Raw genomic sequence first — 56,722 nt, forward strand, 5'->3', positions numbered from 1 at the left:
GCGGCGACCTCGCGCAGGAGCGCCGCGCAGTGCGGGTCCTCGCCCGGTGCCGGAGCCGGTCTCTCGAACGTGCGCGCCAACTGGTCCAGTACCCGCCGTGTGGCGGACCCGGCGTGGGCCAGCCCTCGGGCGGTCCGGCCCGCCCCGGTCGGCCGGGCGGCCGGGGGCAACTGGGAGAAGCGCAGGGCGCGTCCCGCGTCGCTCAGCAGCCGCGCCCGCGCGGGATCGTGACCGTGTCCCCGCGCCGCGGCGAGCGCCGACGTGGCCGCCAGATCGAGGGCGGCGGCGATCCGGTCACGGTAGGGCGGCGCGGACGAGGCGGGCAGGAGCAGCAGTTCGCACACGACCAGGAGCGCACCCCCGGCGAGCAGCCCGCAGAGCCGTTGCGGCAGCGTCTGCGGATCGTAGGGCGGGAAGCAGGCGAGCACGTAGAAGAGCAGCAGTCCCGGTACGACACCGGCGGGCGCGGGGCCGTAGGCCGCCGCGAAGGAGACCGTGAAGCCGATCACCAGCATGCCCGCCACGGCGGAGGCGGTGGTCACGGCGAGGGTGGTGCCGAGGGCGGTCAGTGCCGCGGCGAGCGGCAGAACGGACACAATCGTGCGGGCGCGCCGCCGGCCGCCGCCGGGGTTGGGGGAGAGGACGCCGAGCGCGATGGGGGTGAAGAGGGCGTAGACCGCGACAACCGGCCGGTCCAGCGCGTACAGGGCGGTGTAGAACCCGGCGAGGGCGGCGACCGTGACCCGCGCGGCCTGCCGTGCGGCCCGTACGCGAGCGGGGGAGAGGGGCCGCTGCATCGACGCTCCTAACCCGGCGCCTCCCCCGGGGCCTTCCCCGCCGTAGGCCCATTGTCGGCCGGGACGCGGGCGGCGGCAGCGCGGCGCGGTGGTCCGGCCGGTCGCCCGAACCGGCCGGCCGCCCGAACCGGCCGGGACGCCGCGTCGAGCGGCCGGTCCCGGACATCCTCGCGCAACCCTTGGGTTGCGCCTGCCGTCCGTGTCGTGCAACTCTGGAGCTGCACCTGAAGTGGCGGCAACGGCGATGAAGGAGCCCCGCATGAGTGAGGACCGGATCGAACGCGAGACGCTGATCGAGGCACCCCTGGAGCGGGTCTGGTCGCTGGTGGCCCAGCCCGGCTTCTGGGTGGCCGACAAGGCGAGCCTGCCGGGCACCGTGGCCAGGGAGGGGGACTCGCTGGTACTGAAGAACTCCGAGCACGGCGACTTCCCCGTACGGGTGGAGAAGGTCGAACCGCCGACCTATCTGGCCTACCGCTGGACCAGCGCGTTCCCCGGGGAGGAACTGCGCGACGACAACAGCACGCTCGTCGAGTTCACCCTCACCCAGGAGGGTGAGCGGACCCGGCTGCGCGTGGTCGAGAGCGGCTTCGCGGCGCTGGCCGGCTCCCCGGAGCTGCGCGGCCAGAACCGGAACGACCACTCCCAGGGCTGGCCCGTCGAGCTGGACGCGCTCAAGCAGCGTGCCGAACAGCCCTCCGCGTGAGCGCGGGACGCCCCGACGGCGGCGCCGGCGGTGTGGACAGCGTTCTCGCCGCCCTGGCCGACCCGACGCGACGTCAACTCCTCCACCTGCTCGCCGAGATGGGCACGGCCACCGCGACGACCCTCGCCGGCAGGCTCCCCGTCTCCCGGCAGGCGGTCGTCAAACACCTCGTCGTGCTCGACGCCGCCGGACTGGTGTCCGGTGGCCGCGTGGGGCGCGAGGTGCGGTACGCGCTGCGGCCCGCGGCACTGGACGCGACGGCCCGGTGGATGGCCGCCCTCGCCGCCGACTGGGACCGCAGGCTGGCCCACATCAAGCGGGTCGCGGAGACACCGGACCAGGCCGAGCCGCCCGCCGGGGCGGACTGACCGAGCCTGCCGGGCCATCGCCGCCCCGTGTGGCGGCGCCGGCCGACTGGGCTACGGGGAAGCCCGCCGCGCTGGTGCCGTGAGGGTCCGTTCCCCGTCTGGTGTCGGCTGGGTCACGATGACCGGAAGCGACGTGGCCGACCGTGACGTGCCTCGTTGGACCCGGCATGACGATGTGGCACCAGGACAGACCCCTCACGGTCTCGGCCCGGCCCGCGGGCACGTACTGGCTGGACGGCGCGGAGAGCGACTGCCGGTGGTGCTGTGAGCTGGGCGCGCTGTTCCCCGCCGACGCGCACACCCCGGCCGCGACACCTCGGACCGAGCCCGTGACCGAGCCCGTGACCGTGTCGTCCGTCCCGCTGGCGACCGGCGCCCGGGCCGAACCCACGACAGCCGGCGGGACGCGTGTGGCGCCGCCCGCGCTGGCGCGGGTGTACGGCTGGATCGACCGCACGCGGGTCGTCATAGTGCCCGTGGCCGTGGCCACCGTCCTGGCCGCTCTGATCCTGGTGGCCGCGGGCTGAGCGTGCTCCGGGCGGGGCGGGGCATCCTTGTTGCCCGGTTGCCCGGTTGCCCGGTTGCCCGGTTGGGCGGTTGGGCGGAGGCGGGGAGGGGTGCGACGGACCCCTCCCCGCCGCGCCTGCCGCCGCCCCCGGAACCGGGTGGCGCTTGCCTCCGGCACTGGTACGAGCACGGCTGAGCGCCTGTCATTCGCCCCCCGGCACCAGTGAACGCATGCCCCCCGGGCCCCCGTACCCGCGCTAGCGTCGCGCCCGTACCAGCAGGTACAGGAAGTACGGCGTCCCGATGACCGCCGTCACCACGCCCGCTCCCAGTTGGGCCGGAGCGATCAGGGTGCGGCCCAGGAGGTCGGCCGTGCAGACCAGGATCGCGCCCAGGAGGACGGCGACCGGGACCACGCGCGCGTGGCGGCGGCCGACCAGGGCGCGGGCCGCGTGCGGGGCGACCAGGCCGACGAAGCCGATCGTTCCGGCCGCGGCGACGGCGGTCGCGCTCAGCAGCACGCTCACGACCAGCAGCCCGAGCCGGGCGGACGCGGGGCGCAGACCGAGCAGCTTCGGCGTGTCGTCGTCGAGGGAGACCAGGTCGAGTTCCGTGCGCCGTACGACGGCGACCCCGATGCCCACCGCGAGCGCGGCGGCCACCGGCAGTGAGTCGGGCAGGGTGCGCCCGTACGTCGAACCGGACAGCCAGGTCAGCGCCTTGGTGGCGTTGAACGGGTCGGTCAGGACGATGAACAGGCTGATGAGCGCGGTGGTCGCGGCGGACACGCCGACGCCCACCAGGACCAGCCTGTTCTGCCCGAAACCGTCGCTGGACGCGAGACCGAACACGACGACCGCGGTGACCGCAGCCCCCGCGAAGGCCGCGCCCGCGATGCCCCACGAGCCCGCCGAGGGCACGCTCGTCACGAGCAGGACCGCGCCCAGGGCCCCGCCGCCCGAGACACCGAGCACGCCCGGCTCCGCGAGCGGGTTGCGGGTGACGGCCTGGACGAGGGTGCCGGACAGGGCCAGCGCGGCACCCGCGAGCAGGGCCGCCAGCACGCGCGGCATCCGGGTGTCGAGGACGAACGACACGGACTGACCGGCCCGGCCCTGCGCCCAGTTGACCACGTCGCCCATCAGCAGCTTGGTGTCGCCGAGGAGCACCGCGCCGACGACGGTGCCGGCCAGCACGACGGTGAGCACGGCCGCCGTCGTCAGGAACATGGCCCTGCTCGGGATGCGCAGTCTCTCCGGGCTGGTCGCGGTCGTGGTGTCCCGTACCCGCAGGGCCATGCCGACGAGGAACACCGCGCCGAGGATGCTGGTGACGACACCGGTGGGGACGGCGACCGCGGCCTCGGGGGACACGGTCGCGCGGAGCAGGACGTCCGCGCCGAGCACGAGGGCCGCGCCGGCCAGCCCGGCGACCGGCAGGCCCGCGCGGACGCGGACCAGCGGCCGGATACGCCGGGTCAGGGGACGTACGAGCGCGGGGGCGCAGAGCCCGACGAAGCCGATCGGCCCGGCGAGGGTGACGGCCGCGGCGGCGAGCAGCGAGGCGCACACCACCACGGTGACCCGGGTGGCGCGCACCGGCACGCCGAGACCGTGGGCCGCCTCGTCGCCGAGCGCCAGCGCGTCCACCCTGCGGGCGACCAGCAGGAGTCCGGCGAGTCCGAGGACCGCGACGGGCGCCATCTGTACGACACCGTCGAAGCCGTTCTGGCTGATGCTGCCCTGGCTCCACTGGTAGAGGCCGTTCGTCCGCTCCGGATACAGCAGGAGCAGCGCCTCGGTGACGGAGGACAGGCCGAGCGACAGGGCGCTGCCGGCCAGGACCAGCCGTACGGTGCCGGCGCCCGGTCCGGTCAGCGACAGTACGACGGCCGCCGCCGCGAGCGCGCCGGCGAACGCCACGCCCGAGGAGGCGACGAGCGGCAGGCTCGCGCCGGTGACGGTGAGCACGCCGAGCGCCAGATACGAACCCGCGTTCACGGCAAGGGTGTCGGGCGCGGCGAGCACGTTGCGGCTGACGGCCTGGAGCGCGGCGCCGGCCACGCCGAGGGCCGCGCCGACGAGAAGTCCGGCGGCGGCCCGGGGCAGCCGGGAGGCGACGACCACCGAGGCGTCGCCGGGGTCGGCGCCGCCGGTGAGGGCCTTCCAGACCTCGGCCGCGCCGACGGCCGAGGTGCCCTGGGTGATGTCGACGACCGCGAGGGCGGCGACCAGGAACGCGAGCACGGCCGTCACCGCGACCGCGCCCGTCCTGGAGGTGATGGCCCGTGAGCCGGCGGCGGGGACTGTTGCGGTGACGGCCATGACGCTACTTCGTCAGGGCGTCGACCAGCGCGTCGACGTAGGCCTGCATGGACTTGGGGCCGCCGAACATCCAGATGCCGTCGGGCAGCCGGTGCACGTTGCCCTTCTTCACGAAGGGGAGCGAGGTCCAGGCGGCGTTCTTGGCGAGGTCCTTCGCGAACGGGTCGGAGGGCTCGCTCGCGTTGCCGATGTAGGCGAAGTCCAGGTCGCCGAGGCCGGACAGGCCCTCGACGTCGGTGCTGCCGAGGCCGTAGCTCTTGTCGCCCTTGACCTTCCAGGCGTTCTTCAGGCCGATCGCCTCGTTCACGGCGCCGATCAGCGAACCGCTGGTGTACGGGCGGATGGAGACCTGGTTGGAGGCGACCCAGCCGTCGGCGAAGGCGACGGAGCGTCCGCCGAGCCCGGCGTCGGCGAGCTTCTTCTTGCCCGCGGCGACCGTCGCGTCGAACGCCTTGTTCGCCTCGGTGGCCTTGGCGGTGGTGCCGGTGGCTCGGGCGATGAGGTCGAGGTTCCCCTTCATCCGCCCGATCTGGTCGGCGGAGTCGGCGGGGCTGAGTTCCAGGACGGGGGCTATCTTGCGGAGTTGCTTGACGGCGGCGGCCGGGAGGTCGCTGGTGGCGACGATCAGGTCGGGGGAGAGCGAGGCCACGGTGTCCATGCTGGGCTCGCCGCGCGTGCCGATGTCCTTGGGCGCGTTCTTGAGCGGGGCGGAGGTGTCCCAGTCTTTGTAGCCCTTGACGTCGGCGACGCCCACGGGGTCGACGCCGAGGGTCACCAGGCTCTCGACCACGTTCCATTCGGTCGCGACGACCTTCTTGGCGGGCCCGTCCAGCTTGATCTTGGCGCCCGTCGCGTCGGTCAGGGTGATGTGCCGGGTGCCCTTCGCGGCGGCGTTCGTGGCGGCGGGCTCGGTCGTACCGCAGCCGGCCAGGGCGAGCGCGGCGGCGGTCGCGGCCGTGAGGGCGAGGAGGTGGCGTCTCATGAGGTGGTGCTGAGCCTTCCGGTTCGTGCGTGGTGGCGGCCGATGGCGCGGGTGCGCAGCCGGCCGGTCAGTGGGTCGGTGTCGACATCGATGCGGATGCCGTAGGTGTCGGTGAGGCGGTCGGCCGTCAGGACGTCCTCCGGCCGGCCGTCGGCGATGATCCGCCCGGCCCGCAGCAGGGCGATCCGGTCGGCCACGGCGGCCGCCTGGTCCAGGTCGTGCAGGACGACGCCGACGGCGATGCCGTGCTCGTCCGCCAAGTCCCGGATCAGGTCGAGGAGTTCGACCTGATAGCGAAGGTCGAGGTAGGTGGTGGGCTCGTCCAGCAGGAGCACACCGGTCTCCTGGGCGAGGCAGCCGGCCAGCCAGACCCGCTGGAGCTGGCCGCCCGAGAGGTGTTCGGCACCCCGGTCGGCGAGGCCGGCGAGGTCGGTCATGGCGAGCGCGCGCCGGATGGCGTCCGGGCCCCCGGGGTCCACCCGCGACCAGCGGGCCCGGTGCGGATAGCGCCCGAACTCCACGATGTCCCGCACGGTCAGGCCGCTCGGCGTCGGCCGCCCCTGGGTCAGGAGCGCGACCCGGCGGGAGAACTCACGGGCGGTCAGGGCGAGCCCGTCGGCCGGTTCGCTCCCGTCGTGGAGCGTCAGGGTCGCGGTGCGCGGGCGCTGGAGGCGCGCCAGGGTGCGCAGCAGCGTCGACTTGCCGCTGCCGTTGGGGCCCACCAGCGCGGTGACGTCGCCGGGCCGGAGCGTGATCGCCGCTTGGTGGACCACGTCCGTCCCGTCGTACGCCACGGTCACGTCCTGAGCGGACAGCTCATGACCGCGGGCACGGGGGGTCTCGATTGCTTCATCACCGGAACTCACGGCGGTAAGGGTAGCCTACCCTCAGTTCGATCAATCGTTCCGGTTTCAACCTGGATTCGACCCGTATCCAACGCATTCGTTCTGGTTTCAACTCAGATGAGGAGCCCTTCGCGCCATGGCGAAGATCCACCGGCTCACGCCGCAGCAGCCCAGGATGTTCCGCGCCCACGTCCTGCGCACCGAGCGAGTCTCCCCGTCCCTGCACCGCGTGACGGCCACCGGACCGGACCTCGCGGACTTCCCCTGGCGGGGCTACGACCACTGGTTCCGCCTCTTCCTCCAGCTTCCCCGCCAACACCGGCTCCGGCTCCCGGAGTTCACCGGCACGCGCTGGTACCAGCCGTACCTGGCCATCCCCGAGGACGAGCGGCCGCACTGCGCCAACTACACGGTGGCCGACCACCGTCCCGACGTCGCGGAGATGGACATCGACTTCGTCGTGCACCGCGGACTCGACGGTGAGATCGAGGGGGGCGCGGCCATCTGGGCCTGCGGGGCCCGGCCCGGCGACGCGCTCGCCGTCCTCGACCAAGGCGTCCTCTTCGACTGCCCGCCGGACGCGTCCGAGATCGTCATCGCCGCCGACGAGACCGGCCTGCCCGCCACCACCAACATCCTGCGCTCGCTGCCCCGCAACACCGTCGGCCACGTCATCCAGGAAGTGCCCACCGCCGCCGACCGCCGCCGCCTGGACGGGCCGCCCGGCGTGCGCGTCACCTGGGTGGTGCGGGACGGCGACGGATCGGTGGCCGGCACCGGAGCGCTGCGCGAACTGCGCCGGCTCACCTCCGTCGACACCGCCGGATACGCCTTCGTCGTCGGCGAGTCGACCCTCGCGCAGGAAGGACGCAGACACCTCAACCGCCTGGGCCTGCCCAAGGACCGCATCACCTTCTCGGGCTTCTGGCGCCACGCGACATCGGCGGCGGCCTGACACCGGCGACCGGGCCGAGCCGCCAACCGGGGCGGCGGGGAAGGGAGTTGGGGAGAAGGGCGGGGAGGTCTCGTCTTCTACGGGTCCGGTGTCCGGGCGGGCGGTTCTACGGGTCCGGTGTCCGGGTAGGGGGCTGGTCTGCCCTGCGAGCGCGGCCCCGCCGGCCGGGCCCGCCCCTACGAGCTAGCCCCCGCCCGCCCGGGCCCCCGCCCCCTCGCCCAGCGTCTGTTGTGCGATCGTCACGAAGTCGCGGACGTGTCGTTCGCGCCGGTCCTTGACGACGGCGATGCACACGTCGACGGGTTCGGCGTCCTTCACCGGGATGTGTACGAGGTCGGGCCGCGAGTAGGAGCACGCGACGCTGTGGGGGACCAGCGCGATGCCGTGCCCCGCGGCGACCAGTTCGAACTTCTCCTCCACCGATGACGTACGGCGCTCCCTGGCGTCGAGGATCGACTCGCCCTCCAGGTCCGCCAGGACCAGCGCCGGACGGCCGGCCAGCGGGTGGGTCGCCGGCAGACACGCGTCCTTCCGCTCGGTGCCGACGGCCACGGTGTGCAGCCCCGAGTCGTCGAAGGGGCGGCGCAGATACCCGACGTCCGCGCGCCCGTCGCGCAGCGGCGCGGTCTGCTCCCACCACTTCACCTGGAGCAGCTCGATCTCGACGTCCGGATGCGCGGCCGAGAACACCCGCACGGCCTCGGACACGTGCAGTCCGGGGGTGAAGGCGACGACCAGCCGCTCGACCCCGCGGCCGACCTCGTGGACGCGCCGGACCGCCGAGTCCACGCTCGCCAGCAGCCCCGGCGCCTCCTGGCGCAACTGCTCGCCGGCCGGCGTGAGCTGCACGCTGCGGGTGGTCCGCACGAACAGGGCGCAGCCCAGTTCCTGTTCCAGCGCGCGGATCTGCCGGCTCAGGACGGGCTGCGCGATGTACAGCTCCTCGGCGGCCCGGCCGAAGTGCCGGTGCTCGGCGACCGCGGCGAAGTAGCGGAGTTTGCGCAGATCCAGATCCATACCTCAACGGTATCAATGTCTCCCGAGAGGTATTGGACGCCCGTCCGTCCCGCGCGCAGGCTGGAGACATGATCGTCATCACAACGCCCACGGGCGACATCGGCAGCCGGCTCCTCGACATCCTCCTGCGGGACGCGGACGGGGAGGACCTGCGAGTTATCGTGCGCGACCCCGCCAAGCTCCCCGCCGCCGTCCGCGAGCGGGTCGACGTCGTCGCCGGCTCGCACGGCGACCCCGAGGTGGTGGACCGGGCCTTCACCGGAGCGGACGCCGTCTTCTGGGTCGTCCCGCCGGACCCGGGGGCCACGGACCTCGAAGCCGCGTTCTCCGGATTCACCCGCCCCGCCGCACAGGCGTTCACCGACCGCGGGGTCGGACACGTCGTCGGTGTCTCGGCACTCGGCCGCGGCACCCCGGTCGCGGAACGGGCCGGTCTCGTCACCGCCTCGCTGGCCATGGACGACCTCATCGCGGACACCGGTGTGGCCTACCGGGCGCTCGCGAACCCGTCGTTCATGGACAACCTGCTGCGCCAGGTCGACGCCATCCGGGAGAAGGGCGTGTTCACCGACACCGTGGCGCCCGACCGGAAGGCGCCCTCCGCCGCCACCCGCGACATCGCCGCCGTCGCCGCGAGACTGCTGCTCGACCGTTCCTGGACAGGGGCCGGCGAGGTGCCCGTCCTCGGCCCCGAGGACCTGTCGGCGACCGACATGGCCCGGATCATGTCCGAGGTGCTCGGCCGGCCGGTGCGCTACGAGCGGCAAGGGCTCGACGAACTCGGCGGCACCCTCTCCGGCTACGGCCTCGGCGCCGGGTTCGTCCAGGGCATGGTGGACATGATGCGCGCCAAGGACGAGGGCCTCGACGCCGGTGTCCGCCGCACCCCGGAGACCGCGACGCCGACGACCTTCGCCCAGTGGTGCGAGGAGGTCCTCAAGCCGGCCGTCCTCGCCTGACCCCGCCCTCGCTTGGCCCCGCCCACGCCTGCCCCCATTCTCGCCTGACCCCGCCCGCGCTTGACCCCGTCCGTGCCTGACCCCGCCCACGCCCGATCCTGACCGCTTGCCCGCGCGAACACCGGCGACAGGCGCCCCCGGGCCACGCTCATCTCACCCCCGTATCTCACCCCCCGTATCTCGCCCCCGTACCGCTTCCTCGCGGTGCGGGGGCGTCGTCGTGGCCCCGAAGAACACCAGAACTGGAATTCCCCCTTTGCCATGCCGGAATGCCGGGCCTACCGTGGGGGCATGCGTGGAGTGCCCGAGTCACACACCGGCTGGACCTTCCTCACCAATCACGCGCGCGTGCTGGCGGCGATCGCCGAGGACCGCACCACGCGCATCCGTGACATCGCGGCGCGCTGCCGGCTCACCGAGCGGGCGGTGGGGAAGATCATCGCGGATCTGGAACAGGAGGGTTATCTGACACACACCCGGCACGGACGCTCGAACGAGTACCGGATCGAGGAGGGCACGGCCCTGCGCCATCCCGCGGACTCCGGGCCGACGGTCGCCGATCTCCTCGCCCTGCTGGCCCAGGGACACGACGGACACAGCCGCGCGCCCACGGAAGCGCAGGACGCGCACGCCCACCGCGGGACAGCCCCCGCGCGATCACCGCGACCACCCACGAACACGTGAACAGCACGGCGAACAAGTGAACGGGTGCCGGACTTCCCAGACCTCGGAGGCGACGTTGACGTCCGACACGGACACGACCGAGCAGAACCCACCGCCCGCCGAGAACTCGGCGGACGTGGTGACACGCCTGGAGGACGAGAACCTCCAGCTCAAGCAGGCGGTACGGTCCCACGCCGTCGTCGACCAGGCCATCGGCGTCGTCCTCGCCGTCGGACAGCGCACCCCCGACGAGGGCTGGGACGCGCTCCGGGCGATCTCGCAGAACACCAACATCAAGCTGCGTCACGTCGCCGAACTGATCGTCGACTGGGCGCGCACCGGCGACCTGCCCGCCGAGATCCGCGGTGAGCTGGAGCGACAGCTCGGCCTCGACGGCACCCGGCACGAAAGGTAAGAGGCCGGGTAAGAAAAGCAGCCGGTCCCCGGCTCGTGCTTTGACGGGCGGGCTTGGGGACACACGGACCTCGTGCTGAAGATTCGTCTCGTCGTCCTGCTCGCCCTGCTCACCGCGGGCGCCCTCGCCGCCGCCCTCCTCGTCTCGCCCTGGTACTGGTGCGCGGCCGGCCCGCTGCTCCTGGCCTCGCTCGTGGCCGTCCACGACCTCGTGCAGCGGCGGCACTCGGTGCTGCGGAACTACCCGGTCCTCGGACATCTCCGCTTCGCGCTGGAGGCCCTGCGCCCGGAACTCCAGCAGTACTTCATCGAGCGGAACTTCGACGGCCGCCCCTTCGACCGCGACACCCGCAGCATCGTCTACGAACGGGCCAAGGGCACCGCGGCCGAGGAGCCCTTCGGCACCGAACTCGACCTCTACCGCTCCGGCAGCGAGTACCTCACCCCGTCCATGGCCCCCTGCCCGGTGCCCGACACCGCGCCCCGGGTGCGGATCGGCGGCCCCGACTGCACCCGGCCGTACGACATGGCGCTCCTGAACGTCTCGGCGATGAGCTTCGGCTCCCTGTCGGCCAACGCGATCCTCGCCCTCAACACCGGCGCCCGGCTCGGCGGATTCGCCCACGACACCGGCGAGGGCGGCCTGTCCGACTACCACCTGCGGCCCGGCGGCGACCTCGTCTGGGAGATCGGCACCGGCTACTTCGGCTGCCGCACGGACGACGGCGGCTTCGACGAGAAGCAGTTCGCCGAGAAGGCGGCGCACGACCACGTCAAGTGCGTGTCCCTGAAGATCAGCCAGGGCGCCAAGCCCGGCATCGGCGGCGTCCTGCCCGGCGCCAAGGTGAACGCGGAGATCGCCGAGGTCCGCGGCGTACCACAGGGGCAGACGGTCACCTCACCGCCCTTCCACCGCGTCTACAGCACGCCGCGTGAACTGGTGCGCTTCCTGGGCCGGATGCGTGAACTCGCCGGGGGCAAACCCGTCGGGTTCAAGCTGTGCGTCGGCTCGCGGCGGCAGTTCCTCGCCGTCTGCAAGGCCATGCTGGAGGAAGGCGTCACCCCCGACTTCATCATCGTCGACGGCGCCGAGGGCGGCACCGGCGCCGCACCCCTGGAGTTCGCCGACAACGTCGGACTGCCCCTCGGCGAAGGCCTGATGACCGTCCACAACGCCCTCGTCGGAGTCGGCCTGCGCGACCGCGTCCGGATCGGCGCCAGCGGCAAGGTCGCCACCGGCAGCGACCTCGTCAAACGCCTCGTCCAGGGTGCCGACTACACCAACGCGGCCCGCGCCATGATGTTCGCCGTCGGATGCATCCAGGCCCAACGCTGCCACACCAACACCTGCCCGGTCGGCGTCGCCACCCAGGACCCGCGCCGGGGCCGCGCCGTCGACGTCGAGGACAAGTCCCGGCGCGTCCAGCGCTACCAGGAGGCGACCGTCAAGAGCGCCCTGCAGATCATGGCCGCGATGGGCGTGGACGAACCGCACGGCCTGCGGCCCCACATGCTGCTCCAGCGGGTCGACCCGCACACCGTGCGCTCCTACGCCGAACTCCATGAATGGCTCACACCCGGACAACTCCTCGCATCAGTCCCCGACGACTGGGCAACCGACTGGAAGGCGGCCCACCCGGACCGCTTCACCCACTGACACCACATCCCCCGCCCCAGGGGGCCGCACCGACCGAAGGGCCATCCTGTGACACGCACCGTCGCCCACGTGATCGTCGACGCACTCAAGGAACTGGGCGTCCGGCACGTCTTCGGGGTCGTCGGCGACGCGCTGAACCCGCTGACCGACGCCATCCGCACCACGGACGAGGTCGACTGGGTCGGCTGCCGGCACGAAGAGGCCGCCGCCTTCGCCGCGGGGGCGCAGTCGCAGCTCTCCGGCACCCTCGGCGTCTGCATGGGAACCGTCGGACCGGGCTCGGTCCACCTCCTCAACGGGCTCTACGACGCCGCCAAGAGCCGCACCCCGGTCCTCGCGATCTGCGGACAGGTCCCGCTCGCCGAGATCGGCAGCGAGTACTTCCAGGAGGTCGACAACGACCTCCTCTTCCGCGACGTCGCCGTCTACCGGGCCACCGTCACCTCGCCCGACCAGATGCCCCGCATGCTCGAATCCGCCGTACGCGCCGCCTTCAGCCAGGGCGGAGTCGCCGTCCTGACCGTCCCCGGCGACCTCGGCGACCAGGAACTCACCGAGGACCGGCCCACCCGCTTCGCCCTGGACCGTGCCGTCACCCGCCCCGACGACCCCGCGCTCACCGAGGCCGCCGACCTGCTCAACAGCGCCTCCCGGGTCACCCTCCTCGTCGGCCGCGGCGCCCGCGACGCCCGCGCCGAAGTGCTCCGCGCCGCCGAACTGCTCTCCGCCCCCATGGTCCTCACCCTCAAGGCGAAGGAGGGCTTCGAGGACGACAACCCCTTCCAGGTCGGCCAGACCGGGCTCATCGGCAACCCCGCCGCCGCGCACGCGCTCGACCACGGCGACGCGCTCCTCATGCTGGGCACCGACTTCCCCTACCGCGACTGGTACCCGAAGGACGCGAAGGTCGTCCAGATCGACGCCCGTGAGGAACACCTCGGGCGACGGGTCCCGGTGGACGTGGGCCTCGCCGGTGACGTCGGGGCGACGCTGCGCGGACTGCTTCCGCTGCTGAAGGGCTCCTCGGACCGCGCCCATCTGGACGACTCCCGCGAGCGGTTCACCCAGTGGCAGGAGGGCCAGCGGAAACTGGCCGAACCCGACCACGAACGCCGCTGGACCGGGAAGCTGCGCGCGGCCCTGGACAACCGGGACCACGAGATCCGCCCCGAGGCACTGGCCGCCGCCGTCGACACCTACGCCGACCAGGACGCCGTGTTCACCTCGGACACCGGAATGGCCACCGTCTGGCTCTCCCGCTTCGTCACCATGACCGGCACCCGGCGTCTGATCGGCTCCTACAACCTCGGCTCGATGGCCAACGCCATGCCGCAGGCCCTCGGCGCCCAGCTCTGGGCGCCGGACCGCCAGATCGTCGCCTTCTGCGGAGACGGCGGACTCAGCATGCTGCTGGGCGACCTCATGACGATCAAGACGTACCGACTGCCCGTGAAACTGGTCGTGTTCGACAACCGGCGGCTCGGCATGGTCAAGCTGGAACAGGAGCAGGCCGGGCTGCCCGAGTTCGGCACGGAACTCGACAACCCCGACTTCGCCGCCGTCGCGACGGCACTCGGCCTGACCGGCATCCGCGTCACCGACCCCGCCGACCTCCACGACAGCGTGCGCCGGGCGTTCGACACCCCGGGGCCGGTCGTACTCGACGTGCTGACCAACCCCGAGGAAGTGGCCGTGCCCGGCAAGCCCACCGTGTCCCAGGGCTGGGGCTTCGCCATCGCCAAGGTCAAGGAGGTCCTGTCGAGCCGCGAGAACTGACGAACCGGCGAGTCCGGACGACGCCGGCGACGGGCATTCCCGACGCCGGCCGGTGACGGCTTCGGACTCCTCAGCCGACGGCGGTGAGCGGGACGCGGAGCGCGCTGCGCCCCTCCCGCCAGGACGACAACAGGTGGGCGGCCAGCCGGTCTTCGAGGAGGCCGGTGGCCAGCACACCGAACGCCACGTCGGGTTCGAGTTCGGGCTCGTCCTCCAGCAGACCGCCGACCACGTCGTGGCGGACGACCTGTTCGTGTACGGCGTCGGCCTCGACATGCTCGTCGTAGAAGCGCTGGGCGGCCTTGCCCGCGCCCAGCCGGCGCAGAGCGGTGGCCAGGCGCCTCGATCCGGGGGAGGAGGTCGTCTCCACCGCCGCGAAGTGGCCGACCAGCGCTCCCCGCAGCGCGCGGTGCAGGCCCAGCAGGGACATCAGGTTGACGGTGGCGAGCGCCTGCGCCGGAGCCGCGTCGAGGTAGTGGCCGTACTCCGTGCGCAGCCCGAGGTCGGCCATGAGATCCGCGAACAGCCGCGCGTGGACGTCCTCTTCACGTCCGGCGCCGAACTCGTCGTACTCCACGGCGACCATCGCCGCCTTCGCCCGGCCGCGCAGCCGGGGGATCACCCACAGATGCGGATCGGCCTCCTTGAGGTGGTACAGGGAGCGCAGCGCCGCGTACTCCTGGAACTGCCAGAGTTCGCCGTCGCGTTGGAGATGGTGGCTGACGCTCGTCTCGTCGTGTCCCACCGGTTCGTCCAGGAGGGCCTTCAGGGCGGTGTCGGCGCTCGGGTCGTCGGGCACGTCGGCGCGCAGGGCCTGGAGGAAGCGCAGTTCCAGCGACCGGCGCAGGGCCAGCAGCCCGGGGTCCCACTCCCGTTCGTCGTTCACCTCGGCGAAGCCGCGGTAGTGCAGTTCGTACAGCGTGTACAAGGTGAGCTGGAGGTCGTCGCCGTAGGGGTCGGCCTCCTCCAGGCCCTCGGGTGCGGGCAGCGGGGTGCCGTAGCGCAGGGTCGACAGGAGGGGCCGCGACAGTTCGCCGCGCGCGGCGGGAAGCCAGGGGCCGCTCATGAGGTCTCCCGTCTGGTCCGGTGCCGGTGGCTGGTGTCGCACCACGGGTAGATGCGGCTGCGGCGGCAGGTGCAGATCGCCGTGCGGAAGCGGTGGGACGTGTGGACCGTGCCGTCCTCGTCGACCACCTCGACCGGCCCCTCGACGACCAGGGGCCCGTCGCGGTCCACGGTGATCCGGCGCGGCCGTTCAGGCGTGCTGGGCACGGATGACCACCAGCTCTTCCAGGTTCTCGTCGTCCTCGGCCAGCAGCCCCTGACGGCGCAGCCAGCCACGGCGGGTGTTCAGTACGGGCCCGAAAGGGATGACGGCGCGGTCGGTGACCGAGGCGTCGAACCCGGCCTCGGCGAGCCGCCGCAGGGTCTGCGGGGCGCCGCACATGGCCGAGTGGACCAGCAGGAGCACCCCGCCGGAGCGCAGCGCGCTGGGCGCCTCGTCGCAGACCCGGTCCACGAAGGCGCGGCCGTCCGGGCCCGCGTCCCAGGCGCGCGCGGGGGAGTGGCGGGGCAGCCGGGGGCCCGGCGAGGGCACGTAGGGCGGATTGCTGACCACCAGGTCGTACGTCCGTCCGCGCACCGCGGCGGTCAGATCGCCCCGGCGGACGGTGACATGCCGGCGGGCGATGAGCGCGTTGAGGCGGGCGGTGAGCACGGCACGCCAGGCGATGTCGACGGCGGTCACCTCGGCACCGAGCCCGGCGGCCCGCAGCGCGAGCGCGCCGCTGCCGGTACCGAGGTCGAGCACCTGGGTGGCGGGACCGACGCGCTCCCGCGCCAGCGCCCGCATCAGCAGTTCGGTGTCGTCCTGCGGAGCGTAGACGCCCGGCGGAGTGAGGAGCGGGCTGTGTCCGGGTGTTCCCATGGGCCATCTCCGGATCGCACTTCTCGGGGCAAAAGCGTACTAATGCGATTGAGCCTGGCGAGTTCCCTCACGCGAGGGGTCTACACGCGATCTCCGTGACGGGCTTCCCCGGCTTCGCCGCCTGGCTTTCGCCGAGGGTCGAGGGCGCGGGGCGAGGGGCGCGGAAGCGGGCCGAGGGGCGACGGCCTTTCGCCGGGGCCGGGGCGTTGCCGCGCGGTGGCGCTCGGAGACGGGGACCGGTGGGGGCCTGGACGAAGTCCTGTGTGGCGCCGGTAGCGGCGCCACACAGGAGTCGCCGACACCAGGGTGAAGCCGGCTCCGCCATCTTATCGGCGGATTATCGATATGGCCGCTTATGCCAGGATCATATGCACTCCCGTGTACGGGTTTCGGCCCGTCACGGTCTGGGCGGCGGTTTCCACTCCACCATCAGGATCGTCGCGTCGTCGCGCAGCTTGCTGTGCTCCGAGTCGAGCAGCCGGTGGATGAGGCGGCGCAGTGTCTCGGGCGCCAGCTCGCCGCCCGCGGCCGCCCGGATCACCGAGTCGGCGAAGCGGTCGAGACCGAAGAGCGAACCGTCCTCCATCCGGGCCTCGGTCACCCCGTCGGTGTACATGAGCACCCGGTCTCCCGGTTCGAGCGAGATCTCGTGCACCGTGCGCGGCGCGTCGACCAGCGTCGCGGGCGCCCCCATCGGAGGGTCCGCCTCGCGCGAGAGCGCCCCGTCCACCAGACGCTGGTTGCGGATGAGCAGCGGAGGCGGATGCCCGCAGTTGATCCAGCGGAGCGAGCCGCTCGCCAGCTCCAGTTGGAGGAGCACCCCCGTGCAGAACTGGTCGGGCAGCCACCGGGCGAGGGCCTCGTCCACGCTCGAGACCAGTTCCGGCAGATCGGCGCCGGTGCGGCGGGCGTTGCGGCAGGCGGCCAGCGTCACCACGCTCGTCAGGCCCGAGGCCAGGTCGTGCCCCATGGAGTCGAGCATCGCCGCGTGCAGGGTCGTGGACGTCAGCGCGTGGTCGAAGGCGTCGCCTCCTACCTCGTAGGCGGGTTCCAGCACGGCCGTCGAGACGACGCCGGTGTTGCCGATGGTCCGGGGCGGCAGATAGGCCCGCAGCATCTCGGCGGGCAGCTGCATGGTCTCCGTACGGGTGCGCTGGACGAAGGTCTCCTTGTACGCCCGCTTCGAGGTGATCATCATCGCCAGCAGTGCCGCGATCGAGCGGCTGCGGCGCAGGGTCACCGCGTCCACCGCGTCGGAGTGCACACACAGCAGGCCCAGCCGCTCCGTGCCGTCCACCAGCGGCAGCCAGATCACGATCTCGCCCGTCGGGGACTCCTCCACGCGCAGGGAGAGGGTGCGGTAGGCCCAGCCCGCGAGGCTGGCGTCGATGTCGAGGGGCGTCGAGATCTCGGTCAGCGGCATCAGATGGCGCTGCTGGAGGTCCGCGAGGTACACCACGATCTGGTGCACGCCGAGCGCCGCCGCGCAGCGGTTCACCACCCCCGTGAAGTCCCGGGCCGCGACACCCGGATCGGACAGGACGTCCTCCAGCAGCTCGATGTCGTCGTCCGGGGCCGGCACCGGATCTCCCCTCGACGCGTTCGTCCATGGCACCAGCAGTCAAACACCGGGTGCGCCGGTGTGCCCGGCGGGCGGGGGTGCCGCGAGGTCACCCGTCGCGCGCGGACCGGCCGGCGACCGGTCCCGTGGCGGGCCGGTGGTCACCGACATGATCGTCCGCCAAGGGGGTACTCGCGCCGGACGCAGCCCCATGCCCGCCCTCCCCAGGAAGCGAGAACGCCGTGAACACCGCGAACGCGTCTCCCGTGCCCGGCGGACCGCCCGCCTGACCCGTCTCCGCGCGCCGTGCGAGCCCGGGCGGGCGACGCTGGGAGAGGCGGCCCCACCCGGGCCCGTCCCGGGACCCCGCCGAACGGGTGATGGCCGGCCCGCCTCGCGGGGGACACGGGCGGACGCGCGCGCAGTGCCCCCCCCCGGCACCTCGGCGGAGCCGCACCGGGCAGGAGCCGTACCGAGCGGAAGCAGTACCGAACAGCAGCCGTGCCGAGCGGCGGCCGTACGGAAACAGAAGTCGTACCGAGCAGAAAAGGAGTGTGGCCCTGATGGTCACCGTGTCCCTCACCGGAGCGTCCAAGGAGGACGCCGCCACCGTCTTCGACGTCCTGCGGACGGCGTTCCCCACCGACCGGCCCGCCGGTGACACGCTCCACGAGCAGTCCGGCGACCACCCCGTGTGGACGGCCGAGTTCGAGCCCACCGAGGAGCGCATCCCCACCGGCCCGACCTCCCTGGAGGGCTCCGTCGCCGCCACGCTCCAGGGCGGCTACGTCGCCGTCGACCGGCTCTGCGACGCCCTGGGCGGCTCCTTCACCGTGCGTGAGCGGGGCTCGGCCTCGGGGGACCAGGAGAAGGAAGTCGACCTGGAGCTGCGGACGAAGAGCTAGGGCCTGTCGTTCGGATCAGGTGGCGCCGGGGTGAGGCGCCGGAAGAACTGTCGCGGGCGAAGTGCCGCAAGGCCCCCGCGGTACGAGGAGGAGAGCGACATGGTCCAGATCGGCTACACGATGATGACGGAGCAGGCGGGGCCGCGTGAACTCGTCGGCCATGTGGTCGGCGCCGAGCGCGCGGGCTTCGACTTCTCCGTCACCTCCGACCACTACTTCCCCTGGCTGGACACCCAGGGACACGCCCCGTACGCGTGGAGCGTCCTCGGCGCCGCGGCACAGGCCACCGAGCGCATCCCCCTGATGACGTACGTGACATGCCCGACGACCCGCTACCACCCGGCGGTCGTCGCACAGAAGGCCGCCACCCTCCAGCTTCTCTCCGAGGGACGCTTCCGTCTCGGGCTCGGCTCGGGCGAGAACCTCAACGAGCATGTGGTGGGCGGCGGTTGGCCGGCCGCCCATGTCCGTCTGGAGATGCTGGAGGAAGCCGTGGAGATCATCCGCGCGCTCTTCGCCGGCGGGAACGTCAACCACCACGGTCTCCACTTCGACGTCGAGAACGCCAAGCTCTGGGACCTGCCCGACGCGCCCCCGCCGATCGGAATCGCCGTCTCCGGGGACCGCTCCTGCCAACTCGCCGGTCACCTCGCCGACTTGGTGATCGCGACCGAACCGAAGGCGGAGCTGATCTCCGCGTTCGAGAGCCACGGGGGCCAGGGCAAGCCCAAGGTCGGCCAGCTTCCGATCTGTTACGACACCGACCGCGACGCCGCCGTCGCCCGCGCCCACGACCAGTTCCGCTGGTTCGGCAGCGGCTGGCCGGTCAACTCCGAACTGCCCGGCCCCACGGCGTTCGCGGGCGCCACCCAGTTCGTACGGCCCGAGGACGTGGCCGAGTCCATCCCGTGCGGTGACGACGTCGAAGCGGTCGTGGAGGCCGTACGGCCCTACGTCGACGCGGGGTTCACCGAGGTCGCGCTCGTCCAGATCGGCGGCGACCACCAGGAGCCGTACCTGGAATGGGCCGAACGCAAGCTGCTGCCCGCGCTGCGCGAGCTGTGAGCGCGTCCGGCGGACGCGGACCCCGGGGCGCCGCCCGGGTGCGAGAACCGGAACGACGACCCGCCAGAGGACGAGGACACCTGCGATGAGCACGAAACGCGCCGCGATCTTCGACGTCGACGGAACCCTCGTCGACACCAACCACCTGCACGTGGTGACCTGGTGGGAGGCGTTCCGGCAGGGCGGCCGCCGGGTGCCCATGCGGGACATCCACCGGGCCGTCGGCCTCAGCGGCGGCGACCTGATCGAGCACCTGCTCGGCAAGGACCGCGACACCGACGAGGACGAACAGTTCACCGCCGCTCACCACGCCCTGTACGCCACGTACTTCGAGCGGCTGCCGGCCCTCGACTCCGCGCGTGAACTGCTGCGCGCGCTGGCCGGCCGCGGCTGGCAGATCGTGCTGGCGACCTCGGCCGGCGGTGCGGAACTGGCAGCGCTGCGCCGGGCCATCGACGCCGACGACGTCATCCTCGGGGCGGCCAGCGCCGACGACGTCGAGGACGGCAAACCGGCCCCCGGTCCCGTCGAGCAGGCCAGGGAGCTGGCGGGCGTGCCGAGCGAGCGGGCCGTGTTCGTCGGGGACACCGTCTGGGACATGAAGGCCGCCGCGCGCGACGGCACGATCCCGGTCGCGGTCCTGTCCGGCGGCATCCCCCGGGCGGACCTGGAGGAGGCCGGCGCCCGCGCCGTGTACCGGGACCCGGCGGACCTTCTCGACCGCCTGGACACGAGTGTCTTCGCCGAACGGGAGTGACCGGCACGGCGGAAAGCGGGCCGGATCGTGAATGACGGCGAATCGGGCTCCTGAAGTGGCCGGATCGGGGTACTCGCTTCCTGACCGAGCACCGGGACATCTCAGTGTCCCGGGCATGGCCGAGGAAAATGGGCAGGAGGCGATCGCCGTGTCGAGTGCGCGGCCGCAAGTCGAGGGAACCGGCGAGCAGACACGGGAGCCCGGATCGCACCAGGTGGGTGAACTGGTGCAGCAGGCCTCGCAGCAGCTCACCGAGCTGGTACGGGGTGAACTGCGTCTGGCGCAGGCGGAGATGCAGGAGAAGGGCAAGCGTTACGGAAAGAGCGGCGGACTGTTCGGCGGAGCCGGAGTGGTCGGCTTCCTGATGCTGGAGGCCCTGGTGGCCACCGCGATCGCCGGACTCGCCGTGCCGCTGCCCGTCTGGGCCGCGGCGCTGATCGTCACCGCGGTCCTGGGTGTCGTCGCCGCGGTGCTGGCCCTGAACGGCAGGAAGCAGATCCACCGGGCGTCACCGCCCAAGCCCGAGCAGACGATCGAGAACGTGAAGGCCGACGTGGCCGAGATCAAGAGGAGTGCCCACCGATGAGCAAGCCCTCCGACGGCGAGCAGACCGCCGCCACCCCCGAGGAACTGCGCGAACAGGTCGAACAGACCCGCGCGGAACTCGGGGACACCGTCCAGGCGCTCGCCGACAAGGCCGATGTGAAGGCCCGGGCGAAGGAGAAGGGCGCCCAGGCGAAGGAGAAGGGCGCCGAGGTCGCCGAGCAGGCCGCCGCCAAGGCGGCCGAGCTGAAGGGCAAGGCCGTCCTGGCCGCCCACTCCGTCCAGGGCAAGGTGCAGGACAAGGTCCCGGACCCGGTCAAGGACAAGGCCGCCCAGGCCGCCGTCCAGGTCCGGGAAGGTGCCGCGAAGGCGGGCCGAGTCTGGGACGAGAAGGCTCCCGAGCCGGTCCGCCACCAGGCTGCCGAGGGCGCCCGGGTGGCCCGCGACAACCGCACGCTGCTGCTCAGCGTGGCCGGTGCGGCGACGCTCGTGTGGCTGATCGTCCGACGCAAGAAGGCGTGACCGCTTCCCCGGACGCGGAAAAGCCCCCCTGCCTTCGCGGCACGGGGGCTTCTTCGTGTCCGGGCGGCGGGGCATGACGCCCAGGGAGACCACTGGAGTGGGTGTTTTCTGCCGGTTTGGGCGTTTCGTGCGTGGGGACTCGGCCGGGGAGGCGAAGAGGAGAGGACTGATCATGAAGGCTGCGGTATACGAAGGCCCGCGCACGGTGACCGTCAAGGACGTCCCGGACGCCAGGATCGAGCATCCCGGCGACATCCTGGTCAAGATCACCTCGACCAACATCTGCGGCTCCGACCTGCACATGTACGAAGGGCGGACCTCGTTCGAGACCGGGCGCACGCTGGGGCACGAGAACCTCGGCCAGGTCGTGGAGGTCGGCTCCGCCGTCAGCAAGGTCCAGGTCGGGGAGTACGTGGTCCTGCCCTTCAACATCGCCTGCGGTTTCTGCAAGCAGTGCGAACGCGGTCTGACGAACTACTGCCTGACCATGCAGCCCGAGCCGGCGCTCGCCGGCGCCGCCTACGGATTCGCGGAGATGGGCCCCTACCAGGGCGGCCAGGCCGAACTGCTGCGCGTCCCCTACGGCGACTTCAACGCGCTGCGTCTGGGTGAGGACGCCGCCGAACGGCAGCTGGACTACGTGATGCTGGCGGACATCTTCCCCACCGGATACCACGCCACCGAGATGGCCGAGGTCCAACCCGGCGACCAGACACTGGTGTTGGGCGCCGGCCCGGTCGGGCTCATGGCCGCCTACTCGGCGGTGCTCAAGGGCGCGGGCCGCGTATGGGTCGCCGACCACCACCCGGACCGGCTCCGGCTCGCGGAGGAACTCGGCGCCATCCCCATCGACACCAACGACGAGGACCCCGTCGAGGTGGTGAAGGAGGCGACCCTCGGCCTCGGCGCGGACAACGGCTGCGAGTGCGTCGGCTACCAGGCCCACGACCCGCAGGGTGACGAGGACGCCAGTCTGACCGTCAACCAGCTCATCGACGCCGTCCGGTTCACCGGGAGCATCGGCGTGGTCGGCGTGTTCCTCCCCGAGGACCCCGGCGGCGCGGAGGCCCAGGGCGAGCAGGAGGCGCAGGGCAGGCCGCCGATCGACTTCGGCACGATGTGGTTCAAGGGGCAGCGGATGGGCACCGGCCAGGCGCCGGTCAAACGCTACAACCGCGCGCTGCGCGACCTGATCGCCGGCGGCAAGGCCGAGCCGGGCCTCATCGTCTCCCACGAACTCGACCTCTCCGAGGCGCCGTCCGCGTACGAGCACTTCGACAACCGCGACGACGGCTGGACGAAGGTCGTCCTGCATCCGAACGGCCACAACTGAGTCCCCGCCGTGCACGCCGTTGCCCGGGACGGCCGAACAGCCGCCCCGGGCAACGGGGTTGAACGCGGGCGGATGCCCAGGGTCTAGGGCAGGTCCCTCGGGTCTACAGCAGGTCCCGAGGGTCTGCAGGGGATCTCCCGGGTCTACAGCAGGTCCCTCGGCACCCGTTCGTTCCATGTCCGGGAGAAGACGCGCCTGTCGCCCTCGTAGCCGTCCAGGGTCGCGTCCACGAAGAACTCGTCCTCGTCCGAGGTGAGCCGGGTACGGGTCTCCACGCGGACGTCCCAGTCGTCCCGGCGGAACCGCATGGTCCACGCGGACTCGCCGCTGACCGACGTGAAGTCCTCGGCGACGGACCGGTAGCGCTCCTCGGCACGCAGGCCGACGTCGAGCCCGATGTCCTCGATACGGACCAGGCCGCGGTCCTTCACGATCTCCAACTCGGCGTTGTAGCCGACGAGATCACGCTTCACCTCCCAGCGCTCCTCCCGCGGGGACAGCCGCGTCGACGCGATGGGCGGCGCCCCCTCGGGCTCGCCGAACGGGCTGACGGGCATCTCGTCGGGTTCCTCCGTCGGCCGCACCGGCAGACTCAGGGTGCTGGTCCGCGCGTACACGCTCAGCAGGGCAGGCTTCGGGGCCGGCCAGGCCATCGGCCAGTACGAGGTCGACAGCGACAGCCGGATCCGGTGGCCCGGCGGGAACGCCTGCCCGACGCCGTTGAGCTGGAACTTCGCCCGGTAGCGGCGGCCGGGTTCGACGGCCTCGGGAGTCTCCGTGCCGCCGAGCCGGGTGAGGTTCAGGATGCCGTAGGAGACGCGGGTGGCGCTTCCGTCGGGACTCACGTCGGACAGCCGCGCCGCCACCATGGCGACCGGCTCGCTCACCGCCAGGTCGAGTTCGACGGTCGGCGCGCCCAGGATCTCCAGACGCTCGGTCAGCGGGTCGCTGTCGAAGACGAGGGAGCCGCCGTCCTCCTCGCGCTGGTCGTAGGGCAGGTCCGGCGGGGCGTTGTAGGAGGCCCACTTGCCCGCGAACTGGCCCACCGAGAGCGGGGACTGCACGGTCACGGGCGCGGGCTCGTGCGCCTGGGACCCGTCGGTGCCGGAGTCCGCGCCGGCCGTCCCGCTGCCGAGGGGCGGGCCGATGCGATGGGGCGCGAGCGGGTGCGTGACCTCCTGGATGTGCGGGGAGGGCCAGGCGGGCTCGCCGACCCAGCGGCCCGGCCGTTCCTCGTACGAGGTGGACGGCGGGACGCTCTCCTGCATCCAGGTCCGCAGCATGGGGCCGTCCATCACGCCGTTGTCCACGCCCTTGAGCCAGTGGTCCCACCAGCGGACGACCTCCTGGAGATAGCCGATGGCCGGCCCCGGCTCGCCCAGGTGCGGGAACTTGTGGGACCACGGGCCGATCAGCCCCTTGCGCGGCACGTCCAGGTTGCCGAGCAGCCGGGTCACGGCGTTCGAGTAGCCGTCGGCCCAGCCGCTGGAGGCGAGGACCGGGCACCGGACCGCCGCGTAGTCCTCGCAGACCGACGCGTGCCGCCAGTAGTCGTCGCGGCGCTGGTGGCGCAGCCACTCCAGCACCCACGGCCGGGTGTGCTCCAGCCGCTCGTGCCACATCGCCCGCCAGCGGTCCCCGACGATCGCCGGGTCGGGCGGGCAGGTGCCGTACGCGAACATGGTGCCCGCCTCGGCCAGGTTGTCCGAGAGCAGGGCCCCGCCCATGTAGTGCATGTCGTCCGCGTGCCGGTCATCGGTGAACGAGGCGATGACGATGCCGCGCAGGCTCGGCGGCTGCCGGGCCGCGACCTGGAGAGCGGCGAAGGCGCCCCACGAGATGCCCATCATGCCCGTGCCGCCGTCGCACCACGGCTGCGCGGCCAGCCAGGCGAGCACCTCCTCGGCGTCGCTCTGCTCCTGTTCCAGGTACTCGTCCCGCAGCACCCCCTCCGAGTCGCCCGTGCCGCGGATGTCCACGCGGACGCAGGCGTATCCGTGCCCGGCGATGTACGGGTGGTGGATGGAGTCGCGCACGGCGCTCAGATCGCGCTTGCGGTACGGGATGTACTCCAGCACCGCCGGCACCGGTTCGCTGTCCGAGGAGGTGGGGCGCCAGATCCGCGCCGACAGCTCCACACCGTCGGACATGGGGATGGCGACGTGCTCCTCTTCCTTGGTCGCGTACGGCAGTTGGGTCACGAAACGCATGTGCTGGTGTTGCTCCTTTCCTCGCCGTGCCCGGGTCGGCCGGCCGCTCGGGCCGCTCGCGCGCCCGGACCGGTCGTGGTGACCGCGGCCGGCGGCTCAGCCGTTCTTCTCGGCACGGCCGCCCGGCGCCGTCTCGTCGAACGTCAGCCCGAGAGCGGCCACGCACCGGTCGTACTTCTCCCGCAGCTCCTCCTCGCTGTCGCCGCCGGTGAAGATGTGGGCCAGCTCATAGCTGTAGCTGTCCTGGCCGGGCAGCTCGGAGAGCCGCGAACCCTCGGAGGGCACGATGTCGATGCGCGTACCCGGTATCTCCCGCTCGATGCGGCGCAGGTCGTCGTGGCCGGGAACGTTGTGCACGACCCCGTCGGCGAACCAGCGGTGGTACCACTTCGCGGCCATCGCGTACCGCCCGGCCCGGTGCGGCATCCGGGGGTCGCGGCCGAGGGCGAGGCTCACCATGGCGTGGTGGTTGGGCACGCCGTCCACGTACTGGAACAGCTCGGCGTGCGACTGCGAGTGCCGCGGGTTGATCTCCAGCAGGCTGATCCGCCCGGTGTGCGGGTCGTAGAAGTACTCGACGCTGAACGTCGCCGCCTCCATGCCGATCTGCTTCATCACCCGCCGGGTCACGTCGTGCAGCTCCTCGATCGCGGGCTCGGGGAGCGTCGAGGGGTACTGGTGGCGCAGGAAGCAGGAGGAGTCCGGGTAGTTGATCGAGTCCAGCGCGCCGTAGACGGTGACCTCCCCCTGGTCGGCGTAGCCCTCGACGGCGACCTGGATGCCGGACATCTCCTCCTCGGCCAGACACACCTCGCCGCCGACCCCGTCCATCTCCGGCGGCAGCGCCAGCCGGTCGAGGACGTACTCGAAGGGGCGGCCGACCCGGGAGATGCCCCCCTGGATGTCCGCCACCGCCTCACGGAACTCGGTGATGTCGTCGACGCCGAAGGCCAGTTCCGACGAATAGGACAGCGCCGGCTTCACCCACATCGGGAAGCTCATGCCCTCCGGCGGGGACGGCTTCTCGGCGGTCAGGTCGACCCGGCCGAACCGCGGATGCCGGTCGGTCACCTTCTCCTGTTCGAGCCGGCTCCAGTACTTGTGCTCGCACTTGACCACCGACTCCAGGCTGGTGCTGCGCGTGCCGTACCGCTCGCTCAGCATGGGCACCAGGGTGCTGACGGGGAAGTCCCAGTAGCCGACGATCGCGTCGATCGTCCCGTCGAAGGCGTCCAGCACGCCCTGCGCCTTCTCCAGCAGCTCCGCCACCGACACCTCGCCGCCCTGCAGCTCCTCGATGGTCAGCAGGCGGTGGAACGTCAGCTCGTCGGCGCCGGGCACCGCGGTCAGCGTGGGCAGGTTCGCCTCGTCCAGACCGATCACGAAGATGTTCTTCTTCGGCACGTGGTTCCTCTCGTCAGGGGGTGGGTGAAGACCTCGGGGTACCCAGGGAGGTCCGCGCCATGCGGCGGAAGCCGGCGGACGTGTCCGGCTCCACGGCCCGCTGCGCCGGACGGCCTCGGCGCGCGGCTCGTAGGGGCGCACATCGGAACGGGCTGGTGAGAGGGCGCGCGCTCGGGGTACTCGAAGGTCCATCTGTACGCACTTCAGGGGGTGCGGCCGCGCGGCCGGGACACCCCCGGGGAGAGGGGAGACCGCGTGAGCGAGCAGCGGGACGCCAGACCGGACGACGGGCGGGACGAGACCCCGCAGGAGCGCGCCGACCGGATGTGGGGCGACCTGCTCCAGGAGATCCGGGTGGCGCAGACCGGCGTACAGATCCTCTTCGGCTTCCTGCTGACCGTGGTCTTCACGCCCGCCTACCGGCAGCTCTCGGACCAGGACCAGACGCTCTACATGGTGACGGTCGTCCTCGGGGCCACCGCCACCGGGGCGCTGATCGGGCCCGTGGCGTTCCACCGGATCCTCTCCGGCCGCCTCGTCAAGCCGCAGGCGGTCGCCTGGGCCTCCCGGCTCACTCTCCTCGGCCTGTCCCTGCTCCTGCTCACGATGGTCTCGGCGCTGCTGCTCGTGCTGCGCGCGGCCACGCACGACGACGGTTACGTGCCCTGGATCGTCGCGGGTGTCGCCGCGTTCTATCTCCTGTGGTGGCTCGTCATCCCCATGACGCTGCGGATGAGTGCCCCGGGGGACGCGGACGCGCGGGCGGAGAAGGCCGCGAAGAAGGACTGACGCGGGCTGGGAAGGCGGGCCGACGGGGGCCGGGGAGACGGCGGTCGGTGCGGTCGGTGCGGTCGGTGCGGTCGGTGCGGTCGGTTCAACCGGCGCGGGCGGGATCAGGACGCGATCAGTGCAGGATGCTCACGGCCCGGGCGATGACCAGGAGCGAGGTGAGGAGCGCCGAGACGCTCTCGACGCTCATCATGATCTTGGCCCGGCTGGTGAGCGGCATGGTGTCGGTCGGGCTGAACGCCGTCGAGTTCGTGACGGAGACGTAGAGGTAGTCGACCAGCGTGGGCACCCAGTCGGAGGTTCCGCTCGCCCCGTCGGCGACCTCCTCGACCGCGTCGTCGTTCTCGTCCTGCGAGAACCGGAAGTCGGCCAGCGGGAGTTCGGCGCGCGGGAGCTGGGTGCGGCTGACCGGACCGCCCCGGTCCAGCTCCCAGAACGCCAGGCCGAAGACGATGATGTTGGTCAGCCAGACCTGGAGCGCGGCCACCAGCAGATCGCGGCCGTCCTTCACTCCGGCGTACACCAACTCGTTGATGAGGATGCCGAGAGCGACGAGATTGCTCACCGCGATGACGGCCACGAGGGTCAGCGAAAGGACGCGGAACATCCGGGTCTGCCGGGTCAGCCGCCGCGGGTTGATCGCGATGAGCGGCACCAGCAGCAGGACCTCCAGCGTGGGCAGCACATAGCGCGGGGCGATGAGCAACTGCTGCGGCAGCGCGAGGTAGAGGGCGATGGCGATGAGGGTGGCGAGCACTCCGGGCAGCCGGGCCTCGCCCCGCCGTTCGTGCCTCGGGTGCCTGGTCCGGGCGGTCGCGCGGCTCTGCGGCATGATCCGGACTCCCCGTCACCTGGATGATCTCGGGCGGAGTCTATCCGGCGGGCCACGGCCGGTGGATGGCGGCGTTCCGGGCCGCCGGAACCCTCAGATAGGTTAGGTTAGGCATACCTAAGTTACTCGCTCATCCCGGAGGCCCGGATGCGTCGTTCCCCTAGCCGTGCCAGTGCGCCGACAGCCGTCGAGCGCGTCCGCTCGATCCTGGCCGCCGCCCACTCCATGACGGTGGTCTGCGACGGGCGGCACACCGAGGTCCGGCGGCTCGACGGCTCCGGCGCCATGGGCCACTTCCACCTGCACGCACCCTTCGAGGGCACCGGCGCGGCCGCGGACGCGGGTGCGGGAACCGCGAAGGGCGGCCGGGTCCCGGTCCGGCTGGAACTCACCGACATCGCCCCCACCCCCGTACGCGACCGGCTGCGCGCCCGCGTCACCCTGACCGGCCTGCTGGCCGAGCCGTACGACCCCGCCTCCACCGAGAGCACCTGCATGGAGTTCGGGCAGGGTGTGATCGAGGACGCCTCGGGACGCTCGTACGTGACCCTGCGCGAACTGGAGGCGACCGAGCCTGATCCGCTGGCGACGAGCGAGGCGGGCATGCTGACCCATCTCGTCGACGAGCACGCGGAACTCGTCCCCCTGCTGCTGCGCCTGGTCCGCCCGGTCCCGGACGGCGGAGTACTGCGCGCCCTGCCGGCGGGGGTCGACCGCTACGGTCTGACGCTGCGTCTGGAGTACCGGCGCACCCACCGCGACGTCCGCCTCCCGTTCAAGACGCCGGTACGGCACATCGATCACGTGGGGCCGCAGATCCACGCCCTGCTGTCGGAGGCCCGGCGCCTCTCCCACACGGGCCGCCTGCTGACCTGAGCCGGACCGGGCTGAGTTGGGCTGACCTGAGCCGGACGGGGCTGAGTTGGGCTGACCTGAAGCGGACCGGGCTGAGTCGAGCTGACCTGAAGCGGGCCGGTTCGGGCCGCGCTGACCTGGCCGGTCGGCCCGGGCCGGAGGCGGCCGGCGGGGGCGGGGCGGTCCGGCCGTGACCGCTCCGCCCGCCGCTCAGCCCCGCTTCGCCTTCAGTGCGGTCTCGATGCTGTCGACCACGCCCAGGGCGTCCCGGTACGAGCCCGGGAGGAAGTCGGCGGTGCCGACCAGATGGCCGTTCTTCGCGGCCGGCAGGCTCTTGAACGTCTTCAGGCCGAAGAGCTTCTGGATGTTGTTGGCGGGGGAGCCGTCGTTGTTCGTGTAGTAGATGACGTAGTCGGCGTCCTTCAGCAGGTCCGCCCGCTCGTACGACACCGACTTCGTGTCCCCCGCGGCGACCGACGCGGTCGCCGAAGCGAACCGCACACCCAGCTTGCCGAGGATCTCGCCGACCGCCGAACCGGGGCCGTAGATCCAGTAGTTGCCGTTGTCGAAACCGCCCTGGACGACGTCCCAGCGGCTCTTGGCCAGCGCCGACCGGTGGGCGTTCCGCACGGCAGTGATGCGGTCGGCGTACTCCTTCTTCAGTGTGGCGAGCCGCGCCGTCCGGTTCACGAACGCGGCCGTGGCGTCCGGGAACTCGGTCCAGCCGGAGTTCTCGCCGAACGAGGAGAACGCGGTCGGGGCGATGGCCGACAGCTTCTCGTACGCCTTGGAGAGGTAGGGCACGTCCACGCCGACGATCAGGTCCGGCTTCAGCGAGGCGATCTTCTCGTAGTCGATGTCGGCGCCGGTCGTCACCTTCGCGGTGGCCTTCCAGCCTTTGAGGTAGCGCGGCGGCACGTAGTTCGCCCCGCTGTTCTCGACGCCGACGGGCTTGAGTCCCAGGTCGAAGAGGGACTCCGTGGACCATGAGTGCACCGACACGATCCGCAGCGGGTGCGCGGGGACGGTCACCTTGCCGTGGGCCGTCGAGACCACCCGGGTACTCGTCGACTTGTCGCGGGAACCGCCGGCCGTGCCGGACGAGGAGCCGCAGGCGGTGAGGGTGACGGCGAGGGCGACACCGAGGACGGCCGGGCGCAGCGCACGCATGCGCCGGGCGGGCGCGCCGGGGCGGACGAGGGCAGGTGAGCGGGCGAGGGCAGGGGAGGGTACGGGGGCAGGGGAGGGTACGGAGGTCACGACTGATCCTGGGGTGAGGGGGCCGAAGCCCCTTGAGAGCGGGAGGAGTTGGGGCGGCGAGGCGGGCTCAGGCCGCGGCGTGCGGTCCGACGCCGGCGCGGGCGGAGCGGACGTGGGTGGCGAGACCGTCGAGCAGGACGGTGAAGTTCTCCCAGTTGTAGGCGTACCACGAGGCGAGTTCGGGCTTCCAGAGCTGTCCGGCGCGCACCGCCGGTGTGCGCTTCCACACGGAGTTGTCGGGCAGCGGGTCCGCGACCGCCCAGACCAGCAGGTCGGCCGGGATGGACGGCACGTTCTCCCAACTCACCGCCTGGCTATAGGTGTTGTCGGCGCCGCCGGGCACCGGCACCAGGTCCATGCCGAGCGCGCGCGCCGTCTTCAGCACGGACCAGGTCTTGGGGTTCATCACGCCGATGGTGTTCTTGTCGATGCCGAAGACGAAGCCGACCCGGAGGTCAGGGTTGGCCGCGATCGCCTTTTTCAGGCGTGTACTCGCCTGCTGGTAGCGGGACTTGGCGTCGGCGTCGGTGAGCCGGACACCGAGGGAGCGGGTGAGCCGGTCGGCGGTGCCGGCGATCTCCTCGATCGACGCGTAGGTGCTCAGGCCCACCACCGGCGCGATCTTGGTGACTTGGGAGAGTTCCGAGGCCACCTGGAGGGTGCCGTCCGGCTGTACCGCGTCGATCAGCAGGTCCGGGCGGGCCTGCGCGAGCGCTTCGAGCCGGACGCCCTTGTCGGCGGAGTAGATCTTCGTCACCCCGGACCAGTCCGGCTTCACCGCCGAGACGATGCCCTGCCCCGAGTCGGTCGCCGCGACCGGCCGCAGACCGGTGGCCCACAGCGCGGCGCCCACGGTGTCGGTGAGGAACGCGATCCGCTTCGGCCGGTGCGGCAGCCTCACCGTGCGGCCACGGTCGTCGGTGAACGACCAGGCGTCACCGCCGGACGGACCGGACGGACCGGACGAGGCCGACGAGTCGGAGCCGCACGCGGTGAGACCGAGGAGGGCGGCCGCCCCGAGTCCGCCGGCGAGCAGGCCCCGCCGGGTGGGCTGTCCGAACGGGGCGAGACCGCGGCGGGGTTCGGTGGCGCGGGGACGCCGGAGGGTCGTACTGGGCATGGTGTGTCCTTGGAGTGGGAGTGCGGCGCGCCGGGCCGAACCGGAGAACCCTGGTGGGTGGGCCGGTACGGAGGCGGCGGCGGTGAGAGGTAGGTGGTGAGCAGCGGTGGGGTGGTAGCGGTGGGGCGGTAGCGGTAGCGGTGGCGGCGACCGGGCGAGTGGGGTACGCGAGGACGACGGGCGGGGTACGCGGGGAGGCCGGGCGGAGTGAGCGCGGACGGTGCGCGGAAGATGCGTGCGGACGGTGAGCGCTGTACGCGGGAACGGTGAGCGCTGTACGCGCGGACGACAGGGCCTAGGTAGGTACGCGTCTAGGTAGGTACGCGTGGACGAACGGAGTTCGCCGTGGTGAAGGCGTCCGGCGGCGCGGTCAGGGGCCGGCGGGGGATAACGGCTCGCGCGTCGGCGGGGGACGCCGGCTCCGGGCGGCCGGGAAGAGACGGTTCACGGTCGGCTCGCCCTCCGCCCGAGGAGGAGCCGGCACAGATAGAGCCCGCCCAGCACGCCGGTCATCGCGCCGACCGGCAACTCGGTTCCGGGCAGCACCCGCCCGGCGGCGTAGTCACTCGTGAGCAGCAGCAGGGCGCCCATGAAGGCCGCCGGTACGACCAGCGCGCCCGGGGGGCGGACCAGCCGGCGGCACAGATGGGGTGCGGCCAGGGCGACGAAGGTGATGGGGCCCACCGCGGCGGTCGTCGCGGCGGCCAGTGCCGTGGCGAGCACGGCCAGGACCAGCCGGGCCCGGCCGACTGGCACGCCGAGGCCGCGTGCCGTGTCCTCCCCGAGCTCCAGCCAGTTCAGCGCGCGGGAGGCCAGGACCGTACAGGGCACCAGCACCGCGAGGGCGGCGGCCAGTGGGGTGACGACGGACCAGGTGACCGAGTTGAGGCTGCCGATCAGCCAGATCTGCGCGTCCTGCGCCTCGTACAGGCTGGCCCGGGTCAGCAGCCACGCCGTCAGCGAGGTGAGCATCGCGCTGACGCCGATCCCGACGAGCACGATCCGGTAGCCCACGGCGGCCCCGCGTCCGGCGGAGAGCAGACCGACGATCAGCGCGGTGGCCAGACCGCCCGCGACGGCGGCGACGGCGGTGGCGTACGGGCCTCCGTGGAACAGCATGATCTGGAGCACGGCACCGGTCGCCGCGCCGCTGGTGAAGCCGACGATGTCCGGGCTGCCGAGCGGGTTGCGGGACATGCTCTGGAACACCGCCCCGCTCATGCCGAGCGCGGCGCCCGCTAGCAGGGCGCAGACCAGACGCGGCAGCCGCAGGCTGACGACGATGAACGAGTCCGCCCCGGAGCCGTGTCCGAGCAGACAGGCGACGACTCCGGAGAGCGGGACCCGGTAGGTGCCGGTGGTCAGGGCGAGCGCGCCGACCACCAGGCACGCCACACCGAGCAGCAGGCACACCGCCGTCGTACGGGGCCGCCAGCGCAGCGAGAGACGGCCGCCACGGAGCCGCAGCACCTGGCCGGGCAGCACGGTGCCGTGGCCCGTACGCGGGGACGCGGGGAAGTCGCTGTGTCCGGTGCGCGGGGACGCGGACGAGGCGCCGCGGCCGGCGCGCGCGGATGGGGAAGAGGCGCCGCGGCCCGTGCGCGCGGATGGGGAGGAGGTGCTGTGGTCGGTGTGCGCGGATGCGGAGGAGGCGCCGCGGCCGGTGCGCGCGGATGACGAGGGGGTCGGCGTGATCACAGTTCGGCGATCCTGCGTCGGCGGACCAGCGCGATGAAGACGGGGGCCCCGGCGAAGGCCGTGACGATGCCGGCCTGGATCTCGCCGGGCGGCGCGACGACGCGGCCGAGCACGTCCGACCCGACCAGCAGGGCCGCCCCGAGCACCATCGCGTACGGCATCAGCCACCGGTGGTCCGGGCCCGTGACGGCGCGCGCCAGATGCGGAACGGCCAGCCCGATGAAGGCGATCGGGCCGACGGCGGCCGTCGCCGCCCCGCACAGCAGGGTGACGGCGACCATGCCGAGGACGCGGGTGCGGCGGACGCCGGTGCCGAGCGCGCGGGCCGTCTCGTCGCCGAGGGCCAGCGCGTTGAGCGAACCGGACAGGCCGAGCGCGAGCAGCGCGCCGGCGCCGAGGAAGGGAAGCATCTGGTCGAGGACGGAGAGCGGCAGTCCGGCGAGCGAGCCGACGCCCCAGAAGCGGAACTGGTCGAACACGTCGGGCCGCAGCAGGGTGACGACGGAGATCAGCGCGCTGAGCACGGCGCTGATCGCGGTGCCCGCGAGGGCCAGCCTGACCGGCGCCGGGCCCGACCGCCCCCGCGAGCCGAGCAGATGGACGAGCGTGGCGGCGACACCGGCGCCCACGAAGGCGAACCACACGCCGACCGACGGATCGGTGGTGCGCCACAGCGCGATGGCGACGACCACGGCGGCCGACGCGCCCATGCTGACGCCGAGGATGCCCGGGTCGGCGAGCGGATTGCGGGTCAGGGCCTGCATCAGGACGCCCGCGAGCCCCAGCGCGGCCCCGACGGCGACGCCGAGCAGCGTACGGGGGAGGCGGAGGTCGAGGACCACCGTGGCGTCCAGCGAGGTCCGGTCGTGGAACAGGGCGCGCAGCACCTCGCCGGGCGGGATGGCCTTGGCGCCGACGGCCACGCTCAACACGGTGACCAGGAGCAGCAGTCCCGAGGCGGCGAGCAGTCCGGCCAGGCGGGTCGCGAGGCCCCGGGATCTTCGTCGCTCGCCGGCCGCCCGGCTGCCGGGGCCGTCACCCCCGTCGCCGGGCGCGGCCACCACACCGGTGGCGCTCATGCTGGTGGTGCCCATTGTGCTCCCTGGCGACGTGACTGCCGACGCAAGGAACCGGCGGTGAGTTAGCTAAGCCTTGCCTAATTAACGTACAAGTGCCCCGGCGAGCGCGACAAGCCGGTCAGACGCCATCCCATGTCGCCCATCCGCCATGGCGGGGAGGGCGGAGAAGTGGTGAGTGGGTGGTCGTCATACCGCTCCGCCCGATTCGTCCAGTTCACTCGCCTCGTCCACTTCGACCGCCCCATCCGTTTCACCTTTCCTACCCAATCCGCCTGTCTCACCCAATCCGCCTGCCTCATCCAATCCGCCCGTCTCATTCAGTCCGCCCGTCTCATCCAGTGATCCGGCGATGTAGGCGGCGGGCGTGGAGCCGGTCAGGCGGCGGAACGCGGCGACGAACGCGCTGGGCGTCGCGTAGCCGACCCGCGCGGCGACCCGGCCGACCGGCGTGCCCTCGGCGAGATGCGTGAGCGCGGCCTGGAGACGGGCGTGCACGCGCCACTGGTTGAACGTCATCCCGGTCTCGGCGACGAACAGCCGCAGCAGGGTGCGCGCACTGGAGCCGACCGCGTGGGCCAGCTCGGCGAGCCCGCGCCCGTCGGCGGGGTCCGCCAGCAGCAGCGCGGCGACCTCCCGGGCCCGCGGGTCGGCGGGCAGCGGCAGCTCGAACACGGTGCCGCCCGCGGGGCGCAGTACTTCCAGCAGTACCGCCTCGGCGTGCGCGCGGGCCACCGGCTGTAGATCCCCGGCGAGATAGGCGATCAGATGACGGGCGAGCGGGGACACGGCGAGCACCGTCGGGCGTGTCCACGCCAGCGGGCAGGTCACGGGGTCGAGGTAGATGCCCTGGAGCACCGACTCCCGCAGCGCCGCCGTGGCGTGCCGCAGACCGCCCGGTATCCACAGCGCCAGATGCGGCGGCAGCACCCAGCAACGGTCCTGGATGTCGACCATCACCACGCCGGTACTGGCCCAGGCGAGTTGGTGCTCGTCGTGGACGTGGTGCTGGAAGGTCTGGCCGCGCGCCATCTCGAACCGTTCGAGGTCGATCGTGGTGTCCTGTGTCATGCCCGGCCTCCCCGCCCCCCGCTCACGCGCCGCCCCGGCCGTCCGAGATTCCGGCCTCGGGCGAGATTCCGGCCTCCGGCCGAGACCCCGACCTCCGGCCGAGACCCCGACCTCCGGCGGGCCCGGTGGCTGGTACGCGACATACGCTGGCGCCCTGCTCTGTTTACGTCAAAAGTAAGGCGACCCTAACGTAACGAGGTGACCGCACCCGCCCTGGCCCGCCGCCCCACCGCACCAGCCGCGCACCCCACGCCTCCCGCCCCGGTTCCGCCTCCGGCCGGCTCGCCCCGGGCGCTGCTGTGGCGGTCCCTGCGCGGGCGCCGCCGTGATGTGGCGCTCGCGTCACTGCTGTTCAGCACGCACCAACTGGGCGAGGCGCTGGTCCCGGTGCTCGTCGGCGCGACGGTCGGCACCGCCGTCCGCGACGGCACACCCGGCTCCCTGGCCTGGCGACTCGGGCTGCTGGCCGCGGATTTCCTGCTGCTGTCCCTGTCGTACCGGTTCGGCGCCCGGGCATCCGTACGGGCCCGGCAGCACATCGAACACCAGGTGCGGCTGGCGCTGGTCGAGCGGGTACTGCGGCCGGCCGGCGGAGTACGGCTGCCGCCGGGCGAGTTGCTCGGCCGCGCGTCCGGCGACGCCGAACGCGTGGGCGTCTTCGCCCGCACCCTCGCCACCACGGTGGCCGCGACGGTCGTGCTGCTCGGCGCGGCGGTCCTGCTGCTGAGGATCTCCGTCGGGCTCGGCGCGCTCGTCGTGGCCGGCACGGCCGTCCTGCTTCTCGCGCAGAACCGCCTCGCACGCGTGCTGCGCCGCAGGAGTGGTGCCGAACAGGCCCAGCAGGCCCGGGCGACGGCGCTCGCCGAGGACCTCGTCCGGGGCCTGCGGGTGCTCAAGGGGATCGGAGCCGAGCGGGCGGTCGCCGCCGACTACGCCCGCGTGAGCCGGGACGCCGTACGCGCCGGGCGGGCCGCCGTGTCCGCCGAGGCCGCTCTGACGTCCGTGGGCGTACTGCTGACGGGCCTGTACCTGTGCGCGGTCACCGCCGTCGCGGGCGGCCTCGCCCTCGACGGGCGTATCGGCCTGGGCCAGCTCATCGCGGTCCTCGGGCTCGCGCGGTTCGTGATCGGACCGATGCGGGTGGTCTCCGCCGTGCCGGCTGGCCACGCCCGCGCCCTGGCTTCCGCCGCCCGCATCCACGAGATCCTCAACACGCCCGCGGCCGTGACGGATCTGGAGTCGGCCACCGCGTCCGCGTCCACCGGGAGGCCGACGCAGGCCTCGGACAGCGCGAGCGGGACGGCGACGGTCGGGGCGTCAACGGTCGGGACAGCGACGGTCGGGACGTCAACGGTCGGGGCGGCGGCGGCCGAGGCGCGGGCGGAAGGGGCGCCGGAGGCCGAAGGGGGGATGACCGGGGTGGCGACGGCCAAGAGAGCGGCGACGGCTGTCGGTGGATCGTCGGAGGGGGCGGCGACCGGCAAGACGTGTGGCGCCGAGGCGGCGACCGCCAAGACGTGTGCCGCCGGGGCCGGGTCCTCCGAGGCGGCGAACGCCGGGCTCCGAGCCGTCGGGGCCGGGGGCGCAGAGGCGGTGAGCGCCGCGCCCCGGGCCTTCGGGACTGAGTGCGCCGAGGCGGTGAGTGCCGCCGGGACCTTCGGTGCGGCGGCTGTTGGGGCGGGAGCGGACGGGGCGACCCCACCCGTAGCCCCGGCGCCGGGCAGCGGCCCGTCCCTCGGGGGCCTCCCGGCCGAACCGCCGCTCACGAGCGCCTCCCTCCCGGCCCCTGAACTTCGGTTCGACGGCGCCGAGTTGCCCGGTGGACTCCGTGCGCACTGGTCCGTGCCCGGCGGGACCATGACGGGGCTGGCGTGCGACGACCCCGCCGTGGCCGTCGCGGTCGCTCAACTGCTGGCGCGTGAGGGCGATCCGGCGAGCGGAAGCGTCCAGGTCGGGGCCGCCGACCTCCGCGCGCTGCCGCTCGACCACCTGCGTGCCACCGTCCTCGTCTGTCACCACGAGCCGGTCCTGCTGCCCGGCACCATCGCCGACAACCTGAGCGCTCTGACCGATGACCGCACCGCCGTGGCCGAGGCGGCCCACGCCTCCCTCGCCGATCAGGTCGTCGCCACCGTCGCGTACGGTGCGGACACGTCGGTCGGCGACCGCGGCGAGACCCTGTCCGGTGGCCAGCGGCAGCGGATCGCGCTCGGCCGCGCCCTGGCCGCCCGGCCGCCGGTCCTCGTCCTGCACGACCCCACCACGGCCGTGGACGCGGCGACGGAGGACGTGATAGCGGCCCGCGTCCGCGCCGCGCGGGCCGGTCGCACCACCCTCGTCATCACCAGCAGCCCCGCCTGGCTCGCCCGCTGCGACCAGGTCGTCCATGTCCCCCCGACGGACGGGACGGAGGGGTCGGACGCGGCAGACGGAACACCTCCGGCGCACCACGCCGAGGCCGGCGAAACCGGCGCGCTTCCCGACCGCGCGGCCCATCGTCCGGCGCCGGGAAAGGCGGCAACCCGATGACGACCACGCCAACTGCCCCTGTGCTGCTGCCCGTTGCGACACGGCGTCAGACCTGGTCCTATCTGCGCGGGGCCCTGCGTGGGCGGTGGCGGCTGCTGGCGGCCGCCGTCGCGACGCTCGTCCTCGACAGTGCTCTCACACTCGCCGGTCCCGCCGTCACCGGCGAGATCACCCAGGCCGTGGTCGACGGCCGGGGCCTCGGCACGCTCACCGTCCCGGTTCTGCTGCTGGTCGCGGCCGTCGCGGGTGCCGCCGTGACCGGGTGGGCCGCGACCGTCCTGCTGGCAAGCGTCGTACTGCCCGTGGCCGGCCGGCTGCGCGAGGACGCCGTCGCCGCGGCCGTGGCCCTGCCCGTCGACGCCGTGGAGGCGGGCGGCACCGGGGACCTCGTCGCCCGCGTATCCGGAGACGTCGAACGCGTCTCCGCCGCCGCGTCCGGCGCGCTGGGCGACTTCGCCGCCGCGACCCTGACGATCGCCGCGACCCTCCTCGGACTGGCCGCGCTCGACTGGCGCTTCGCCCTCGCCGGACTCCTCGCCGTGCCCATCCAACTGCACACTCTGCGCTGGTACTTGCGTGCCTCCGGGCCCCTGTACGCGGCCGGCCGGACGGCCGACGGGCGTCGCGCCTCGGCCCTGCTGGGAGCGTTCACGGCACTGCCCACGCTGCGGGCGCTGCGCCTCGGCCCCGGCCGCCAAGTCCGCGTCGAGGCCGCCTCCGCCGAGTCGATGGGCTACGAGTTCGACGTCACACGGGCGGCGACCCGCTTCTACGGCCGCCTGAACGCGGCCGAGTTCACCGGCCTGGGCGCGATCCTCCTCATCGCGTACGCGCTCGTCCACTCCGGCGCGGCCGATGTCGGCGCCGCCACGACGGCCGCCCTGTTCTTCGTCGGACTGTTCGACCCGGTCAACACGGCGCTCGGCACCTTCGACAGCGTCCAGCAGGCGACCGCCGGTCTCGCCCGAGTCGTCGGCGTCACCACGAACGCCCCGCCGCCCGCCGGCCGACAGCCCGGGGAACCCTCCGCGAAGCCCGCCGCTCCGCAGGCGCTCCCTCGGCAGGAGTTCCTTCCGAGGGCGGGGGAGACGCTGAGCGTGCGCGGCGTCCGCCACCGGTACGGAGACGGGCCCGAGGTGTTGCGCGGAGTCGACCTCGATGTCGTCGCCGGACAGCGCGTCGCCATCGTCGGCACGACCGGATCGGGCAAGTCCACGCTGGCGACGCTGATCGCCGGACTGCGTTCACCCCACGCGGGCAGCGTGACGCTGGGCGACACCCCCACGAGCGGCCTGGCCGCGCCCCGCCCCGACGGGCGCCGTGACATCGCGCTCGTGACACAGGAACACCACCTCTTCATCGGCACCGTGGCCGACAACCTGCGGCTCGCGCGACGCGCGGCCTCCGCCGTCGACCTCGACGCGGCGCTCACGGCGGTGGGCGCCGCGGACTGGGTCGACGCGCTTCCGGACGGCGTGGACACGGTCGTCGGCGTGGGCGCGACCGAGTTGACGGCACGTCAGGTAGAGCAACTCGCCCTGGCCCGGGTCCTTTTGCTCGACCCCGACGTGGTGGTCCTGGACGAGGCGACGGCCGAAGGGGGCAGCGACGCCGCGCAGGCCCTCGACCGGGCCGCCCTGGCCGCGACCGAGGGACGCACCACCGTCCTTGTCGCACACCGTCTTTCGCAGGCGGCCGGCGCGGACCTCGTGGTGGTGATGGACGACGGGCGGGTGGCCGAGCGGGGCAGCCCCGACGAACTGAGGGCGGCGGGAGGGACGTACGCCGGACTCTGGGCGTCCTGGACGCGCGGCCGGGCATGAACGCGCTGCCGAGGCCGGAGCCCGGACGGGGAGGGTGGGGCGCCGGGAGGCTGCCCCACCCGAGTGCACCCGGTGGCGGTGGTGGCGGTGGTGGCGGTGATGGTGTCTGTGGCTGGTGCTGCGCGGGGATGGGGTGAGGCCGAGCGCGTGCGCGGGACGCGCCCGGACGTCAGCGGTTGCGGATGGCGCTGGTGGTGAAGAAGCCGGTCGCCGCGGCGGCGACGAGAGCACAGAAGGACAGGAGCAGGGTTCGGCGCACGGAACGTCCTCTCGGGAGTGATCGTGGACAGGCACGTTGCACAACGCCGCTGCCGCCTCCGGGGGTCGCCGCCGGACCGTACGCCACCCGCATGGACGCCATCATGCGGGGTTCCGTACCCCGGAGAGACGCCCAGCGTGTCCTTGTCTCAGCTCCCGCCCTGCCCCGCGCGGGCCGGCTGCCGGCGCCGCGCGTTCGCGGGGGAGGGCGGTACGGCGCCCAGCGGGGGTGTCCGTTTGGCGGCGCGGCTGACGATGGCCGTCTCGACGTGGGTGATCCCCAGGCCGACCAGATCGCGGGAGAGGAAACCGTAGAGGGCGTCGAGGTCGGGGAAATAGGCCGCCGCGTGCAGGTTCGAGGGACCGGAGGTCGCGAACGCGCCGTGCACGGCGGGATGACCGGCCAGCGCCTGCCCGGCGGCGGCCAGATGGTCGGGCGCCACATGCAGCAGGAGCTTGGCCTCGATGGGCAGCCCGATACGCCGTGGGTCGACCAGAACCTGCGTCACCAGACGTCCCTGAGAAGCCAGTTGGGCGATCCGGCGGCGGACCGTCGTCTCCGGGTGGCCCGTGTGGGCGGCCAGGGCGGCGGCGGAGAGACGGGCGTCCGGGGCGAGAGCGTCGACGAGGGACTGTTCCACCGGGTCGGTGTCGACACCGTACGGGCCCGGGGAGCCGGCGGACGACGACCCCGGGTCCGGTTCGGCCGGGGCAAGGGCGGCCCGCTCGGCCGGTGTCAGCACGGCGTGCCGCCACTCCGAGGTGAGCCGGAAGACGTGCAGGATCGTCGCGCTCTCCACGGACGTGACCGCCTGGGTCGCCGGCAACTGCCGGAACACCAGCGGGTCCCGGGAACCCGGCTCCGTCCGGGCCACCGCGAAGATCTCGTCACCCGAGGTGGTGACGTCGATGAACGGGATGTCCTCGCGCGCCGCGAGCGCGGCCACGATCGCGTCGAGCTTGCCCCGCAGCACCCTGATCCGCAGGAACAGGGCGCCGGCCGAGCCTCCGTTGCGGGGGCGCGCGACCGGTGAGATCACCACCCGCACGGTGCCGTCCGCGGTGAGCGCGTGCAGGCGGCGCCGCACGGTGGCGGGGCTGAGATCCAGCACCTTGGCCGCCCGCTCCGCGCTGAGACGCCCGTCCCACTGGAGGGCCGCCACCAGCCGCTGATCGGTGAGGCTCAGTACGGAATCCGCCGAAACGTCTGCCATGAAGGCAAGTTTCGCTCATTCCGGCCTCTCGCGCGGCCGCTGGCGGCGGTCTCGGCCCAAACATGGATGTCACGCACCGCGCGCCACCCACCCCGTACCGGCCGACTCACCCACGGAGGCTCCCGTGTCCCTCTCAGACCGACGCGAGAAAGTACGCTTCACCAGCGGCGACACCACGTGCGCAGCCTGGCGCTATCCGGGTACCAACGGCGGCTGCGTGATCATGGCGGGCGGGACCGCCGTGACGAAGGAGCCCGCGTCGGACCTCTTCGCCCGACGGTTCAACGACGCCGGCTTCGCCGTCCTGGCCTTCGACCACCGGAACTTCGGGGAGAGCGGCGGCACCCCGCGCCAGGTCGTCCGCTTCGCCGACCAGCGCGCCGACTGGCAGGCCGCGATCGACTTCGCGCGCGAGCTGCCCGACGTCGACCCCGGGGGCATCTCCCTCTGGGGCTTCTCCCTCGGCGCCGGCCACATCCTTCAGGTGGCGGCCGACGATCCGGGCCTGGCCTCGGTGATCGCCCAGTCGCCGGTCGCGGACGGCCGCGCCCTCGCCCCCAACGCGCTGCGCGCCATGACACCCTCCGCCGTACTCCGGCTCACCGGCCTGGCCCTCGCGGACGCGCTCGGCAGCCTGGTGGGCCGTCCCCCGCTGCTGATCCCGACCGCCGGGGTACGCGGTGACGTCGCCTCGCTCACCACCGCCGACGCGATGGACGGCGACCGCGCGCTCGACCCCGACCACCGTCACACGGGCTGGGAACGCACGGTCGCCGCACGGATCGCGCTCCAGATGGGCGGCTACCGGCCCGGCCTGCACGCCTCCCGTATCCGGTGCCCGCTGCTGGTCGTCGTCGGCGACCAGGACCGCAGCACACTCCCCGGCCCGGCCCTGCGGGTGGCACACGACGCCCCCGACTCCGAGGTCCTGCACCTCGAAGGCGGCCACTACGCTCCCTTCTTGGAGGCGCACGAGAAGGCCGTCGAGGCCGAGATCGCGTTCCTGCGCAAGCACCTGGTTCGCGCGGACGCCGGACGGGAGGGAAGCGCCCGTACATGAGCGGGGGCACCGCAGTGTGAGGTGCGCGGTACGAGGCCCCGGCATCTGTGGAGTGGGGCTCCGGGGCGCCGCGACCATCCGCCGACGCGCCTGGGATGATCGGCCCGGCGGCGGACGCGGCGGGCAGGCCTGACGCCGACGCCGACGCCGACGCCGACGCCGACGGGGACGGGGACGGGGACGGGGACGGGGACGGGGAGGACGACACATGGCGACCGAGACGGCACCGGAGGGCGCGGACGCGCTCCACGCACGCATCCCCGACACCCCGGCCGGCGGCACGGTCATCCTGCTCAACGGCACGTCCAGTTCGGGCAAGTCCAGCATCGCCCGGGCGCTGCTCGACCGGCTGGACGGCACCTGGTTCCACATGCCCGTCGACGCCTTCCACGCCCTGCGCGGCGGCCAGGAGATTCCCGAGGGCGGCCTCCAGGCCGAGGTCGACCGCACGTGCAAGGGGTTCCACCGCGCCGTCGCCGGGATGGCGGCGGCCGGCAACAACCTCCTCGTCGACTACCCGCTCAGCCGCCGCTGGCGCCTGCTCGACCTCCTGGACCTGCTCGTGCCCGAGGACACCGTCCTGGTCGCGGTCCGCTGCCCGCTGCCCGAACTGAACCGCCGCGAGGCCGAACGCGGCGACCGCCAACCGGGCCTCGCCGCAGCGCAGTTCGCCCAGGTCCACTCGTACGGCCCGCACGACATCGACGTCGACACGAGCCTGCGCTCACCGGCCGACTGCGCCCGCCACATCCACGAGACCCTCCCCAACCGGCCCCGCCCGACGGCGTTCGAGACCCTCCGACGAACACTGCGCCGCCCCGGACCGTGCGGGCCCGGGACGGCGGGGGGCGGCTATCCGAAGGTGAAGGAGTAGGCGCGCACTCCGGGGCTGAGCCGCAGTTCCAGGCGCGCGTTCCGTGCCTTGGCCGTGCTGACGAGTTCGTGCAGGGTCGGCGTGCCGTGGACCTCGACGGTGCGGGTGGGCCCGCCGTTCACGGAGACCTGGACGCTGCCGTCGCCGGCGAGGACGACATTGGCGTTCTTCGCGCGGTAGTTGAGCGCGATCCTCGCGTCCGGGCCGGCGGTGAAGTACTCGTAGCCCGCCGTCCACGTGCCGTCCAGGGCGACGCCGTTGACCGGGATGTCGGCGGGGAAGTGGTACGTCTTGGCCTTGTCGTCGGCCAGCGGGTCCCCGACGTAGTTCCGGATCCGGAAGTTGCTGAGATAGGTCTCCGGTGTGCGGTCCTGGGTGAGGTCGTCGGCCTTCTGCCGCGTCCTCTGCGGGAGTCGGACTCCGGGGTCGGCCTGCTTCAGCAGATCGCGGATCAGGTTCTCCGTCTGGTCGTACTTGCCCTCGCCGAAGGTGAAGTAGCGGACGGTTCCGCGCGCGTCGATGAGGTACTTGGCGGGCCAGAAGCGGTTCCGGTAGTTGTCCCAGGTGGTCAGCTTGTTGTCGAGGGCCACCGGATAGGTGATGCCCATCTTCCGGGTCTGGTCGGCGACGTTCGCCGCGTTCTTCTCGAAGGCGAACTCCGGTGCGTGGACGCCGATGACCTCCAGCCCCGCCGCCTTGTACGCCCGGTCCCAAGCCTTGATGTGCGGGATGCTGCGCTGGCAGTTGATGCAGGAGTAGGTCCAGAAGTCGATCAGTACGACCTTGCCCCGCTGGGCCTTCAGATCGACGGGCGCGCCACCGGGGGTGTTCAGCCACTTGGAGATGCCCTCGATCGCGGGCGCCGTTCCGCAGGAGCGCAGCTCGTTCACCCCGTCCTCGCAGCGGGAGAGTTCCTTGTTGCTGTTGTCGTAGAGGCCGGACAGCTTCTGCCGGGCGGTGTCGTTGTCCTCGACCTTCCGCTGGGCGGCGGCGGTGTAGTTGGGCAGCGCCCGCTGGATGGCGTCGGTGACGTTGAAGGCCAGCGCGCCGGCCAGGACGATCATCAGGATGCCCGCGCCGATCCTGAGCTTGCGCGCCCGGGTCCGGAACGCCGCGATCCGCTCGGACACCCGGCGGCCTGCCAGCGCGAACAGGAGCAGCGGGATCGCGGTCCCCACCGCGAACGACACGGTCAGGGCGACGATGTCGAGGCTGAGACGGCCGCGCGCGCCGGCCACGGTGATGGCGGCGAGCACGGGCCCCGCGCACGGCACGTAGAGCAGACCGAGCCCGACACCGAGGACGAACGCGCTGCCCTCCTTGTTGACCTGCCGCTGGGGGATGCGGGCGAACGGCCTTTCCAGCAGGCGTTCGACGAAGGGGAAGATCAGGCCGAGGCCGATCAGGACCAGCAGGGAGAGGCCGACGTAGCGGAGGATGTCGTCGGGCAGACCCAGCGCGGAGATGAGGGTCACTCCGAGCAGCGCGAAGAAGCTGAAGCTGATGACCAGTCCGGTGACCACCGCGTAGGGGCGCCGGTTGGGTGCCGAGGGGGCCTTCTTCTCGCGGACGGGCGAGACGAGGGTGTCGCCCGTGTGCGCGGTACCGTCCGGCCCGTCGGCTTCGGCGGCAGGTGTCGGGCCCGCTCGTCCGCCCCCGCCCGTCGGCCCCGCTGCCCCACCTCCGGATTCCGGCGTCCCGGTCCCTGGACCGCCGGCCAGGAACACGACGGGCAGCACCGGCAGAATGCACGGTGAGACGGCGGTGATCAGCCCGCCGAGCAGGCCGATCAGGATCAGTGTCAGCATCAGGTCGCCCTCCGGTCGGAAGAGCGTGGGAACCGCTCCTCTCGCGTCTGATCCGTAGGACGCGGCTCCCGGGATTGGTCCCGCCCCCCGAAAGGGGCTCTCAGATGCTGGCTGTTTCCGCGAAATACCTCGCAGATGCGCCAATGCCCGCCCCGGGGAGACCGGGACGGGCAGAGAACTAATCAGAGGCGGCGGCTCAGCGGGGCAGGCCACGGTGTGGCGCGCCCGGGTCACGGTGTGGCGCGCGGACCGCAGTGGGAGGGGCCGGCGCGAGCGTGCCGTGGAGAGCCAGGGACCGACCCGACGGGCCGCAGAGCCAGGGCCCGACCCGACGGGCCGCAGAGCCAGGGCTCAGCGCACGCGGGCCACCGCCGCGTAGATCCCGCTTCCCTCCGGCGTCACATCCTCCTCCGGCCGCACCCACTCCGTGGCCGTCACCAGGCCCGGCTCCACGAGGTCGAGTCCGTCGAAGAAGCGCTCCACCTCCGCGCGGGTGCGGAAGCCGAGCTTGATGCCGCCCTTGGCGTACTCGGCGGTGACCTGCGCGGAGAGTTCCGGGTACAGGTCGGACGCGGCGTGCGACAGCACCAGGTAGCTGCCCGAGGGGAGCGTGGCGACCAGGTTGCGGACGATGCCGTGGGCGTCCTGCTCGTCGGGGATGAAGTGCATCAGCGCGATCAGTGACATCGCGACCGGACGGTCGAAGTCCAGGATGTGCCGGGCGTGCCGCACGATCTCCTCCGGCTGCCGGACATCCGCCTGGATGTAGTCCGTGGCCCCCTCGGGCCTGCTGACCAGCAGGGCTTCGGCGTGACGCAGCACGATCGGGTCGTTGTCCGTGTAGACGACCTTCGCCGTCGGCACGATGTCCTGGACGATCTGGTGCAGGTTCGGCTCGGTGGGGATGCCCGTGCCGATGTCCAGGAACTGGTCGATGCCCTGCCGCGCGAGCCAGGCGGACGCCCGGTGCATGAACTGCCGGTTCTGCCGGGCGGCGTCCTTCGCCTCGGGCGGCAGCTTCTCCCCGACCGCCTCGTCCACCGGGTAGTTGTCCTTGCCGCCCAGCAGCCAGTCGTAGACCCGCGCCGGATGCGCCTTGCTGGTGTCGATCGGCGGGAACGGCTGCGGATCGGTCGTCATGGTTGCTCCCATCGCACCGGTGAGCGGGGCAGGTCGAGTGTTCGATCATCCTACTCGGATGTGGCCCCTGTCAGGTGCCATGTGACCGGCACGCGAGGGGAGTTGGACGCGGTCACGGCATCCGCTGCCGGCCGACCCGTTCCTCCCGCGCCCCGTCGGTCACGCCGTCGGCGGCCCCGCCGGTGAACTCCGTCGCCACGACGACCACCTGGTCCTCGGCGCTCCACTCGCGCCGCTCGTCCTTGGGCGGATTGAGGCGCACGCCGTGGGCCGGGGAGACCGCCCACTGGTCGCGTCGCCGGTAGCCGATGGCGCACTCGCCCCGGTCGCGCGCGGCGGCCACCACGGTCGCGAAGGTCGCCGTCGTACCCGCGCGGACGTAGTGCCCGGCCGGCCGCAGGCTGATGCCGCTGCCCTCCGCGGAGAACAACTCCTCGAAGACGGCGGCCAGATGGGGGTTCTGCGCGATCTGCGCCATGAGCAGGCCGGTCAGTTCACCGCTGACGACCACATCGGACCCCGGATTCAGCGGAGCCAGCGGCCGGTTGCGGTCGTCCGTCAGCTCCGTGACCACCCGTACGTCCCGGCCGGTGCGCTGTTCCACCAGCCGCAGGCCGAGCAGCGTGACCAGGGTCCGGTCGTCGGGGCGGTCGGGCCCGGTGCCCGCGTCGGGACCGAGTACCACCACCGCGTCGTACGGGGACAGGTCGAGGCCGAGCAGGGTCTCGGGCCGGGACAGCGCCGCCGACCGGAACCGCACCTCCAGCCGCCCGGCCCCCGGCACGCCGGCCCCGTCCTCCCGGACCTTCCCCGGCACGCCGGCCCCGTCCTCCCGGACCTTCCCCGGCACGCCGGCCCCGTCCTCCCGGACCTTCCCCGGCACGCCGGCCCCGGTCTCCCTCATCTGCCCCGCCGAGCCGGCCCCGGTCTCCCGGGTCTGCCCCGGCACGGTCCGCTCACCGGCGGGCACGGCCTCCTCGGTGACCACGTCCAGGACCGAACCGGGGTGCGCGGTGTCCCGCAACTGTGCGATGACCAGCGGCGCCCGGCGGTTCCAGCCGAGCAGCAGCAGCCGGGCCGGGTCCGGGGCGGGTGCCGTGGTGACGGCCCGGGCGGAGGGGTCGACGAGGCGCCGGCAGTCCTCGGCTCGCGCGGAGTACTCGTCGCCGGCCACGACGATCAGCCGGCTGCCGGGCTCCACCACGGTCTCGGCGGCGGGATTGAGGACCGTACGGCCGTCCTCGGTGAACAGCCCGGCCACGCACGCGTTCGCGTGTCCGAGAAGGGCCGTGCCGAAGGGCCGGCCATGGAAGGCGCTCGCGTCGGCGAGGTGGAACTCGTCGCCGGCGAAGTCGAGCAGATCACGCAGGACGAGGGAGAGGCCCGGTCGGCCGACGCACTGGGCGATCAGCCGCGCGGTGACGGTGTCCGCCTCCAGCACCGTGCCGCGCGGTCCCGCCGCCAGCCGGGCCGGGGCGCGGAACCGGTCGTCACCCACCGCGGCCAGCACTGGCGGCCCCGGCACCTCCGCTCCGAGGACCGCGCGCAGCGCGAGCAGTGTCCGCAGCACCTCCGCGTCGCCGGTGGGCTCGCCGGAGGGCAGCACCAGCACCGTGCCCGCCGTCCGGGGGCTGACCAGGGCGAGGACGGCGGGATCGCTCGCCGGCCCGCTGCGGCAGATGACCCTGCCGCGCGCCACCGCGCCCACACGGGCCGCGAGCGCCCGCTCCATCTCCGTCTTGTCCCGGTCGGCGAGCAGCACCACCGGCCGCCCCCGCTGCCGCCGCCCGGAGCCCGTGCCCTGGGCGGCCAGCAGCTCGGCCACCACCGTGAACACCTGGTCCGACCAGCCGAGGACCACGGCATGGCCCTGCTCCAGCACCGTCGACCGGCCGCGGCTCAGCTCCGTCAGCCGCTTCTCCAGGCCGGCGGTGATCACACCGACCAGCGTCGACACACACAGCAGCGCCACCAGACCGAGCAGCGCCGACAGCGCCATCCGCAGTGGGGTGCCGCTCGCCTCGCCGAGCCGCAGGGTCTGCGCACTCGTCCGCCACACCGCCTCCAGCCGTCCCACGAGGGAGCGCGGCGAGGCGGGGTCCGTCCACACCAGCAGCGCGCTCACCGGGACGACGACGGCGAGGCACGACACCACCAGCCAGCCCATCAGCCGGGCCGTACTGCGCGCCAGCGTCCGGTCGAACCGGTACCGCCACCGGCCGGGTAACGGCACCTGCCGCCCTTCCGCTTCCACTCCCGCCCCCGCAGCCCGCGACACCCCTACGACCCGCTCCACTCCCACCCCCGCAGCACACCCAAGAACGCGGCCGGCCCCCGGCCGCCCACCGGCCCGTGGCCTGCGGGAACCGGCGGACCCCACCCGCACAGTGCGGCTTCGGCGGACAGGACACGCGAGAATCCGCGGCCGATTCATTCTTTCGGGCAGCCGCCCGGTGCCTGCGGACCCGCGGCGCGAGGTCCCGGTAGGGGGAACACGTGGCCGGTTTTGAATCACGCTTTACATGCCGACTGCAACCACGGGCAGGCGCAAAGGGTCCAACAGTGCATTGAGGCAAGCACGACCACGAGCCGGGGTAGAAGTGAAGCGACGCAGCGGAATAACGATGGCACTCGTCACGGTGGCGGTGCTGGCGGGCACCAGCGCCTGTGGGGGCGGGTCCCCCAAGGCGAGTTCCGACGACGGGAGGGCGGCGTCCTCCGGGAAGCCCTCGGTGAGCGCGAAGCCGTCCCCGTCGAAGCCCGCCGGCCCACCGATGCTGCTGGACACCATCACGCCGCAGACGGGTGCCACCGTCGGCGTGGCCATGCCGATCTCGGTGATCTTCACGGACCCGGTGGCGCAGAAGGCCCGGGGCGACATCGAGAAGCACATGAAGGTGACCGCCTCCCAGCCGACCGAGGGCGCCTGGCACTGGTTCGGTGACCGGCGTGCCGACTGGCGGCCCAAGTCGTACTGGGCCTCCGGCACGAAGGTCAAGATCGACGCCGAACTGAAGGGCGTCCCCAACGGCAACGGCCGCTACGGCACCCGGTCCTACGTACACGACTTCACCATCGGCGACGACGTCCGCGCGGATGTCTCCGCCACCGGTCACACCATGACGGTCACCAAGAACAGGCACACCCTGCGCACCCTGTCGATCAACGCGGGCAGCGCCCAGTACCCCACGTGGAACGGCACGATGGCGGTGATCGACAAGCAGAAGTCGGTCCACATGACCTCGTGCAGCGTCGGCATCAGCTGCACGAAGGGCGCCCCCGACTACTACGACCTGACCCTCCCCTGGGACGTCCATCTCACCCAGTCCGGCACCTACGTGCACTACTCCACCGGCGACCCCAACCCGGGCAGCGGCAGCGCGCGCGGCTCGCACGGCTGCGTCCACCTCTCGATCTCCGACGCCAAGTGGTTCTACGACCAGGTCAAGCAGGGCGACCCCGTCACCGTCACGGGATCCCCGCGGGCGAAGGCGCCGGCCGACAACGGCTACGCCTCCTTCAACCTGAGCTGGGACCAGTGGCTGGCGGGCAGCGCGACCGGAGCCGTCACCGCCGGCTGACGCCCGCCCGACGAAGGCTCCGTGCCGGCCCGGCGGTCAGAAAAGCATCGCCAGATCGCCGGGCAGCACCCGCGCGGTGACGGGGAGGACGGCCTCGACCTCCCCGTCCGCGCCGTAGGGCACGGGCCGGTCGGCCTCGATACGGATCTCCCGGCCCCGCAGGATCTCCACCTCGGGCCGGTCGACGTGGGCGCCGGTCTTCAGCTCGTTCATCAGCGTGAAGAACAGCCGCCGGGGCGCCTCCTTGATCATGACGATGTCCAGCAGACCGTCGTCCACCCGCGCGGCCGGGGCGATGGCCCGCCCCGAGCCGTAGTACGCGGAGTTCGCCGCGACCACGGTGTAACCGCGGTGCGCGTGCTCCACCCCGTCGACGGTGACCCGGTACGAGGCGGGACGCCAGCCCGTGACCGCGCGCAGCCCGCCCGCGTAGTACGAGGCGGCCCCGCGCAGCAGCCGGGACTGGTTGGCGTGCCGGTTGGCGAGCGCGTCTACGCCCGCGTACACGCTGCCCAGCACCACCGTGCGGGCGTGCGCCGCCGACTCCACCTCGATGGTGTCCACCCGCCGCGGTTCCTTGTCGAGCAGTATCCGGGCCAACTCGGCTGGTTCGGTGGGCAGTCGGAGGGTGCGCGCGAAGTCGTTGCCGCGGCCGGCGGGGACCAGCCCGAGGACGGTGTCCGTCCCGCTGAGCGCGCCCCCTATGCCCCCGGCGATCCCGTCGCCGCCGACCGCGAGCACGATCCGGCCCCGCTCACCGGCGGCGCGCGCGAGATCCTGGGCGTGGGCCAGGCTGCGGCTGTACTCGGTTTCGAGCCCGGCGCCGGCCTCCCGGAGCAGGCGGGCGACCTGGAGCAGCGCCGCCGCTCCGGTGGAGCCGCCCGCAGTGGGATTGACGACGGCGGTGAACTGTCGCATCGAGGTGCCTCCGGGCGGTGATCGGGCGGGCTGGGCGGAACCGGGCAGGGGAGTCGGGGACGCCGGGGAAGTCGGGGGAGTGGTGGCCGAGCCGTGGCGGTCAGTCCACCGGCAGCAGGATCCCGGGGTTGCAGACGCCGTCGGGGTCCAGCCGCCGCTTGACGGCCCGCAGCGCCTCGATGCCCAGGGGACCGGCCTCCCGTACGTACGCGGCGCGGTGGTCGGTGCCGACCCCGTGGTGGTGGCTGATCGTACCGCCCGCCTTCAGGACGGCCTCGTTCGCCGCCTGCTTGGCCGGCGCCCAGTGCGCCACGGCGTCCTCGCCCTGCGCGGAGACCACGGTGAAGTAGAGCGAGGCGCCGTTCTCGTACACGTGCGAGATGTGGCACATGACCAGTGGCGGGGTCCCGGCGGCGGTGAGCGTGTCGGTCAGCGCGGTGCGGACGGCCGCGTACAGCGCGGGGACGCGTGACCAGAAGGCCGCGGTCTCCAGGGTCTCGGCGAAGGCGCCGGCGTCGAGCAGGGAGTCCCGCAGATACGGCGCCGAGTAGCGGCCGTGGGCCCAGCGTTCGCCCGGTTCCTCCCCCAGGCAGGTGCCTCCGGCCGCGCGCAGCACCTCGGCGGCCCGCTCGCGGCGGTACGCCGTGTCGGCCTCGGTCCCCTCGTACCCGGCGATCGCCGTGCAGCCGGCGTCGGCCGGGGCCTCGGCCGAGCCGATGGCGTCCGGCTGCGCGAGACCGATGAACGTCTCGGTCTCGTCGGACAGCCGCAGCACCGTGGGACGCGGCCCGTCCTGGGCGAGGCGGCGCAGGGCGGTGGCGCCCTCCGCGAAGGAGGCGAAGCGCCAGCCCTCGTAGATCCGGGTCCGCGGCAGCGGCTTGACCCGCACGGTCACCGAGGTGATGACGCCGAAGGCGCCTTCCGAGCCGAGGACGAGCTGCCGCAGGTCGGGGCCGGCCGCCGAGCGGGGGGCGCGGCCCACGTCCAGGGTGCCTTCGGGGGTGGCGAGGGTCAGGCCGAGGACCATCTCGTCGAAGCGGCCGTATCCGGCGGACGCCTGCCCGCTGGACCGGGCCGCGGCGAATCCGCCGATGGTGGCCCACTCGTAGGACTGCGGGAAGTGCCCGAGGGTGAACCCGTGTTCGGCCAGCAGGGCTTCGGCGTCGGGGGCGCGCAGGCCGGGCTGGAGCGTCGCGGTGCGGGAGACCGGGTCGAGGTCGATCAGGCCGTTCATCCGGCGCAGGTCGACGGCGACGAAGGCGCGCCGCTCGGGGGCGAGTCCGCCGACGACCGAGGTGCCGCCGCCGAACGGGACGGCGGCGAGGCCGTGTCCCGCGCAGGCGCGCAGCACGGCGAGGACCTCGTCGTGGCCGCTGGGCAGGACCACCGCGCCGGGGGCGTCCGCGGTGTCGCCGGCACGGATCTTCAGCAGGTCGGGGGTGGACTTTCCACGGGTGTGCCGGATCCGGGTCTCCGGGTCGGTGCGCACGTGTTCCTCGCCGCCCACCGCGTCCGCCAGCGCGCGCAGCGCGGCGGCCGGCGGGGGGTCGGGGACGGTGATCTCCGCGAGGGGGCGGGTGGCGGTGTCGCGCGGCTTGACGCCGAGCAGGTCCCGCAGCAGGCCGGTCACCGAGTCGGGCAGCGGCGCCGCCTTGGCCGGGTCGCCCCAGCCGCTCCACAGCATGTCCATGAACGTCGTCCTCATCGGTCGTCATCGGTGACCCGGACAACTCCGGCCACGGTCGGGTGAATTCAGATGGATTCGGGTGAATCCAGCGGCTCGGGTCGTCATCGGTCGGTTCGCCACGCGCCGTCTCCCGTACGGCCTCCCGGGGCGTTACACTGTTACACATGGCGCCTATTCGTCACAACCATGTGGACCAGCCGGACAACGACCCCGTCCTCGACGCCGTACGCGACTGTGTGCTCGCCGTCGGGGTCCGGCGCACGACCATGACGGACGTGGCCCGCCGCGCCGGCGTCTCGCGCATGACGCTCTACCGCCGCTGGCCCGACGTGCGCTCCCTGGTCGGCGACCTGATGACCCGTGAGTGGATCGACGTGGCGACCCGCGCCATGCCGGAACCCCGGCCGGGCCGGAAGACCCGCACGCTGATCGTGGACGGACTGGTCGCCGGCGTCGAGGCGTTCCGCGCCCACCCCCTCTTCCGGAAGATCATCGACGTCGACCCCGAACTCCTGCTGCCCTACGTACTGGACCGCCGCGGCGCCAGCCAGGAAGCCCTGCTCGGACTCCTCGCCGGCGCCCTGAAGGAGGGACACGCCGACGGATCGGTGCGGCGCGCCCCGGTCGAACGGCAGGCCCGCGCCGTGCTGCTGGTGGTCCAGTCCTTCACCCTGTCGCTGCGGACCATGACGGACGAGGACGACCCCGAGCTGACCGGCGCGGCCTTCCTCGGCGAACTGCGCACCCTTCTGGAGAGGACCCTCACGCCATGAGCCCCGCAAGCAGCCCCGCGGGCCCGGCCGGGCCCGCCGCCCCGGTCCCCGGATCGTCCCTCTCCGCCGCCCGCCGCCGCCGTGAACTGGCCGAAGCGGTCAACGGCGACGTGGTCGACGTCCTGGTCGTCGGCCTCGGCGCCACCGGCGCGGGTGTCGCCCTCGACGCCGCCGCCCGCGGTCTCAGCGTCGTCGCCGTCGACGCCCACGACCTCGCCTTCGGCACCTCGCGCTGGAGCTCCAAGCTCATCCACGGCGGCCTGCGCTACCTGGCCGCCGGGCAGTTCGACGTCGCCCACGAGAGCGCGGTCGAACGCGGGGTGCTGATGGAGCGCACCGCGCCCCACCTGGTGCGCGCCCAGCCCTTCGTGCTGCCCCTGACCCCGCTGGTGTCACGGGGCCAGGCCTCCCTGGCCTGGGCCGGGTTCCGGGCCGGCGACACCCTGCGCCTCGCGGCGCGCACCGCCCGGGCCACCCTGCCCGCGCCGCGCCGGCTCTCCTCCGTGGAGGCCCGCCACCTGGCACCCGCCGTACGCCCCGCCGGTCTGCGCGGCGCACTGCTGTCCTGGGACGGCCGGGTCACCGACGACGCCCGCCTCGTCACCGCCCTCGCCCGCGGCGCCGCCGCCCACGGCGCCCGCGTCCTCACCCGGGTACGCGCCCTGGAACTCGGCGGCACGGGAGCCCGCGTCCGCGACGAACTCACCGGAGAACAGGGCGAGATCAGGGCCCGCGCGGTGATCAACGCCTCCGGCGTCTGGGCCGGCGAACTCGTCGACGGCATCCGTATCCGCCCCTCGCGCGGCACCCATCTCGTGCTGCGCGCCGAGCTGTTCGGACCGCTTCCCGCCGGTCTGCACATCCCGATCCCGGGCGAGACCAACCGCTTCGTGCTCGTCCTGCCCCAGGACGACGGCCGGGTGTACGTCGGCCTGACCGACGAACCCGTCGACGGGGACATACCGGATGTGCCGGAGGTCCCCGAGTCGGACATCGGCTTCCTGCTCGACGTCCTTGGCTCCGCCCTGGACACCCCCGTGCGGCGTGAGGACGTCGTCGGCGCCTTCGCGGGGCTGCGGCCCCTGCTCGACGCCGAACCGGCCCGGTCGGGCGAGGCCGCGCGTACCTCCGACATCTCGCGCCGGCACGCCGTGCTCACCTCCGGCGAAGGGGTCGTCACCGTCGTCGGGGGGAAGCTCACGACTTACCGGCGCATGGCACAGGACGCCGTCGACGCGGCCAGCGCGGCCCGCGGCCTCGGCGCGGGCCCCTCCACGACCGCCGCGCTGCCGCTGGTCGGCGCGGCGGCACCGCACCGTCTCGGCCGACTGGCGGCCCCCGGCCACCTCATCCGCCGCTACGGCACCGAAGCGCCGGCCGTCCACGCCCTGGGCGCCCACGACCCCCGCCTGCACGAGCCCGTCGTCCCCGGCCACCCGGTCACCCGCGCCGCCCTCCTGTGGGCCGCCCGGCACGAAGGTGCCCTGGACGAGGCGGACCTCCTGGACCGCCGCACCCGACTCGGCCTGATCCCCGAGGACCGCGAAGCGGCGATCCCCGCGGCCCGAGAGGCACTGGAGGCAGCGACCCAGCCGGCCTGACACCCCCGGAGGAGGCCGTAACCACTGACAGCGCCCGCCCCGCGCGGGGGAGGGGACGCGGAGGCCCGGCCGGACAGGTGTGTCCGGCCGGGCCCATGGGACGAGCGACGCTGGTCAGCCCAGGGCGAACTTCCGGGCTGGGACGAGCGATGCTGGTCAGCCCAGGGCGAACTTCTGGGCGTTGGAGCCGTTGCAGTCCCAGATCCGCAGCCGGGTGCCGTTGGCGCTGGCGCCGTCGGGGGAGTCCAGGCAACGGCCCGACTGCGGGTTGCGCAGTGAGCCGTCGGTCTGCTGCTGCCAGACCTGACCGCCGGCCGAGTTGCAGTCCCACAGCTCGACCTGTGTGCCGTTGGCCGTCCCGTTGCCGATGATGTCCAGGCAGCGGCCCAGCGTGTGCAGCCGGCCGTCCGAGCTGTGGAACCAGTGCTGGTCGACGGCGTACGACTGGCAGCCCCAGAGCTGTACGGCGGTGCCGTTGGAGCCGTTGTCGTCACCGGCCACGTCGGTGCAGGCCCCGCCCGGACCCACGACGGGCGCGCCCCCGTTGACGCTGAACTTCTGGGCGGCGGAGCCGTTGCAGTCCCAGATCCGCAGCCGGGTGCCGTTGGCGGTGGCACCGTCGGGCGAGTCGAGGCAGCGCCCGGACTGCGGGTTGAACAGCGAGCCGTCGGCGCGCTGCACCCACTTCTGGCCGCCCACCCCGTTGCAGTCCCACAGTTCGACCTGGGCGCCGTTGGCGGTGCCGTTGCCGACGATGTCCAGGCACCGGCCGATGGTCACCAGGGACCCGTTGGCGTAGTGCGACCAGTGCTGGTCCTCGGCGTACGACTGGCAGTTCCACAGGCCGACCGTGGCGCCGTTGACCCCGGTGTCGTCCGCGCTGACGTCGACGCACTGGTTGCCAGGACCGGTGATGGTGCCCTGCGGCCCGTTCGGCACGTTGGTCTGGCCGGCGTAGCCGACGGACACGATGTTGGCCTGCACGGCGTTCTCTGCGGCGTCGGTCGGATAGCCGGAGACCATGACGCCCTCGAAGAACGTGCCCATGTTCCAGTTGCTGTTGTCACCGCCCGTGCCCAGGATGATGCCGCCCTCCTGGTGCATGGGCCGGTAGCCGCCCCGGGACGGCAGGGCTCCGTCCCACCAGGTCGTGAGGCCGCCCGACTGCGAGTTGCCGCCCTTCAGGGCGTAGGTGGTCTGCCCGTTGTTCTTGAGGACGGCCGTCACATACGCGCTGTTGTTGCCCTTGTTGGCGGTGTTGGAGCCGTTGTCGCCCTGGAACATGCCGTTCTCCAGGTCGGCCTCGACCCACGGGCCGGAACCGCTGCACGGGGCGAAGTAGCAGGTGGTCGCGATGGACACGGCGTCCATGTGGCCGTTGCCGGTGTCGGCCGGAGTGGCCTCGGCGTTGCCGTAGTCGAAGCAGCAGGCGGAGCCGACGTGCGTGCCGCTCGCCACCATGTAGGCGCCCTCCGGCTGGCCGTTGACGGCGGTGCCGGACGCGGCGCCGTGCGAGCGGTAGCCGACGCCGGGGGAGATCCAGATGCCGTAGACCTTGTGGCCGCCGGCCGTGACGGACAGCTCGCTCGCGTCCGCACCCCGGTCGGCGCCCATCCCGGCGGTGCCCGCCGGTCCGGGGAACAGGTCGTTGTGCCGGGACGTCTGGTCGTACACCTTCGAGATGCTGCACGTGGTCGAGGCGCAGAAGGCGTCCTGCTGACCGGCGTTGGCGTATCCGCCGGCCGCCAGCAGTCCGATGTCGCTGGTCGCGCCGTCGGAGGCGCGGGTGACCTGGTAGAGCGGCCCGTTGTACGCCGAGAACAGGGCCCGGGTGGTGCTGTGCGCCGCGACGCAGGGGGTGCCCGCGCCGGCGTAGATGTCACAGGGCTGCGATCCCGCGGCCTGCGCGACGCCGGGCAGCCCGACGATCACGGTGGCCAGGAGACCGATGGCGGCGGCGACGGACAGCAGGGCCCGGCGCAGTCGAGACGTCGGCGCGGTCGCCGACCAGGGGAAGAGACGCGAGAGGGCAGATCTTTTTCTGCGCATATGTGCTCCCAGGTGGAGGATGGAGCTACAACTCGCCCTCGGGGCAGCGGAGTCAGGGCTGCCGGACGACTGGCTCGGAAGTTACGCGCGCTGGTCGATTGCGTCAATATTTGTTGCTTTTCTTTTTGGTCGACCTTTTCTCGATGTCTGAACCTGTGGTTTTACGGGGGGGGGTGATCGGCATCCGTGGCGCCGCCGGACCCGTCAGCCCCTCGGAGCCGGCCCCGGTGTGGTGTTGTGTGGTGCGCTGCCGGCGCAGGCGACCGGCAGGAGTCCAACAACGGGGGTGTACGGGATCGTGATGACGGACGTGATCGTGGCCGGAGGCGGTCCGACCGGACTGATGCTGGCCGGCGAGCTGCGACTGCACGGCGTACGGGTGGTCGTGGCCGAGAAGCTGACCGCGCCGACCAAGGAGTCCCGCGGACTCGGACTGCACGCCCGCAGCGTCGAGGTGATGGACCAGCGCGGACTACTGGAACGGTTCCTCGCGGTCAGCGAGAAGTTCC

The 56,722-nt window shown here is 72.8% G+C and carries 49 protein-coding genes and 1 pseudogene (1 of these 50 cut by a window edge); 26 read left to right on the forward strand and 24 right to left on the reverse strand.

The window, feature by feature from the left end:
* Nucleotides 1-797, reverse strand: a pseudogene (locus tag AB0912_RS17690) (FUSC family protein); the annotation flags it as partial.
* Between the two features lie 259 nt (nt 798-1,056).
* On the opposite strand from AB0912_RS17690, the gene AB0912_RS17695 reads away from it, so the two are divergent.
* The 3 genes from AB0912_RS17695 (at nt 1,057) to AB0912_RS17705 (ending at nt 2,398) form a co-directional block, all read left to right on the forward strand.
* The gene (locus AB0912_RS17695) at nt 1,057-1,503 is read left to right on the forward strand and encodes an SRPBCC domain-containing protein (RefSeq protein WP_366700583.1); all 447 of its coding nucleotides are present in this window, start codon (nt 1,057-1,059) and stop codon (nt 1,501-1,503) included.
* Nucleotides 1,500-1,871 (forward strand): metalloregulator ArsR/SmtB family transcription factor, encoded by a 372-nt coding sequence (locus AB0912_RS17700; protein ID WP_366700585.1) that lies wholly within the window; start codon nt 1,500-1,502, stop codon nt 1,869-1,871. The genes AB0912_RS17695 and AB0912_RS17700 overlap by 4 nt, the downstream gene beginning before the upstream one ends.
* A gap of 167 nt (nt 1,872-2,038) precedes the next feature.
* Nucleotides 2,039-2,398, forward strand: a complete 360-nt coding sequence (locus tag AB0912_RS17705) for a hypothetical protein (RefSeq protein WP_366700587.1) — start codon at nt 2,039-2,041, stop codon at nt 2,396-2,398.
* 237 nt (nt 2,399-2,635) lie between these two features.
* Here the strand turns inward: AB0912_RS17705 and AB0912_RS17710 are convergent, their stop codons facing one another.
* From AB0912_RS17710 to AB0912_RS17720, 3 genes are read right to left on the reverse strand one after another with little or no spacing between them, the layout of a single operon-like run.
* On the reverse strand, nt 2,636-4,702 hold the full coding sequence (locus AB0912_RS17710) for an iron ABC transporter permease (RefSeq protein WP_366700589.1): 2,067 nt from the start codon (nt 4,700-4,702) through the stop codon (nt 2,636-2,638).
* A 4-nt stretch (nt 4,703-4,706) separates the two neighbouring features.
* Nucleotides 4,707-5,684 carry an iron-siderophore ABC transporter substrate-binding protein gene (locus AB0912_RS17715; protein ID WP_366700591.1) on the reverse strand — a complete coding sequence of 326 codons (978 nt, stop codon included), beginning with the start codon at nt 5,682-5,684 and terminating at the stop codon, nt 4,707-4,709.
* Nucleotides 5,681-6,550 carry an ABC transporter ATP-binding protein gene (locus AB0912_RS17720; protein WP_366700593.1) on the reverse strand — a complete coding sequence of 290 codons (870 nt, stop codon included), beginning with the start codon at nt 6,548-6,550 and terminating at the stop codon, nt 5,681-5,683. The genes AB0912_RS17715 and AB0912_RS17720 overlap by 4 nt, the downstream gene beginning before the upstream one ends.
* A gap of 115 nt (nt 6,551-6,665) precedes the next feature.
* Here AB0912_RS17720 and AB0912_RS17725 point away from each other — a divergent pair, with 115 nt between their 5' ends.
* Nucleotides 6,666-7,484 carry a siderophore-interacting protein gene (locus AB0912_RS17725; protein ID WP_366700595.1) on the forward strand — a complete coding sequence of 273 codons (819 nt, stop codon included), beginning with the start codon at nt 6,666-6,668 and terminating at the stop codon, nt 7,482-7,484.
* Between the two features lie 183 nt (nt 7,485-7,667).
* Here AB0912_RS17725 and AB0912_RS17730 read toward each other — a convergent pair whose 3' ends face one another.
* Nucleotides 7,668-8,501, reverse strand: coding sequence for a LysR family transcriptional regulator (locus AB0912_RS17730; RefSeq protein WP_366700597.1), 834 nt, complete (start codon nt 8,499-8,501; stop codon nt 7,668-7,670).
* 68 nt (nt 8,502-8,569) lie between these two features.
* Between AB0912_RS17730 and AB0912_RS17735 the strand changes: the two genes are divergently transcribed.
* The 5 genes from AB0912_RS17735 (at nt 8,570) to AB0912_RS17755 (ending at nt 13,970) form a co-directional block, all read left to right on the forward strand.
* Nucleotides 8,570-9,460: an NAD(P)H-binding protein gene (locus AB0912_RS17735; protein WP_366700599.1), complete on the forward strand. Its 891-nt coding sequence runs from the start codon at nt 8,570-8,572 to the stop codon at nt 9,458-9,460.
* Between the two features lie 291 nt (nt 9,461-9,751).
* A complete protein-coding gene (locus AB0912_RS17740; protein WP_366700601.1) occupies nt 9,752-10,144 on the forward strand; it encodes a helix-turn-helix domain-containing protein in 393 nt (130 codons plus the stop codon).
* A gap of 115 nt (nt 10,145-10,259) precedes the next feature.
* Nucleotides 10,260-10,538 (forward strand): ANTAR domain-containing protein, encoded by a 279-nt coding sequence (locus AB0912_RS17745; RefSeq protein ID WP_366700800.1) that lies wholly within the window; start codon nt 10,260-10,262, stop codon nt 10,536-10,538.
* A gap of 75 nt (nt 10,539-10,613) precedes the next feature.
* Nucleotides 10,614-12,194, forward strand: a complete 1,581-nt coding sequence (locus AB0912_RS17750) for an FMN-binding glutamate synthase family protein (RefSeq protein WP_366700802.1) — start codon at nt 10,614-10,616, stop codon at nt 12,192-12,194.
* Nucleotides 12,195-12,242: 48 nt separating this feature from the next.
* A complete protein-coding gene (locus AB0912_RS17755; RefSeq protein WP_366700603.1) occupies nt 12,243-13,970 on the forward strand; it encodes a thiamine pyrophosphate-dependent enzyme in 1,728 nt (575 codons plus the stop codon).
* 70 nt (nt 13,971-14,040) lie between these two features.
* Here the strand turns inward: AB0912_RS17755 and AB0912_RS17760 are convergent, their stop codons facing one another.
* The 4 genes from AB0912_RS17760 to AB0912_RS17775 all read right to left on the reverse strand — a co-directional run bounded on the left by AB0912_RS17760 (nt 14,041) and on the right by AB0912_RS17775 (nt 17,449).
* Nucleotides 14,041-15,036 carry an iron-containing redox enzyme family protein gene (locus tag AB0912_RS17760; RefSeq protein ID WP_366700605.1) on the reverse strand — a complete coding sequence of 332 codons (996 nt, stop codon included), beginning with the start codon at nt 15,034-15,036 and terminating at the stop codon, nt 14,041-14,043.
* Nucleotides 15,033-15,242 carry a CDGSH iron-sulfur domain-containing protein gene (locus AB0912_RS17765; protein ID WP_366700607.1) on the reverse strand — a complete coding sequence of 70 codons (210 nt, stop codon included), beginning with the start codon at nt 15,240-15,242 and terminating at the stop codon, nt 15,033-15,035. Before AB0912_RS17765 ends, AB0912_RS17760 begins: the two co-directional genes overlap by 4 nt.
* A complete protein-coding gene (locus AB0912_RS17770; RefSeq protein WP_366700608.1) occupies nt 15,226-15,897 on the reverse strand; it encodes a HemK2/MTQ2 family protein methyltransferase in 672 nt (223 codons plus the stop codon). The genes AB0912_RS17765 and AB0912_RS17770 overlap by 17 nt, the downstream gene beginning before the upstream one ends.
* A 397-nt stretch (nt 15,898-16,294) precedes the next feature.
* Entirely contained in the window at nt 16,295-17,449 is a 1,155-nt protein-coding gene (locus AB0912_RS17775; RefSeq protein WP_366700804.1) for a PP2C family protein-serine/threonine phosphatase, read from the reverse strand.
* A 572-nt stretch (nt 17,450-18,021) separates the two neighbouring features.
* On the opposite strand from AB0912_RS17775, the gene AB0912_RS17780 reads away from it, so the two are divergent.
* The 6 genes from AB0912_RS17780 (at nt 18,022) to AB0912_RS17805 (ending at nt 22,583) form a co-directional block, all read left to right on the forward strand.
* On the forward strand, nt 18,022-18,363 hold the full coding sequence (locus AB0912_RS17780; RefSeq protein WP_366700610.1) for a hypothetical protein: 342 nt from the start codon (nt 18,022-18,024) through the stop codon (nt 18,361-18,363).
* Nucleotides 18,364-18,462: 99 nt separating this feature from the next.
* Complete coding sequence (locus AB0912_RS17785) at nt 18,463-19,428, forward strand: LLM class F420-dependent oxidoreductase (RefSeq protein ID WP_366700612.1); 966 nt, start codon at nt 18,463-18,465, stop codon at nt 19,426-19,428.
* An 85-nt stretch (nt 19,429-19,513) separates the two neighbouring features.
* The gene (locus tag AB0912_RS17790; protein WP_366700614.1) at nt 19,514-20,185 is read left to right on the forward strand and encodes an HAD family hydrolase; all 672 of its coding nucleotides are present in this window, start codon (nt 19,514-19,516) and stop codon (nt 20,183-20,185) included.
* 214 nt (nt 20,186-20,399) lie between these two features.
* Nucleotides 20,400-20,771: a phage holin family protein gene (locus tag AB0912_RS17795; protein ID WP_366700806.1), complete on the forward strand. Its 372-nt coding sequence runs from the start codon at nt 20,400-20,402 to the stop codon at nt 20,769-20,771.
* Entirely contained in the window at nt 20,768-21,250 is a 483-nt protein-coding gene (locus AB0912_RS17800; RefSeq protein WP_366700616.1) for a DUF3618 domain-containing protein, read from the forward strand. Before AB0912_RS17795 ends, AB0912_RS17800 begins: the two co-directional genes overlap by 4 nt.
* Before the next feature lie 172 nt (nt 21,251-21,422).
* On the forward strand, nt 21,423-22,583 hold the full coding sequence (locus AB0912_RS17805; RefSeq protein WP_366700618.1) for a glutathione-independent formaldehyde dehydrogenase: 1,161 nt from the start codon (nt 21,423-21,425) through the stop codon (nt 22,581-22,583).
* A gap of 143 nt (nt 22,584-22,726) precedes the next feature.
* Here AB0912_RS17805 and AB0912_RS17810 read toward each other — a convergent pair whose 3' ends face one another.
* On the reverse strand, nt 22,727-24,793 hold the full coding sequence (locus AB0912_RS17810) for a CocE/NonD family hydrolase (protein WP_366700620.1): 2,067 nt from the start codon (nt 24,791-24,793) through the stop codon (nt 22,727-22,729).
* A 96-nt stretch (nt 24,794-24,889) separates the two neighbouring features.
* Complete coding sequence (locus tag AB0912_RS17815; protein ID WP_366700622.1) at nt 24,890-26,197, reverse strand: ATP-grasp domain-containing protein; 1,308 nt, start codon at nt 26,195-26,197, stop codon at nt 24,890-24,892.
* A 255-nt stretch (nt 26,198-26,452) separates the two neighbouring features.
* On the opposite strand from AB0912_RS17815, the gene AB0912_RS17820 reads away from it, so the two are divergent.
* Entirely contained in the window at nt 26,453-26,986 is a 534-nt protein-coding gene (locus AB0912_RS17820) for a DUF6328 family protein (protein WP_366700624.1), read from the forward strand.
* Nucleotides 26,987-27,101: 115 nt separating this feature from the next.
* On the opposite strand, the gene AB0912_RS17825 is transcribed toward AB0912_RS17820, so the two are convergent.
* Nucleotides 27,102-27,818 (reverse strand): hypothetical protein, encoded by a 717-nt coding sequence (locus AB0912_RS17825; protein WP_366700626.1) that lies wholly within the window; start codon nt 27,816-27,818, stop codon nt 27,102-27,104.
* Between the two features lie 147 nt (nt 27,819-27,965).
* Here AB0912_RS17825 and AB0912_RS17830 point away from each other — a divergent pair, with 147 nt between their 5' ends.
* Nucleotides 27,966-28,694 (forward strand): DUF2470 domain-containing protein, encoded by a 729-nt coding sequence (locus AB0912_RS17830; protein WP_366700628.1) that lies wholly within the window; start codon nt 27,966-27,968, stop codon nt 28,692-28,694.
* A gap of 41 nt (nt 28,695-28,735) precedes the next feature.
* The gene (locus AB0912_RS17835; protein WP_366700808.1) at nt 28,736-28,867 is read left to right on the forward strand and encodes a hypothetical protein; all 132 of its coding nucleotides are present in this window, start codon (nt 28,736-28,738) and stop codon (nt 28,865-28,867) included.
* Nucleotides 28,868-28,883: 16 nt separating this feature from the next.
* Here AB0912_RS17835 and AB0912_RS17840 read toward each other — a convergent pair whose 3' ends face one another.
* From AB0912_RS17840 to AB0912_RS17860, 5 genes are all read right to left on the reverse strand, one after another.
* Complete coding sequence (locus AB0912_RS17840) at nt 28,884-29,933, reverse strand: ABC transporter substrate-binding protein (protein ID WP_366700630.1); 1,050 nt, start codon at nt 29,931-29,933, stop codon at nt 28,884-28,886.
* 67 nt (nt 29,934-30,000) lie between these two features.
* Nucleotides 30,001-31,053, reverse strand: a complete 1,053-nt coding sequence (locus AB0912_RS17845) for an ABC transporter substrate-binding protein (protein ID WP_366700632.1) — start codon at nt 31,051-31,053, stop codon at nt 30,001-30,003.
* Between the two features lie 444 nt (nt 31,054-31,497).
* The gene (locus tag AB0912_RS17850; protein ID WP_366700634.1) at nt 31,498-32,751 is read right to left on the reverse strand and encodes an iron chelate uptake ABC transporter family permease subunit; all 1,254 of its coding nucleotides are present in this window, start codon (nt 32,749-32,751) and stop codon (nt 31,498-31,500) included.
* Complete coding sequence (locus AB0912_RS17855) at nt 32,748-33,845, reverse strand: iron chelate uptake ABC transporter family permease subunit (RefSeq protein WP_366700636.1); 1,098 nt, start codon at nt 33,843-33,845, stop codon at nt 32,748-32,750. The genes AB0912_RS17850 and AB0912_RS17855 overlap by 4 nt, the downstream gene beginning before the upstream one ends.
* Nucleotides 33,846-34,016: 171 nt before the next feature.
* Complete coding sequence (locus tag AB0912_RS17860) at nt 34,017-34,898, reverse strand: helix-turn-helix transcriptional regulator (RefSeq protein ID WP_366700638.1); 882 nt, start codon at nt 34,896-34,898, stop codon at nt 34,017-34,019.
* Nucleotides 34,899-35,096: 198 nt separating this feature from the next.
* Here AB0912_RS17860 and AB0912_RS17865 point away from each other — a divergent pair, with 198 nt between their 5' ends.
* A complete protein-coding gene (locus AB0912_RS17865; RefSeq protein WP_366700640.1) occupies nt 35,097-37,427 on the forward strand; it encodes an ABC transporter ATP-binding protein in 2,331 nt (776 codons plus the stop codon).
* Nucleotides 37,424-39,250 carry an ABC transporter ATP-binding protein gene (locus AB0912_RS17870; protein WP_366700642.1) on the forward strand — a complete coding sequence of 609 codons (1,827 nt, stop codon included), beginning with the start codon at nt 37,424-37,426 and terminating at the stop codon, nt 39,248-39,250. Before AB0912_RS17865 ends, AB0912_RS17870 begins: the two co-directional genes overlap by 4 nt.
* Nucleotides 39,251-39,657: 407 nt before the next feature.
* On the opposite strand, the gene AB0912_RS17875 is transcribed toward AB0912_RS17870, so the two are convergent.
* Entirely contained in the window at nt 39,658-40,722 is a 1,065-nt protein-coding gene (locus tag AB0912_RS17875; protein WP_366700644.1) for an Lrp/AsnC family transcriptional regulator, read from the reverse strand.
* A gap of 124 nt (nt 40,723-40,846) precedes the next feature.
* Here AB0912_RS17875 and AB0912_RS17880 point away from each other — a divergent pair, with 124 nt between their 5' ends.
* Both AB0912_RS17880 and AB0912_RS17885 read left to right on the forward strand, forming a co-directional pair.
* Nucleotides 40,847-41,782, forward strand: coding sequence for an alpha/beta hydrolase (locus tag AB0912_RS17880; protein ID WP_366700646.1), 936 nt, complete (start codon nt 40,847-40,849; stop codon nt 41,780-41,782).
* Nucleotides 41,783-41,990: 208 nt separating this feature from the next.
* Complete coding sequence (locus tag AB0912_RS17885; RefSeq protein WP_366700648.1) at nt 41,991-42,656, forward strand: AAA family ATPase; 666 nt, start codon at nt 41,991-41,993, stop codon at nt 42,654-42,656.
* On the opposite strand, the gene AB0912_RS17890 is transcribed toward AB0912_RS17885, so the two are convergent.
* The 3 genes from AB0912_RS17890 to AB0912_RS17900 all read right to left on the reverse strand — a co-directional run bounded on the left by AB0912_RS17890 (nt 42,635) and on the right by AB0912_RS17900 (nt 47,858).
* Nucleotides 42,635-44,464, reverse strand: coding sequence for a cytochrome c biogenesis protein CcdA (locus AB0912_RS17890; protein WP_366700650.1), 1,830 nt, complete (start codon nt 44,462-44,464; stop codon nt 42,635-42,637). The two genes, AB0912_RS17885 and AB0912_RS17890, sit on opposite strands and share 22 nt — an antisense overlap.
* Before the next feature lie 351 nt (nt 44,465-44,815).
* Nucleotides 44,816-45,604 (reverse strand): SAM-dependent methyltransferase, encoded by a 789-nt coding sequence (locus AB0912_RS17895; protein ID WP_366700652.1) that lies wholly within the window; start codon nt 45,602-45,604, stop codon nt 44,816-44,818.
* 112 nt (nt 45,605-45,716) lie between these two features.
* Nucleotides 45,717-47,858 (reverse strand): NAD-binding lipoprotein, encoded by a 2,142-nt coding sequence (locus AB0912_RS17900; RefSeq protein ID WP_366700654.1) that lies wholly within the window; start codon nt 47,856-47,858, stop codon nt 45,717-45,719.
* Between the two features lie 370 nt (nt 47,859-48,228).
* Between AB0912_RS17900 and AB0912_RS17905 the strand changes: the two genes are divergently transcribed.
* Entirely contained in the window at nt 48,229-49,185 is a 957-nt protein-coding gene (locus tag AB0912_RS17905) for a L,D-transpeptidase (RefSeq protein WP_366700656.1), read from the forward strand.
* 36 nt (nt 49,186-49,221) lie between these two features.
* On the opposite strand, the gene AB0912_RS17910 is transcribed toward AB0912_RS17905, so the two are convergent.
* Both AB0912_RS17910 and AB0912_RS17915 read right to left on the reverse strand, forming a co-directional pair.
* Nucleotides 49,222-50,103, reverse strand: a complete 882-nt coding sequence (locus AB0912_RS17910) for a diacylglycerol kinase family protein (RefSeq protein WP_366700658.1) — start codon at nt 50,101-50,103, stop codon at nt 49,222-49,224.
* 100 nt (nt 50,104-50,203) lie between these two features.
* Complete coding sequence (locus tag AB0912_RS17915; RefSeq protein WP_366700810.1) at nt 50,204-51,793, reverse strand: FAD-binding oxidoreductase; 1,590 nt, start codon at nt 51,791-51,793, stop codon at nt 50,204-50,206.
* Between the two features lie 161 nt (nt 51,794-51,954).
* On the opposite strand from AB0912_RS17915, the gene AB0912_RS17920 reads away from it, so the two are divergent.
* Complete coding sequence (locus tag AB0912_RS17920; RefSeq protein WP_366700660.1) at nt 51,955-52,563, forward strand: helix-turn-helix domain-containing protein; 609 nt, start codon at nt 51,955-51,957, stop codon at nt 52,561-52,563.
* Nucleotides 52,560-54,164, forward strand: a complete 1,605-nt coding sequence (locus AB0912_RS17925; RefSeq protein WP_366700662.1) for a glycerol-3-phosphate dehydrogenase/oxidase — start codon at nt 52,560-52,562, stop codon at nt 54,162-54,164. Before AB0912_RS17920 ends, AB0912_RS17925 begins: the two co-directional genes overlap by 4 nt.
* A 156-nt stretch (nt 54,165-54,320) precedes the next feature.
* On the opposite strand, the gene AB0912_RS17930 is transcribed toward AB0912_RS17925, so the two are convergent.
* Complete coding sequence (locus tag AB0912_RS17930; protein ID WP_366700664.1) at nt 54,321-56,213, reverse strand: arabinofuranosidase catalytic domain-containing protein; 1,893 nt, start codon at nt 56,211-56,213, stop codon at nt 54,321-54,323.
* Between the two features lie 301 nt (nt 56,214-56,514).
* Here AB0912_RS17930 and rox point away from each other — a divergent pair, with 301 nt between their 5' ends.
* Nucleotides 56,515-56,722, forward strand: the 5' end (the start) of a protein-coding gene (rox, locus tag AB0912_RS17935) for a rifampin monooxygenase (protein WP_366700666.1). It continues 1,217 nt past the right edge of the window; only the first 208 of its 1,425 coding nucleotides appear in the window; its start codon is at nt 56,515-56,517; its stop codon lies beyond the right edge, outside the window.

This window comes from Streptomyces sp. NPDC007084, assembly GCF_040703595.1.
Classification (GTDB): domain Bacteria; phylum Actinomycetota; class Actinomycetes; order Streptomycetales; family Streptomycetaceae; genus Streptomyces.

Excerpts from the sequence above, each read along its gene's own strand:
- AB0912_RS17695 (WP_366700583.1), top strand. The coding sequence starts at position 1,057 with ATGAGTGAGGACCGGATCGAACGCGAGACGCTGATCGAGGCACCCCTG.
- AB0912_RS17705 (WP_366700587.1), top strand. The coding sequence starts at position 2,039 with ATGACGATGTGGCACCAGGACAGACCCCTCACGGTCTCGGCCCGGCCC.
- AB0912_RS17710 (WP_366700589.1), bottom strand. The coding sequence starts at position 4,702 with ATGGCCGTCACCGCAACAGTCCCCGCCGCCGGCTCACGGGCCATCACC.
- AB0912_RS17715 (WP_366700591.1), bottom strand. The coding sequence starts at position 5,684 with ATGAGACGCCACCTCCTCGCCCTCACGGCCGCGACCGCCGCCGCGCTC.
- AB0912_RS17725 (WP_366700595.1), top strand. The coding sequence starts at position 6,666 with ATGGCGAAGATCCACCGGCTCACGCCGCAGCAGCCCAGGATGTTCCGC.
- AB0912_RS17730 (WP_366700597.1), bottom strand. The coding sequence starts at position 8,501 with ATGGATCTGGATCTGCGCAAACTCCGCTACTTCGCCGCGGTCGCCGAG.
- AB0912_RS17735 (WP_366700599.1), top strand. The coding sequence starts at position 8,570 with ATGATCGTCATCACAACGCCCACGGGCGACATCGGCAGCCGGCTCCTC.
- AB0912_RS17740 (WP_366700601.1), top strand. The coding sequence starts at position 9,752 with ATGCGTGGAGTGCCCGAGTCACACACCGGCTGGACCTTCCTCACCAAT.
- AB0912_RS17760 (WP_366700605.1), bottom strand. The coding sequence starts at position 15,036 with ATGAGCGGCCCCTGGCTTCCCGCCGCGCGCGGCGAACTGTCGCGGCCC.
- AB0912_RS17770 (WP_366700608.1), bottom strand. The coding sequence starts at position 15,897 with ATGGGAACACCCGGACACAGCCCGCTCCTCACTCCGCCGGGCGTCTAC.
- AB0912_RS17780 (WP_366700610.1), top strand. The coding sequence starts at position 18,022 with ATGGTCACCGTGTCCCTCACCGGAGCGTCCAAGGAGGACGCCGCCACC.
- AB0912_RS17785 (WP_366700612.1), top strand. The coding sequence starts at position 18,463 with ATGGTCCAGATCGGCTACACGATGATGACGGAGCAGGCGGGGCCGCGT.
- AB0912_RS17790 (WP_366700614.1), top strand. The coding sequence starts at position 19,514 with ATGAGCACGAAACGCGCCGCGATCTTCGACGTCGACGGAACCCTCGTC.
- AB0912_RS17800 (WP_366700616.1), top strand. The coding sequence starts at position 20,768 with ATGAGCAAGCCCTCCGACGGCGAGCAGACCGCCGCCACCCCCGAGGAA.
- AB0912_RS17805 (WP_366700618.1), top strand. The coding sequence starts at position 21,423 with ATGAAGGCTGCGGTATACGAAGGCCCGCGCACGGTGACCGTCAAGGAC.
- AB0912_RS17810 (WP_366700620.1), bottom strand. The coding sequence starts at position 24,793 with ATGCGTTTCGTGACCCAACTGCCGTACGCGACCAAGGAAGAGGAGCAC.
- AB0912_RS17825 (WP_366700626.1), bottom strand. The coding sequence starts at position 27,818 with ATGCCGCAGAGCCGCGCGACCGCCCGGACCAGGCACCCGAGGCACGAA.
- AB0912_RS17830 (WP_366700628.1), top strand. The coding sequence starts at position 27,966 with ATGCGTCGTTCCCCTAGCCGTGCCAGTGCGCCGACAGCCGTCGAGCGC.
- AB0912_RS17845 (WP_366700632.1), bottom strand. The coding sequence starts at position 31,053 with ATGCCCAGTACGACCCTCCGGCGTCCCCGCGCCACCGAACCCCGCCGC.
- AB0912_RS17855 (WP_366700636.1), bottom strand. The coding sequence starts at position 33,845 with ATGGGCACCACCAGCATGAGCGCCACCGGTGTGGTGGCCGCGCCCGGC.
- AB0912_RS17860 (WP_366700638.1), bottom strand. The coding sequence starts at position 34,898 with ATGACACAGGACACCACGATCGACCTCGAACGGTTCGAGATGGCGCGC.
- AB0912_RS17870 (WP_366700642.1), top strand. The coding sequence starts at position 37,424 with ATGACGACCACGCCAACTGCCCCTGTGCTGCTGCCCGTTGCGACACGG.
- AB0912_RS17875 (WP_366700644.1), bottom strand. The coding sequence starts at position 40,722 with ATGGCAGACGTTTCGGCGGATTCCGTACTGAGCCTCACCGATCAGCGG.
- AB0912_RS17885 (WP_366700648.1), top strand. The coding sequence starts at position 41,991 with ATGGCGACCGAGACGGCACCGGAGGGCGCGGACGCGCTCCACGCACGC.
- AB0912_RS17890 (WP_366700650.1), bottom strand. The coding sequence starts at position 44,464 with ATGCTGACACTGATCCTGATCGGCCTGCTCGGCGGGCTGATCACCGCC.
- AB0912_RS17895 (WP_366700652.1), bottom strand. The coding sequence starts at position 45,604 with ATGACGACCGATCCGCAGCCGTTCCCGCCGATCGACACCAGCAAGGCG.
- AB0912_RS17905 (WP_366700656.1), top strand. The coding sequence starts at position 48,229 with ATGGCACTCGTCACGGTGGCGGTGCTGGCGGGCACCAGCGCCTGTGGG.
- AB0912_RS17910 (WP_366700658.1), bottom strand. The coding sequence starts at position 50,103 with ATGCGACAGTTCACCGCCGTCGTCAATCCCACTGCGGGCGGCTCCACC.
- AB0912_RS17915 (WP_366700810.1), bottom strand. The coding sequence starts at position 51,793 with ATGGACATGCTGTGGAGCGGCTGGGGCGACCCGGCCAAGGCGGCGCCG.
- AB0912_RS17920 (WP_366700660.1), top strand. The coding sequence starts at position 51,955 with ATGGCGCCTATTCGTCACAACCATGTGGACCAGCCGGACAACGACCCC.
- AB0912_RS17925 (WP_366700662.1), top strand. The coding sequence starts at position 52,560 with ATGAGCCCCGCAAGCAGCCCCGCGGGCCCGGCCGGGCCCGCCGCCCCG.
- AB0912_RS17930 (WP_366700664.1), bottom strand. The coding sequence starts at position 56,213 with ATGCGCAGAAAAAGATCTGCCCTCTCGCGTCTCTTCCCCTGGTCGGCG.